Below are 56,632 nucleotides of genomic sequence, written 5' to 3' on the forward strand. Positions count from 1 at the left end.
TCGACCCGGTCACCGAACGCGCTCTGGGCAACCACCCCCAGGCCTACTCCCACCTGGGCCTGATCCGCTGCGCCCAACTCCTCGACCACCACTGAACGAGCAGGGCGGGGGAGGGCACCGTTGGGCGGTCCACGGGCTGTGTCACGGTGGGAGGGTGTGTGGTTGCTGTGAGCTGGGGAGTGCTCCCGCTCCAGCAATCACAACGGTAGAGCTCCCGCTACACCAACCCCTACCTCACAACCCTCGGCTCACGGCAACCACCGGAACCTCATCTCCCACTCCGATCAACCCGAGCGCCTCAGGCGCCAGGCGCGGGGTTGTTCCGCCGCGTGGGGAACGTCCCACAGGGCGAACCTCGCCCGCACCCGTGCACCGCCCAACCTGCCGCGCTCCAGGTGAACCGTGCCGCCGGTGGCCTCCACCGCGTGCCGGACGATGTCCAGGCCCAGCCCGGTCGATCCGCCTCCGCTCGTGCCCCGCCGCAGGGCCGCAGTGGGATCCGCGAACCCGGGCCCCGCGTCCTCCACGAGCAGTGTCACCCAGCCCGCGTGCGCCACCACCGCCACGGCGAACGGGCGGTCCGCCGGGGTGTACCGGAAGACGTTGCCCACCAGCGAGTCCAGCACCGCCGTGCACTCCTGGGCGGAGAGCGCCACCCGGCACGGCGTGTCCGGCAGCTCCAGGGTGACCTCCCTGCCCTGGTCGTTGGCGAGCATCGACCAGAACCCCATGCGGTCGACCACCGCCTCGGACAGGTCGCACTCGCGCTCGACCTCCGGGTCCGGCTCGTGCGGGCGCACGTCCCGGATGATGGCGTCCACGTCCCGCTCCAGCGCGCCGATCGCGCCCCTGATCCGCTCGCCCTCCGGGCCGGGCAGGAGTTCGGCGTCCAACCTCAGCGCGGTCAGCGGGGTGCGCAACCGGTGCGAGACGTCGGCGGCCATCTCCCGTTCCTTCGTCAGCAGCCCCTGCACGCGCTCACCGATGGCGTTGATGGACTCACCGAGCACCACCAGGTCACGGGGGCCGTGTACGCGTATCCGGGCGTTCAGGCGCCCCTCGCCGATCTCCACGGCGGTGTCCGCCAGGGCTCGCAGGGCCCGCCGGGCCGGTCGGCTCAACCGGTCGGTGACCAGCACGGCGCCCAGCACCCCCAGGACCGCGATCCCCACCAGAGCGCCCAGGACCGGGCCCAGGCCACGGACGGCCTCCCCTCGGGGCTGGAACACCTCCACCACGGCCACGTCGTCGCCCGCTTCCGCACCGGCCACCTGGAGGTAGGCGGTGCCCTCCTCGACCGGCACCACACCACGGGCCCCCGCTCCCGCTCCCGCCTCTGCCGCTGTCCCCGGGCTCCTCACCCCGCTCCCGACCCCGGAGCGCCGGAGCGCCGCCACGTCCGTGACTCCGGCGCGACTGGCGCCGACCGTCGTCCCGTCGGGAAGGTGCACCGCCAGGTGCCCCCGGGACCCGGCGGAGGTCGAGGCCACCACACGCCGCAGCAGCGCGGGGTCGGGGTCCACCTCGGCCACCGAGGCCACCGCCCCGACCTGCGACCAGATCTGTTCCTCGGCGCGTTCACGCGCCTCCCACCACGCCCACGCGCCGGTCACGCCGATCATCACCACCGCGACCATGACCGTCGCGAGGATGACGGCGCGGGCCAGCAGCCTCCTCACACCGGTTCCACCAGCTTCAGCCCCACACCCCGCACCGTGTGCAGGTAGCGGGGCTGACTCGCGCTCTCACCGAGCTTGCGGCGCAGCCACGACATGTGCACGTCGATGGTCTGGTCGTGGCCCACGAACGGGTGCTGGTGCCAGACGGCCTCCACGAGTTCGCGGCGGCTCACCACGCGGCCCGTGTGCTCGGCCAGGTAGGCCAGCAGGTCGAACTCACGGCGCGACAGCTCCAGGGGGGTGCCCGCCAACGACGCCTGCCGCCGTGTCAGACTGATCGTCAACTCGCCCACGGTCAGCTCGCCCGGGTGGGCCGCGCCCGCCGAGGCCCGGCCGGACCTGCGCAGCAGCGCGTTCATCCGCGCGGCCAGCTGGGTGCTGGAGAAGGGCTTGACGACGTAGTCGTCGGCGCCGTCGTTGAGCAGGCGCACTATCGACTGCTCGTCACCGCGCGCCGTCGCCACGATCACCGGCACGTCGCTGTGACCGCGTAACATCCGCAGCGCGGCCGCGCCGTCCAGGTCGGGGAGCCCCAGGTCCAGGATGACCAGGTCGGGTTCGTGCCGGGCGGCCTCACGCAGGGCGTCCAGAGCGGTGCCCACGGGCAGCACCACGTGCCCCAGACCACTCAGCGCGCGCACCAGCGCGCCCCGCACCATCTGGTCGTCCTCGACCAGCAAGACCGTTGCCATGGGCACACGTTAACGAATGTTGCACCTTCACACGAGTCCGGCTGCGTCCCGTGATCAGGTGGAACACCGCTGTGACGGGCGGGTGCGGGACCGGTGCGGTTTAAGTCGAACGAGACGCTGCGTTAAGGCTTCCTTAGGGACCGCGACACTACTGTCGTCACACATCGCCGGTGGTGGTGCGCGTCACAGCGGCGCGGCCCGTGACCACCGGCCCGACCAGCTACCGGGTACCAGTGTGCCCGTTCCACGGAGGTGTCGTGGCGGAAATCGTGATCGACGGCCTGGGCAAGGTCTACGCGGACGGAACCCGCGCGGTCGACGACCTCTCCCTCGACATCCAGGACGGCGAGTTCCTGGTGCTGGTCGGACCCTCCGGCTGCGGCAAGACCACCGCGCTGCGGATGGTCGCGGGGCTGGAGGCGATCAGCGAGGGCACCGTGCGCATCGGTGACCGAGTGGTCAACGATGTTCCCGCACGAGACCGGGACGTGGCGATGGTGTTCCAGTCCTACGCCCTCTACCCGCACCTGAACATCTTCGAGAACATCGCGTTCGGGCTGCGCCTGCGCAAGGTGCCCAAGGCCGAGATCGACCGGCGCGTCCGCGAGGTCGCCCGCGTCCTCGAACTGGAGGAGCACCTCACCCGCAAGCCGGGAAACCTCTCCGGCGGCCAGCGCCAGCGGGTGGCGATGGGCCGGGCCATCGTCCGCGAACCCCGGGCCTTCCTGATGGACGAACCCCTCTCCAACCTGGACGCCAAGCTCCGCGTGCAGATGCGCGCCCAGATCGCCCGCATCCAGCGCGACCTGGGCGTCACCACGGTCTACGTCACCCACGACCAGACCGAGGCGATGACCCTGGGCGACCGGGTGGCCGTCATGAAGCGGGGTGTCCTCCAGCAGGTCGGCCCGCCCCAGGAGCTGTACGACCACCCCCGCAACCTGTTCGTCGCCGGGTTCGTCGGCTCGCCCGGCATGAACCTGATCTGCGTGGAACTCCACGAGGACGACGGCCGGTTCCGGGTCCGGATCGGTGACCAGCACCTCGACCTGCCCGACAGCCTCCTGCACCGGCGTCCCGCCCTGCGCGGCTACGCCGGGGCCAAGGTCGTCGTGGGCGTCCGTCCCGAGGACATGGAGGACGCCGGGATCGTCGGCGGCACCGAGGGGGCCACGCTCACCTCGGTCGCGGACCTGGTCGAGGCCATGGGCTCGGACGTCCTCGTGCACTTCCCCCTCGACGCCGCACCCGTCGTCACCGAGGACACCCGTGAACTCGCCCGCGACGCCGGGACCGACGAGACCCTCCCCGCGACCGACGACGGCGTCGTCCTCGTCGGCCGCTTCAGCCCCCGCACCCACGTGTACGAGGGCCAGACCATCACCGTGGCCGTCGACACCGAACGACTCCAGTTCTTCGACCCCGCCACCGGTACCGCCATCCACGACTCCTGAGGAGCGTCCCCCATGACAGCCCCCACGTCCCACCGCACCCACCGCACCAGAGTCCTCGGCGGGGCCGCCGCCGCGCTCGGCCTCACCCTGGCCGCCACCGCCTGCGGCGGGGGCTCCACCTCGGCCTCCGGCGCCGACCTCGACGGCCAGACCCTGGAGATCGTCGGCCCCTGGGCCGGTGACGAGCAGGTCGCCTTCGAGCAGGTCCTCGCGCTCTTCGAGGACCAGACCGGCGCCACCGTCTCCTACAGCGGTGCCGGTGACGACCTCCAGACCGTCCTCCAGACCCGCATCCAGGGCGGGGACGAGCCCGACGTCGCGCTCATCCCGCAGGCCGGACTCATCGAGCACTTCGCCGCCGACGACGTCCTGGTGCCGCTCACCGACGACGTCGTCCAGACCCTCGACGAGAACATGGCCGGGGCCTGGGCGGACATCGGCTCGGTCGACGACACCCCCTACGGCGTCTACCTCAAGGTCGCCAACAAGTCCCTGGTCTGGTACAACGACGACCTGTTCGCCGAGACCGGCGCCGTGCCCCCGGAGAACTGGGAGGAGTTCGTCGAACTCTCCGAGAACCTCTCCGACGTCGGCATCAGCCCGCTGTCCGTCGCCGGAGCGGACGGCTGGGTCCTGACCGACTGGTTCGAGAACGTCTACCTCCAGACCGCCGGACCGGAGAAGTACGACCAGCTCGCCTCGCACGAGATCCCGTGGACCGACCCGACCGTCGAGGTCGCCCTGGAGACCCTGGCCGAGATCTGGGGCCAGGAGCAGCTGATGCTGGGCGGCAGTAGCGGCAGCCTCCAGACCGACTTCCCCACCTCCGTCGTGAACGTCTACAGCGACGACCCCGACGCCGCCATGGTGGTGGGCGCCGACTTCATCGGCGGGGTCGTCTCCGCCAGCACCAACTCCACGGTGGGCGAGACCGCCCAGATCTTCCCGTTCCCCAGCATCGCCGGTGAGGGCGACGCCGTGGTCGTGGCCGGTGACGCCGCCGTCGCCATGAGCGACAGCGAGGCCACCATGGAGCTCCTGCGCTTCCTCGCCTCCGAGGAGGCCGCGGCCGAGTGGGCGTCCATCGGCGGGTTCATCTCCCCGAACAAGAACCTGACCGCCGACGACTACGCCGACCCGGTCCTGGGCCAGGTCGCGGAACAGGTCATCGACGCGGGTGATGGCGTCCGCTTCGACCTCTCCGACCTCCAGCCCGCCGCGTTCGGCGCCACCGTCGGAGACGGCATGTGGCAGACCCTCCAGGACTTCCTGGCCGACCCCTCGGACGTCGAGGGCACCATGGAGCGCCTCGAGGCCGAGGCCGCCCGCGCCCACGGGAACTAGACGGAGCCCGCGAACATGACCTCCAACGACACCGGGGCCGCCGACGGCGCGGCCCGCACGGACGGGGCCCCGGCGGGGAAGCCGTCCAGCGGGCCGCCCGACGGCAGCCGCCCGGGATGGCGGCGCCTGTTCGGCCCGGCCACCCTGTTCCTGCTGCCCGCCCTGCTCTTCCTCGGGGTCTTCCTGGCCTACCCGGCCGTCTACTCCGTGGTGCGCAGCTTCTTCGACGCCTCCGGATCGCAGTTCGTCGGTCTCGACAACTACGCCCGGATGTTCACCGACGACCGCACCCTGACCGCGATCCGCAACACCGGTATCTGGGTCCTGGTCGCCCCCGCCCTGGTCACCGGGCTGGGCCTGGTCTTCGCGGTGCTCACCGAGCGCGTCCGCTGGGCCACGGCCTTCCGGATCCTGCTGTTCATGCCCATGGCGATCTCCCTGTTCGCCTCCGGCATCATCTTCCGGCTGGTCTACGACGAGAACCCCGACCGCGGCGTGGTGAACGCCGCCGTGGTGACCGTGCACGACGCGTTCGCCTCGCCCTCGGAGTACCCCGGGGCCCGGCCGCGTGGCGAGGAACTGGACGCGGACCCCTCGCTGGGCGGGTTCACCACCACCCGGGCTTACGCGCCGGGTGACACCGTGGCCCTGCCGCTGGTCGGTGTCCGACCGGGGGAGATCCCCGAGCAGGCGGCCCCGGCCACCGCTCCCGAGCCCTCCGGGGACACCATCGAGGGCGTGGTGTGGCTGGACGTGGCCCTCGGCGGCGACGCCGGGACCATCGACGACGGTGAGAACGGCCTGCCCCGCATGATGGTCGACGCGCTCCGGGACGGGCAGGTGGTGGCCAGCGCCACCTCCGGCGACGACGGCCGCTTCACCCTCACCGGACTGGAGCCGGGGGAGTACGAGATCCATCTCGCGGCGGACAACTTCACGGAGTCCTTCCGCGGGCTGACCTGGCTCGGCCCGGCCCTGGTGACCCCCGTGATCATCTCCTCGTGGGTGTGGATCATGACCGGCTTCGCGATCACGTTCATCGCCGCCGGGCTGTCCGCCATCCCCAGGGACGCCCTGGAGGCGGCCCGCGTGGACGGCGCCACCGAGTGGCAGGTGTTCCGCAAGATCACCATCCCGCTTCTGGGTCCGCTGCTGCTCGTGGTGTTCGTGACGCTGATGATCAACGTCCTGAAGATCTTCGACCTCGTGTTCGTGATCGCTCCGGGATCGGTCCAGGCCGACGCCAGCGTGATCGCCCTCCAGATGTGGCAGGTGTCCTTCGGCGCGGGCGGCAACCAGGGACTGGGCAGCGCCCTCGTGGTCCTCCTGCTGGTCCTGGTCCTGCCGATCATGTACTTCAACATCCGCCGTTTCCGACGGGAGCGCTCGTGACCGCCACGCCCCAGAAGTCGCCCTCCGTCGTCGAGGTGTCGGTGTCCGGTGCCCCGCGCCGGGGACTGGCGTCCCGGATCGTCTCCAAGCTGGGCTCGGGCACCCTCCAGGTCGCGTTGACCCTGGTCGCCCTGTTCTGGATGGTGCCGGTCATCGGCCTGCTCCTGGTGTCGCTGCGGTCGGAGGCCGACAACACCAACAGCGGCTGGTGGACGGCGCTGCTCAAGCCCACCGAGCTCACGCTGGACAACTACCGGTCGCTGGTCGACAACGACGTCCTCGTGCAGTCGTTCTTCAACACCGTCTACATCGCGGTCCCCTCGACCCTGCTGGTCGTGGGCATCGGGGCGCTGGCGGCGTACGCGCTGGTGTGGATGGACTTCCCCGGCCGCGACTGGATCATGGTGGCCGTGGTCGGCCTGCTGGTGCTGCCGATCCAGGCGGCCCTGATCCCCATCTCGCAGCTGTACGGCGCCCTGGGCATCTTCGGGTCCATCCTCGGCGCGGTCCTGTTCCACGTGGCCTTCGGTCTGCCGTTCGCGGTGTTCCTGCTGCGCAACTTCTTCGTGAACATCCCGCGCGACCTGCTGGAGGCGGCGCGGATGGACGGCGCCAGCGAGTGGCGGATCTTCCGCAAGGTGGTGCTCCCGGTGGCCCGCCCCGCGCTGGCCTCGCTCGCGGTCTTCCAGTTCCTGTGGGTGTGGAACGACATGCTCGTGGCACTGGTGTTCACCAACCCGGACTCGGCCCCGCTGACCGTGGCACTGCGCTCGCAGCTGCGCCAGTTCGGCACCAACATCGACGTGCTGGCCTCGGGGGCCTTCCTGTCCATGCTGGTGCCGCTGCTGGTCTTCTTCGCCTTCCAGCGCCACTTCATCCAGGGGGTGTTCGCGGGCTCCGGCAAGTAGACCCGCTCCACGATCCACCCACGATGGCGCCCTCGGTGGCGCCGGGCCCCGCGGCACCACTCCCACCGCGGGGCCCTTCGTGTCCACGGTGACCTTCGTGTCCACGGTGACAGGGGTGCACAGTGAACCCCCGCGATACCCGGGGGGCGACGCGGGCCGCTTCCACGGGGTGCGTCCCACGGGTTCTCGGGGACACGGGCCGCCTCGACGTGCTGGTCCGGGGCGGGTCAGCGGTGCGGCAGCTCCGGGGCGCGCTCGCCGGCCATCCACAGTCCCAGGGCGTGCCGGTCCACCAGGACCATCCCCGCACCGGCCTCCCGGACGGCCTCCCGGGTGAAACCGTTCGAGGCCACGAACATCCCCAGGTAGCCCTGGTGCCCTCCCGCGAGCGCCCCGAGGAAGGCCCGTACCTCGTTGGGCGGCACCGGCCTGCGCCAGCGCTTGCACTGCACGGCCAGGGGCCTGCCGTCCGGTGTCTGCGCCCGCAGGTCGACGCCCCCGTCCGAGGCGCCACCGACCACCGAGACCCGGGTGTAGCCGCGGGTGCGCAGCAGCAGCGCCACGTGGTGCTCGAACTCCGTCCCCGTCATCGTGTCGATCGCCGCGATCCCCGTCCGCGCGACGATCCACCGTTCCCGGGCCAGCCGGGCCCGCGACCACGCCCACCAGCCCAGCGCGGCCGTGGCGACCACGACCACCAGGCCCCCGGCGAGCCACAGCCCCGGGCTGTCGGCGTTGTCGAACACCCACCCCAGGGCCAGGAGGAGCGCCAGCAGAGCCAGTGGCAGCGAACCCCGCAGACTCCGCGCCCATCGCCGCCCGCGCCGACGCTGTCGCACACTCACGCTTCTCCCTGGGGGTGGGGGACACAACGGGGCACATCATCGCACGGGGTGACGACCCTCCTCCACGCGGTGACCCCGCCCGGCCGTCGGCGGCCGACGGCCCGGTCCCGGGCCGTCCCCGGTCGCTGCGACAATGGCCCCGTCGCGGTTTCGCACACGGGGGTGCGGGACCGGCCACGAGAACACGGGGGTGCGGCGGTGGCCGAGCGCAGGGCTCTGGATCTGGACGCGCTCGCGGTCAGTGACCGCTTCCGGCTGTTCAACTTCACCCGCCGCGACGACCACGTCACCTACCTGTGGGTCCTGCGCTCGGTGGACCGCCTGCGCGAGGTCCACCAGGTGCAGGTCGGCGCGGACGAGGTCGAGTCCACCCTGCGCGAACTCGCCGCGAACCACGCCGAGGCCCCTGAGGTCCCCGCCCAGGGGCTGCGCCACCGGCTCGACGAACTCGCCACGGACGGCGTGCTGCACCGCTTCGACGACGCCTCCCGCGCGGGCACCCTGGCCAGCTACCGCAACCGGCAGTCCGTCTACCAGTTCAGCGAACTCGGGTACCGCGCCTACCACGCCGTCGAGAACCTCCTCGGCGCCCGGGTGGAGGACGTCAACCTCTCCCGCCTGGTCTTCTCCGACGTCCTGGAGGACCTCGGAGCACTGGCGGAGGCCAACCGCACCGGCCGGGTCGAGGACGTCTACCGCCGCCTGTCCCGCCTGGACGCGGTGATGGAGGACATGGGTCGGCGCTCCGCCCAGTTCCACGTGACCCTCGGGGAGATCCTGCGCTCCACCGAGGCCTCCTCCGAGGTGTTCCTGCGCCACAAGAACGCCCTGCTCGTCCACATGTCCGACTTCATGGCGGAGCTCGACCGCTACCTGCCCCGCCTGGACCGCGCCGTCCACGAGGTCGAGGCCACCGGCCTGTCCACCCTGCTCTCCCGCGCCGCCGAGGCCGACGAACGCCTCTTCATGGATCGCACCGAGCGCCTGGAGGACTGGTCCCGCCGCTGGTGGGCCGTGCGCGCCTGGTTCGCCTCCGAGAGCGGGGCGCCCACCCGCGCCGCCGAACTCGGCCAGGCCACCCGCACCGCTGTCTCCGGGGTCGTCGCCCTCCTGCGGCAGATCACCGAGGCCCAGCGCGGCGGTGTCAACCGCTCCACGCAGCTGCGGCACCTGGCAGCGTGGGTGTTCGACACCCCCGACGACGGGGCCGCGCACGCGCTCTTGGGCGCCGCGTTCAACAGCCGCTCCGCCCGGCACCTCGGCGTGGCCCACGAGGACGGTGACGAGTTCGCGCCCACCGACTCCTGGCACGACGCCGCAGGGGTGGAGGTGTCGGTGACGCTGTTCCGCAGCGACCGCTCACCCAACCACGGCGTCCCCAAGCCGGTCCGCAGGGACACCGGGGCCCGCTCCGAGCTGCGCCGCCGCCAGACCGAGGGCCGCGAGGCCGAACGCGCCTCCGCCGCGCGTCTGGTCAGCGAGGGCGCCCACCAGCGCGTCCTCGACGACAGCGACACCAAGGTGCTGCTGCGGCTGGTCACCAAAGCACTGGAGTCACGGTCGGTGTCGTACACGAGGCGGGACACCTCCCCGGCGGTCGTCGGCCTGCTGAAGTCCGCCACCGCCGACGACGCGGGCACCCTCATCAGGCTCGTCCGCGACGAACGGGGCAGCACCGTGCGCACCTCCCAGGGCCGGATCCACCTCCCCGGCTTCCGCGTGGAACTGGCTCCCCGCGCCGCCCGGACGACCGCTCGGAAGGGGAACCGATGACCCGGCACTCCCGGCCCCGCGTCGAGACCGTGGACCTGGGCTCCTACCAGCAGGCCGTGCGCAGGGTCCTCACCTGCGACGTCATCACGGCGTCCCGGCCGCGCCCCGGCGTGCTCGACCAGGTCCTGTACTGGGCCGACCAGATGTCCGAGGACCTGCGCGCCCTGTTCGGGTACACCCTCGTCGCCACCACCGACCACGTCCGCCTGGTGCGCGAACTCGACCTGCTCGACCCCACCCAGCGCCAGGCGTTCGCCCGCAGGGGCAGGCCCTTCGACCGCCGACGCCTCGCCTACCTCTGCCTGCTTCTGGCCGCCTTCCAGCGCTCCCAGGTGGAGATCAGCCTCGGTGACCTGGTCCGGGGGTTCACTCCCTCGGCCAACGAGATCGAGGGCCTCGGCTACGACCCCACCGACTCCAGCCACAAGGCGGCGCTGGTCGACGTCGCCCACTGGCTCCTGGACCGGGGCGCCCTGCACCTGTCCGACGGCTCCGTCGAGGCGTGGGCGCGCGGGGGCGACCAGGGCGACGCGCTCTTCGACATCGACCACGAGATCTGTGAGGTCCTCTTTCGACCCACGCGCCCCATCCAGCACCTGAACAGCGCCTCCGGCCTGCTCAGCGACCCCCTCGGACCGGACGCCCCGCGTGAAAGGGCAGCCCAGCGCGCCCGCCGCCTGCTGCTGGAGTACCCGGTGGTGTACTACGCGGACGTGGAGCCGGAGGTGGCGGCGGCCCTGCGCGGCAGGGGGCTCGCCGAGGAGGTGGCCCGTCTGACCGGGACCAAGCTGGAACGCCGTGCCGAGGGGGTCCTGCTGGCCGACGCCTCGGGCGCCTTCACCGACCGCGCCTTCCCGGGGCGGGGCGGCGCCGTCACGCGCACCGCCGGGCTGCTGCTGGCCCAGATCGCCACCCACTTCGAGGAGTCCTGGGCGGCCCTGGCCCGCCTGTCCGCGCCCGGACCGGTCCACGAGCACCCCGAACTGGTCGCCCGGATCGACGCGGGGGTCCCCCGGGAGGGCGTGGTCAGCGAGCTGGCCTGGGCCGAGACGGAGCAGCCCCCGACGGTGGGCGAGCCCGCCTCGCTGCCGCTGGTGGAACGCGAACGCATGGAGGACATGGTCGCGGACCTCTTCGAGGAGTTCGGTGCCGCCTCCTTCACCGCCTCCTGGCAGCAGGACCCGCACGGCCTGCTCGACGCCGCCCTGGCCCTGCTCACCGACCTCGACCTGGTCCGGCCGCTTTCGGGCGGTGTCCTGGTCACTCCCGCCGCCCTGCGGTACCGCAACATCCGGGGCGCCCTGCCCGAACGCCCCGACACCGGGCTGCTGCCGTTCGGCCCCCTCGAACCGGCCGACGAGTCCGCTGACGAACCGCCTCAGACCGACCCCGACGACGCACACCCCGTACCGCCCGAGACTGGAACCGAGGAAACCGCGCCATGACCCGCAGGAGCGACCGCTTCCGGCCCAGCCGGGCCGGAGTCGTCAACGTCTGGGACTACGTCGACGAGGAGTTCGCCTTCGCGGACGGCCGCCTCGTCCTGCGCGGCCACAACGGGTCGGGCAAGACGAAGGCGCTGGAGGTGCTGTTCCCCTTCGTCCTGGACGGCTACACGGACGCCCGCAGGCTCGACCCGTTCAGCGGCCAGAACCGCACCATGAAGTCGAACCTCCTCTACCGGGGGGACGAGTCCGCCCACGGGTACGTGTGGATGGAGTTCGCCCGCGCCGCCGACGGCGACGGCGCGGGAACCGAGACGGTCACCCTGGTCATCGGCATGCGCGCGCACCGCCACCGCGACGGGGTCAACCCCTCCTTCTTCGTCACCGACCAGCGCCTCGGCGTGGACTTCGGGCTGCTCTCCACGGACGGGCGCCCGCTCACCGAACGCCAGCTCAAGGCCGCCCTGGGCGAGGACGCCCACCACGCCACCGCCGCCGACTACCGCCGGGCCGTCGACGCGCGCCTGTTCGGGCTGGGGGAGCGGTACGTCCAGCTCCTGGACCTCCTGCTCGCCCTGCGCCGCCCCCTGCTGGCCAAGGACCTGGACCCGGAGAAGGTCTCGCACACCCTCACCGGCGGACTCAGCCCCCTGGACGACGCCCTCGTGGACCAGGCCGCCCGGGACTTCGCCAACCTCGCCGCTGTCCAGCGCCGCTTCGCCAGCGCCACCGCCGCCCACGAGGCCGCCCGGACCTTCACCGGTGTCTACGCCGACTACCTGACCGCCAACGCCCGCCACCGCCTGTCCAGGGTCGCCGCCGCCACCGAGCAGGCCGACACCCACGCGCGGACCGTCGCCGAGGCGGCCGTCGAACTCGACCGCGCCACCGAGGCGCGGGACCGCGCCCGCGAGCGCGCCGCCGAGCACTCCGGGGAGGCCCGGCGTCTGGACGCCCAGTGCACGGCCCTGCGCCAGCACGAGACCCTCCAGGACCAGCAGGCCCTCCAGGTCAGGAGGAAGGGCAACGACGGGCTCGCCCGGCGGATCGAGACCGGCCAGGCGCGCGTGCGGGCCCAGGAGGAGGAGATCTCCCACCTGACCGGCGAGGCCGCCCGGGTCGCGGAACGGGTCGGGCACGAGCGCGCCCGCGCCGAGGAGCTGCGCACCGAACTCCTCGCCGCCGCCGAGCGGTCCGGGATCGTCCACGACGCGGAGGGGGAGGCGGACACCGGCGACGACCTGCCCGAGACCGCTCGGGCCAGGGCCAGCGCCCGGCTCGACGACGTGCGTGCCGTCCGCGAACGGCTCACCGCCCAGGACCGTGCCGAGGACGGACGCCAACGTGCCGAGACCGCCGCCGCCAGGGCCGAGGACGCCCTCACCGGGCAGGAGGAGGCGTGCGCCGGGGCCGAGGAGGAGCTCGCCGGGCTCCGCCGCACCACCACCGAGGCCCTGGACGCGTGGTCCGCGCGGTGGGAGCTCGCCGGACCGGACACCCTGGCGGCCCTGCGGGACACCGTGGCGCGCTACGGGGAGGCGGACACCCCCACCCTCGCGCAGGTGTTCAACGAGCACCTCCACGACCAGCAGCTCCAGGCCGCCACCCGGGCCACCACCCTGGAGTCCGAGCAGGCCGCCCTGGGCGAGGAACTGGCCTCCGTCCGCCGCGAACGCGACCACATCGCCGCCGAACGCGACGACGCGCCACCCGCCGACCCCCTGCGCCCCGCCCCCCGCGACGAGCGCCCCGGCGCGCCGCTCTGGCAGCTGGTCCGCTTCGCCGACCACCTCTCCGACGACCACGGCGCGGCCGTCGAGGGCGCCCTGCACGCCGCCGGGCTGCTCACCGCCTGGATCCACCCCGACCCCGACCTCACCCGACAGGCCCTGGACCGGGGCGAGGCCGACGCCTACCTGCTCCCCGGCGCCGGGACCACGGGGACGACCCTGGCCGACGTCCTCGTGCCCGAGACCCAGGACCACGTTCCTAAGGACACCATCACCCGTCTCCTCGCGTCGATCCCGTTCGGAGACGGGGACCTGCCCGGTGACACCGGGGTGGACACCGGGGCCCGCTACCGGCTGGGGCCGCTCGCCGGCGCCCATCCCAAGCCCGCCGCCGAGTTCATCGGGGCGACCAACCGGGCCCAGCGCCGCCGTGAACGCCTGGCCGCCCACGACGCCCGTGTCGCGGAGCTGTCCACCCGTCACACTGAACTCGGTGAACGGCTCGCCCGCGCCCACGCACGGCTCAAGGACTTCGACCGCGCCCGCGCGGACCTGCCCGACGCCGCCGGGGTGGTCCGGGCCCTGCGCGCCGTCGAACACCACTCCACCCTCCTGTCCTCGGTCCGCGCCGCCCGTGCGGAGGCCCGGCGCGACCTCGACGCCGCCGTCGCCCAGGTCGACGCCGAGCGCCGACAGGTCCGCGCCGTGGCCGCCGAACGCGTCATGCCCACCCGCCGGGAGGACGTCGAAGCGGTCGCCCTCGCGGCGGAGACCTTCCAGGACACCGCGCGGAAGCTGCACGCCACCCGCGCCGACATCACCGAGTACGAGCGCGACCTCACCGGGCGCCAGGACACGGTCACGCGGCTGACCGAGGCACTCGAGGGCGACCGCGTCGAGCTCGACCGGAGCCGTGCCGACCACCAGCGCGAGGCCGAGGAACTGGCCACCCTGGAGGCCTCCGTCGACGCCCCGGCACGGGAACTCCTCGCACAGTTGGAGCGGGCCCAGGAGGAGCTCCGCGAGGCCCGGACCCGCAGGGACGAGGCCGAGGGGGAGGCCTCGCGCGAACACGACGCGGCCGTGCGCTCCGAGACCCTCCGCGACAGCGGTCGAGGGGCCCTCGCCCAGGCACTCACCGCCCTCTTCGAGCACGCGGCCGCCTTCTCCGGGCTCACCCAGCCCGCCGTGCGCGCGATCGTCGGAGTCCAGGCCACCGGCACCTGGCCCCCGCCCGACCGGTGGCCCGACCCGGAGGAGGCCGCACGCCGCCTCCTCGGCGGCGAGGCCACCACCGTCCGCGAGGTCCTGCCCGGCGCGGCCCCCACCCTGCTCGACGCCTTCACCGAAGCTGTCGGCGGCAAGGACGTGGGGGACACCGAGCTGCGCACCGTCGGCAACCGCATGTCCCAGGCCCTGCGCACCTTCCAGGAGGCTCTCGGGGGCGACGCCGAGGGCTACCGGGTGGACCACGAGGTGGGCCCCAACGGCCTGGTCACCGTGCACGTCAACGACGAGAACGGCCGCAACCCCGTCTCCTCCTTCGCCCGCTCCGTGGCCGAACGCGTCGAGGAACAGGGCGCCCTCCTGCGGGAGGAGGAACAGGGTGTCCTGGAGGACGAACTCCTCGGCGGGATCGCGCAGCAGGTCCACGACCGGGTCCGCGCCGCCAAGCAGCTCGTCCGCGCCATGGACCGCGACACCCGCGCCCGGCCGATGTCCTCGGGAACGCGGGTGGGCATCCGGTGGTCGCGGTCGGACGGCCTCTCCGAGCCGCAGCGGCTGGCCACCGAGCTCGTGCGGCGCGACGGCGCCGGACTCGGCCCGCGAGGCCTGGGGGAGCTCCGTTCCGTGCTGCGGCGCATGATCCGCGACTACCACGCCACCCATCCCCGGGCCAGCCACAAGCAGGTCCTGGCGGCGGTCCTGGACTACCGCGACTGGTACCGGTTCGAGCTGCGCCTGGCCGAGCCCGGCAAGGACGAGGTCACCCTCACCAAGAACAAGCACGAGCAGATGTCCGGCGGCGAGAAGTCCGCCGCCATCCACCTGCCCCTGTTCGCGGCGGCCAACGCCCTGTACTCGTCGGCGGCGCCCACCTGCCCCCGGGTGGTCGCCCTGGACGAGGCCTTCGCGGGCATCGACGACCGCTACAAGCCCGAACTCATGGGCCTGACCGTCACCTTCGACCTGGACATGTTCATGACCGGCCACGACCTGTGGGTCCACTACGACACCGTGCCCATGGCCGCGCACTACGACATGCACCACGACAAGGCCATCAGCACGGTCTCGGCCTTTCTCATGCTCTGGGACGGGGAACAGATTCTGGACGCGGACGCCGGCTTCGCCGGGAACGAGGAGCTCGCCGCCGAACTCCTCGGCATCACCCCCACCCGCTACGTGCCGCAGTCCACCGAGGGCACCCTCCTGGAGGAGACGGCGTGAGCGCGCACGAGGCCCTCCACTGGGGGACCTGAGGGCCCGGTGACCCCCGGTGGACAAATCGGGCAGCCCGGGGGAGTAGTGTTCCGTCATCGCGCCCGCGACGTGGGCGAACGTGGGGGAGAAGTACACGATGACGGTCGTCAAGAAGGTCGCTGACTTCGTCGGCAGGTGGTTCGCGGTCCTGGTGCTCGCCGGGGCCGTCGTGGGGTTGCTCCTCCCGGAGCAGACCTCCCTCATCACCCCGCACGTGTCCCTGTTGCTCGGGGTCATCATGTTCTGCATGGGCCTCACCATGCGCCCCCAGGACTTCTCCGTCGTCGCCAGGCACCCCAAGGCGGTCCTCCTCGGCGTGGTCGCCCAGTACTCAGTCATGCCGCTGCTGGGCTGGGGCATCGCCCACGCGTTCGGACTGCCGCCGCTGCTGGTGGTCGGCATGATCCTGGTCGGGGCCGCACCCGGCGGTACGGCGTCGAACGTGATCGTCTACCTGGCCCGTGGGGACGTGGCGCTGTCGGTCGCGATGACGTCGATCTCGACCATGCTGGCGCCGTTCATCACGCCCCTGATCGTCCTGGGCCTGGCCGGTTCGACCCTGCCGGTCTCCGCCGGTGACCTCTTCCTGTCCATCCTCCAGGTCGTGCTGCTCCCCGTCGTCGGCGGCCTGCTCCTGCGCCTGTTCGCCGACCGCTTCGTGGTCCCGCTCCTGCCGCTGATGCCGCTGGTGTCGGTGACCGGCATCGTCCTGGTCGTCTCGGGAGTGGTCGGGGCCAACTCCGACGCCGTGCTGACCACCGGTCTGCTCCTGGCACTGGCCGTCATCCTGCACAACACCCTGGGCCTGCTCATCGGCTACCTCGTCGGGTACTTCGGCCGCCTGCCGGACTCGGCCCGCCGCGCGGTCAGCGTGGAGGTCGGTATGCAGAACTCGGGCCTGGCCGCCAGTCTGGCCACCACGCACTTCGAGCCCGTCGCCGCGCTGCCCGGCGCCCTGTTCTCGGTCTGGCACAACCTGTCCGGAGCCGCTGTGGCCACCTTCTGGGCCCGGCGGGCCCCCCGGGACGCCGAGGAGCGCGAGCCCGCCTGACCGGCGCGGCTTGCTCCTCCCCCTGCCCGCGTGACAGGCTCTGCCTCCGACATCCCCCAGAGACCGAGGACGGAACACGTGGCCGCCCGAAAGAAGAAGCGCAGGCCCGGACGCGGCAGGAACGACATCCGCCGGGGACCCACGCGCGACCCCGGCCCCACCGGGAACGTGGGCTGCTACTTCATGCTGTTCGCGATGCTGGCCATCGGCCTGGTCGTCCTGGCGCTGGAGCTGCTCGGCTAGAGCGGTGGCGTTTCCTCCCGAATGTAGTCGGATCATTCGTAAAAGTGCACGTCAGAGTGCTGATTGGTTCCACGAATATCCGATTCCACACCTGTGGTTCCTGACCTCATCCGGCCACCCGTGGTCACGCGAAGTAGTCGCGCGGGCACGTCTCGGCTGTGAAGCTGTTCCCATGCGACACTTCGCCCCCTGTTCCGGCCTGCTCGTGCTCGCCCTGCTCTCGACCCCCGCCCAGTTCACCGAACGCCTCGTCGCCTCCTCTCCACCCCCGACACCACCGAGCGTCGGGGCGCCCTTCAGGTGCTCGGGCCGCCTGCGGGTGCCGCGTCCGCGTCGCCCTCCGCGCTGCGGTTACCACTGAACGGGCCCCGAAAACCGCTGACCCCCGTCGCGGAGCGACGGGGGTACCAACTCGGGAATCTGCGGGAGAAACTCGGGGCTCAAGGACCGGACGGGTCCCGCCTGGATCGGGACCCCACGGGGAACCCGAGCCAACAGGAGCCCCGTGCGTTCCAACCCCCGTGTCGCGAGAAGCGAGTGGGAGGCTGGGACTTCCCCGAGAATCGCAAGGACTCCCGTGGTTGGAGTACCCCAAGGGTTTCGGACCATGATTCTGAAGATTTCCAGAACCATTTCCGAACCCTGCTGAACCACGATCACAGAACAACGAACTCGGACGCAATCCATTAGAAAAGGGTCGTTTCCAGGGTTTCAGCCCCCGGGAAACGACCCTGACCCCTTGCTTTCGCCGGGCGGAGTTCGGGGGAGGAGGACGAACTCGATCTCACCCGCCGCCCCTCCGGCCACGCGAGGTCACACTGTTGGCCCAGGCGAACTCGAACAGCCCGAGGGCCGCGTGGTACAGCGCTCCCGAGGCGGCCAGGTGGAGACAGGGGGAGTGGCGACCGTGTTCGTGCCGCCCGTAGAAGGTGAGGTAGGCCCCCGAGTCCGTGGCGATGATCCGGAACGTGTTGGGCAGGTCGAACTGACGCAGATCGACGGCGGGACTCCGCTCCCTCACCCGGCGCATGTAGTCGGTGTTGGCTCTGACCTGTGCCCGTAACAGCTCCGGGCCGAAACCGGGATCGGTGTGAGCCAGGTCCGCGCCCCGACGGGACAACCAGGTGGCCGGGTCCGAATCGGGGTCGGGCAGCAGGACCTGGACGGGCTTGGGGGCACCCGACCACAGTGGTGTGAAGGCGTCCCGGGTGAGCACGTTGCCCCGCCCCACCAGGACCTTCACCCATCTGGCCCGGGCCAGGTCCTGGGCGAGGTCCACCTCGGACGACCCCTGGTGGCGGTACAGCCGGGTGATGCCGGTTCCGGTCAGCCGTGAGAGCAGTCCCAGCAACCACCAGCGGGGGCGACCGGTGCGCAACCACCCCCCGACGAACACGAGCGCGGTGGCCAGAAGAGAACTGAGCACTCCGAGAAGGAAGGCGGTCATGGGGGTCCCTTCGTCACGGGGCGGACCGTCGGGGGCGGGGCCGTGCGCGGTTCAGCACAGGTAGGGCAGGATCTCCTTCACCACATGGGCCGCGTTGCGTGCCGCCAGCTCATGGCCGTCGTCGTTCTTCTCCTGGTCGGCGTTGTCCGAGATGCCCCGGACCACCACCCAGTCGGGGTTGGGCTCCGCGCCCACGGAGTTCTCCTGCCAGTACTGGCTGAGTCCGCCGGACTCCATGTCCACCGCAAGGATCTTGTCGTTGTAGCCCCCCAGGAAACGGTGGATGTCACTGTCGCCGTCCGCGATGACCGCCTCTCCGGAGCCGATGAGTCCCGGGCGCACCTCGAAGGTACGCTTCCTGTGGCCGTCCGCCTGGCCGCGGATCATCGCCGGTTCGCCCCGGTCCGTGAAGAAGACGTTCACCGCGTGGCCGATCCGCGCCGGGGCCTGGCGTTCCTCTCCCCTTGTCTGGACCTCGCCCCCGGCCCTGATCTTGCGTGAGTCGTAGTAGACGATCCGGGTGGAGACGATGACGTTGCCGATGCGGGCGTACTCGGGATGCAGTCCGCCTCCGATCCCGACGAGAATCCACAGGCGAGGGGAGAAGTGGCGTCGAAGGTGATCCAGGGCGGACATCACGGATCGCTGACCGGGGCTGTGGGTCATCGTCGCGACCACGGAGACGGTACCGCCGTCGGTGGCGACCTCCCCGGTGGAGAAGAAGAGCCCGTCGATCTTCTTCCTGGTCCTCAGGTCGAGCCGTTCGGTGACCGCCCGCATCTCCATGGCCAGGAAGGTGACCACCCCGACGTCGAGGCCCGCCTGCTTCGGTACCACGGAGCCGGTGTATCCAACCGAGAGGGGAGAAGACGGCGACACGCCGTGGTTGTTGATCTGTGTTCCGCCGCCGAGGTTGTTGTTGCTGATGTCGTTGGTGCCGCCGAGATTGACGATGCCGCTGTTGTTCGGGAGGTTGCTCACGCCTGGTCTCCGTTCTGCGAGGGTCCCGGCCCCTGCTGGGGGCCGTGGTTGTTGATCTGTGTTCCGTCACCGAGGTTGTTGTTGCTGATGTCGTTGGTGCCGCCGAGATTGACGATGCCGCTGTTGATGATCTGCATCGCGCGATCGTCGAACTCGGAGATGTCGACCCCCCGAGAGTGGAGGAAGTCGCTGGTGGCCTTGAGCAGTCGCAGCTCGACGTTCTTGATGTGGCTGAGGACCTGGGTCTTGTCAAGCTGGACCTTGCTCCACTCCTGAGCGCGCTCCTGACGGATGCTGAGTCGGCTGCCGATGCAGACGTTGCGGATGGGGGAGAGGGTGAGCTCTCGCCGGTACATGAAGAGGGCCTTGGCCAGGAGAACGGGGTAGCGCACCACGCGCCAGAGGTCGGTGGTCTCACGCGGGAGCCCGCGCAGGGCCCTGAACGCGGCCCACGCCACGGCCCGCTTGCCGTGCTGACCGAACTCTTCGGCCTTCCGGAAACTGTCCGGGGTCCGGGTCAGGGCGCAGGCGGCGAAGAAGAGATTGAGGGTGCGCCCCCGCAGGGTGGCATGGAGGAGGACCGTGGCCACCAGCTCGGAATCAGCGTCCGGGACGCTCACTTCGAGGAAGTGGTGGTGGGTGGGGCTCTGCTCGTTCATGAGACGCCGCATCCTCGCCTTGTCGACCCTTCTGATGAGGGAACGGTCGGTGGAGAGGTCCGACGACGCGACGAAGACCCGGTCCCGTACCTCCACGGGGAGTCGGACGTCCTCCTCGTCGTCGCGGAGCTGGAGGACCGCCTCGCGCAGGTGATCGACGAGCTCGTCGGTCCGGAAGGGGGGATGGCGGTGTTCCCGCTCGTGGAGGGGCTGGGTGTCACCACCCGGGCGCAGGAGCTGGACGCCCATCGGCGGGTTCCACTGGTGGATGAGCTCGCCCGCGCCGACGAAGGGTGACTCGTCACCGAAGAGCGTGAAGAGAGGGCTGCCCTCCGATTCCTCCTTCCCCCGGTGTGCCGGGCGGCGGTAGACGACGCAGGGATGCTCCTGTTGCTCGGCGACGACCGCCTCGCGCTTTGTGAGACGCCGTGGCCGTAGTCCGGCTCCGGGCGCGTGGACGCGGTTGACGCGCAGCTGACCGACGACGCCCACGAACACCGCGACACCCAGGACGGCGGCTCCCGCGTAACCGGCGACCACGGCCTGCGCGGGGAAGGCGAGGGCGAGGGCGGTCATGGTGCCGCCGACGGCCAGGGCCGCGAGCCCGACCCTCTTGAGGGTGCGGACCTCGCGCATGATCCTGAGGTCACGCGCGGGGGGAATCCGCAGGGTGGGTTTCCGCTTCCCGTTCCTGCGGCGTGGCGTCAGCGGGTCCTCGGTCCGAGCGATCGTGGTGGACAGCACGATCGCCAGGTCCAGGAGCATCAGGAGCGTGATCCCGCCCGCCGTCAGCGCGGACGCCACGGTGTGGCCCAGGAGGAAGGGAGTGACGACCGATGCCAGCATGGTCAGCCGGAGGAGGGCGTGCAGGTGGGTGGCCCACCAGGCGTGGCGCATGACGGGGACGTGGTCGAAGCCGTACGAGGGGGCCACGCGGCGGTAGGGGGTCGTGCAGATCTCGTTGATGACGAGATCACGGAACTTCTCGTCGACGTAGACACCGGTGCACAGGTGGCGGGTGGCTCCCGTGGGTGCCTGTGTCGGCGCTTCCCTGTCGGGTTCTGCGTGGACAGCGGTCATGCGGGTCCCTGCCTCTGGGGGATAATGGTCACAGTGACCTTAAGTAGAAGGCGAGTTGAAGTCAAGATGACCTTTAAAGGTGACGCTGTGGATGACCGGTTGAAGGGTTCCACCGGGGTCGAGTTGTCGCTGGTGACAGTGGACCTGACCATCTTCACCATCAGGGAGGACCGACTGATGGTGCTGCTGGTGGAGCGGGGAAAGGAGCCCTTCAAGGGGCGCGCGGCCCTGCCGGGGGGCAGGGTTCGGGTGGACGAGACCCTGGATGAGGGCGCTCACCGGGAGCTCCTGGAGGAGACCGCCATCGACGGCGCACCGCTCCACCTGGAGCAGATTGGTGCCTACGGGGACCCCGGCAGGGATCCGCGAGGCAGGGTCTTCACGGTCGCCTACCTCGCCCTGGGGCCCGACCTGCCCACTCCCGAGGGCGGCACCGACGCGGCGCACGCCTACTGGGCGCCGGTGCTCGACCTTCTCGACGCAGCCGACGCGCTGGCCTTCGACCACGCGCGCATCGTCGCGGACGCACTGGAACGCACGAGGAGAACGCTGGAGTACACCACCGTGGCCACGACCTTCTGTCGTGAACCGTTCACGCTGCCCGAACTGCGCAACGTCTACGAGGTCGTGTGGGGGCGGGGTCTGGACCCCAGCAACTTCAGACGCAGGGCCACCAGAGCCGAGGGGTTCCTGGAAGCCACCGGCGACCAGCGCCCCCAGGCCACCGGCCGACCGGCCGCGCTCTACCGCAAGGGGGAGGCGACCCTGCTCAACCCACCGTTCCTCCGCTCCGCCAGCTGAACCGGGAGAGCGCGATGGGCCTGGGGTCGGGCCCGACGTGGCGGGGTGTCACCCCGACGGGAAGGTGCCGGAGGCGTCCCGTTCCACGATGCTCGCGGGCTCGCCGACTTGGCTGGACGGCCCGTCATCCATGGTCGGCTGGGTGGAGTGCGGGCATCTGGTGAACGCGGCGGTCGCCTCAGGCGGATCGCGGGCGGAGCGGGGCGCCGTCCTCGGGGTGTTCGGCGCCGTTTCCGCGGTCGCGGGCGGGCCCTTCCAGCCACATGCACCTCACGTGACCGAGGGTGGAGAGCCACTCGCCCGGTGGTGCCGCGTGCCAGGAGGGGAGGCACTTGTAGGGCGGCGGGGGTCGGGGTGTGACGGATCCGACGAGCGAAGTGGATACACCCGGGGGTATGTTGGGGGGCGTGGGTCGAAAGGAGACCAGATGAAGCCTGAAATGGTGGGCGACGCCATCACACGCCTCAAGCGCGCCCAGGGGCAGCTCTCCGGGGTCATCTCCATGATGGAGGAGGGGGAGGACTGCACCGCGGTGCTCCAGCAGCTGGCCGCGGTCTCCCGCGCCCTGGACCGGGCGGGGTTCAAGATCGTCGCGAGCGGCATGCGGCACTGCAACACCGCTCGTGAGCGTGGCGAGGAGCCCGAGCTCACCGAGGAGGAGCTGGAGAAGCTCTTCCTGGCCCTGGCCTGAGGGCCGCGCGGGCGCTGGTGTGAACCCGGCGCCCCGTGTCGACCTTCGGGTTGACCCATGACGTCCGGATACTCCCCCCAGTATCGGGAGCCCAGGCGTCCCTTTGATTGACGGATACCCCCCGGAGTATCGAACACCGAGGAGACAGATGAACGCCCGCAGTATCGACGTACGCACCGTGCGCGGCCTGACTGAGAGCGATCCCCGCACCCTGTTGGTCGACGTGCGCACCCCCGCCGAGTACGAGAGCTCGCACGTCCCCGGAGCCGTCAACTTGCCGCTCGGCCGGGTCGACGCCCACCTGGAACGCATCGTCACCGATGCGGGAGGCCGTCTCGTCCTGATCTGCCAGTCGGGGGGTCGGGCCACCCAGTGCCAGGACAAGCTGGCCGCCGCCGGGCTCACGGACACGGTCGTCATGGAGGGCGGCATGAACGCCTGGGATGCGCAGGGAGCGCCGCTCGAACGCGGCCCCCGCCGTTGGGCGCTGGAGCGCCAGGTCCGGTTGGTGGCCGGAGGCATCGTGCTGACCTCCGTGCTCGCTTCCCTGTTCTGGGCTCCCGCCGTGGCGGTCGCGGGCCTCGTGGGCGCCGGTCTGGCCTTCGCGGCGGTGACCGACACCTGCGCCATGGGCATGGCCCTCACCCGCCTGCCCTACAACCAGCCGCGCAACGACGTCGACATCGAGGACTCCCTCGCCCGGATCGCGGTTCGCGGCTGATCCCGCGCCTTCGCACGTGGCCGCCCTCTCGAAGACGGATACTCCCCGGAGTATGGAACACAAGGAGCAGAACATGTTGCTGGAACGCCTCTACGACCACGACCTCGCCCAGGCCAGCTACTTCGTCGGCTGTCAGGCGAGGGGAGAGGCGATCGTGGTCGACGCCCGACGGGACATCGACGACTACCTCGACCTCGCCCGCGAGCACGGCATGCGGATCGTGGCCGTGACCGAGACCCACATCCACGCCGACTACCTCTCCGGCACCCGTGAACTCGCCGCCGCCACCGGGGCCACCATGTACGTCTCCGGTGAAGGGGGCCGGGACTGGCAGTACGGCTTCGACGCCGAGCGCCTCCGGGACGGTGACGCCGTCACCATCGGCAACATCACCGTCCGGGCCCGCCACACACCGGGGCACACCCCGGAACACCTGGCGTTCCTGATCACCGACGGAGCCTTCAGCCGGGAGCCGGGGTACATGATCACCGGCGACTTCGTCTTCGCCGGTGACCTCGGCCGCCCCGATCTGCTCGACGAGGCGGCGGGCGGCAGCGGCACCCGGTTCGAGGGCGCCCGACAGCTGTTCACCAGTCTGCGGGACGTCTTCCTGACCCTGCCGGACCACGTCCAGGTCCTGCCCGGACACGGCGCGGGCAGCGCCTGCGGCAAGGCCCTCGGCGCGCTCCCGGGGACCACCGTCGGGTACGAACGCCTGAACGCGTGGTGGTCCGCGTACCTGCGCGACGACGACATGGCGGGGTTCGTCGAGGAACTGCTCGACGGCCAGCCCGACGCCCACGCGTACTTCGCGCGGATGAAGCGCCAGAACAGGGAGGGGCCGCGGGTCCTGGGCGAGCGGAGGCCGCTGGCGGCGCTCTCCAACGAGGAGATCGCCCGATCGCTGGCGGCGGACTCGGTCGTGTTCGTGGACACCCGGTCCCACGCCGAGGTGCACCGGGGCACCGTCACCGGGGCCCTCAACATCCCCGGCCCGGCCAAGGCGGCGACCTTCGGTGCCTGGGCGCTGGACCCCGAGACCGAGACCCGGCCGCTGGTCCTCCTCGCTCCCGACGCGGACACCGCCGGACGGGTGCGGGACCACCTCCTGAGGGTGGGCGTGGACGGGGTCCACGGCTTCACCACCACGAGGGAGGGGCTGCCCGAGAGCGTGCCACCGCGCGTCACGCCGGAGGAGCTCGCCGGTGTCGACACCGGGCTGGTGTTGGACGTGCGCAGCAGGGGCGAGTACGCGGAGGGGCACATCCCCGGCTCCACACAGCTCAGCGCGGGACGTGTGCTCTGGAACCTCGACGCGCTGCCGCGTGAGGCCACCATCGTCAGCTACTGCGGCTCCGGTGTCCGCAGCTCCGTGGCCTCCTCCGCGCTGAGACGCGCCGGTTACGACGTGGTCGAACTCGACCGCGGATACGCGGACTGGGTGAGCGCCGGGGAGCCCTCGGCCTGACCGGGTCGGGGGTCGACGCGCCGGGCGCGGATCACGGAGGAAGAGCAACATGGAGTACCAGATCGTCCTGACCCTGGCCCTGGCCGTGGTGGTGGGGCTGGCCCTCGGGCTGTTGGGAGGCGGCGGTTCCATCCTCATGGTTCCCCTGCTCACCTACGTCGCGGGCATGGAACCCAAAGAGGCCATCGCCGCCTCCCTGTTCGTCGTGGGTGTCACCTCGCTGGTCAGTACGGTCGCGCACGCCAGAGCGGGGAACGTCCGCTGGCGGACCGGGCTGGTCTTCGGGGCGGCGGGCATGGCCGGGGCGCTGTTGGGAGGGCTGGTCGGCGGACACCTGCCGGGCACTCTGCTGATGGTCGCGTTCGCGCTCATGATGGTCGCGACCGCCGTGACCATGATCCGTGGGCGACGCGGTGGCGGAGAGGGACACGCGGCCCACGGGTCGCCGCCTCTCCGGAGGATCGTCCTCGACGGCCTGGCTGTCGGCGCGGTCACCGGTCTGGTCGGGGCGGGGGGAGGGTTCCTCGTCGTGCCCGCCCTCGTGCTGCTCGGCGGTCTGGCCATGCCCGCGGCGGTGGGCACCTCCCTGCTGGTGATCGCGATGAAGTCCTTCGCCGGGCTCGGCGGTTACCTGACCACGGTGAGCCTGGACTGGGCCCTGGTCGCGGCGATCAGCGCCCTGGCGGTGGCCGGTTCGCTCCTCGGCGCGCTTCTGACGCCTCGGGTTCCCGAGACCGCCCTGCGTCGGGGCTTCGGAGTCTTCGTGCTGGTCATGGGCGTGTTCGTGCTCACCCAGGAGCTCCCGGCGCCCTTCGGTCAGATCCTGGTCGTGGGGGCGGCGGTCCTGGCGGGCGGGGCCCTGGTGTGCCGCCTGATCGGGGACGCCTGTCCGTTGCCGCTGAGGCCGCAGACCTGACGGAGGTCCGGCCGGAGGCCTTGACGGGAGGTCCGGCCGGGGCAGCCCCTGGTCCCGGCCGGGCCCTTCACTCGGGGCGTGCGACGGGAGTCCGGTCGACGCGCGCGGCGAGGAGCGCGGCGCCCAGGGCGAGAGCCGCCGGTGTCAGTAGAGGAGAGGCCGGGAGGGCCTCTGGTGGGAGGCCGTGGCGTACTGGGAGCGGTGCCGGTGGTGTCGGGGTCGGACGCCTCCGGCGCAGGGAAGGGAATCTGTCTTCGAGGACAGTTCTCGCTGTTCTCGAAGAGGTTGTGGAGAGAATACCCCAGGGCCTTTTCAGTAGACCAGTCGATCTTCTGATAAGAGTCTTTCCAGTTTGGAGGGTCGTCCGGTCGATGCCCTGGCAGTACCAGCGACACGGGTTCGTAGTGGTACCCGGTTCCAAGGTCAGAACGGGTCTTGACGACGGAATTGGGGGCTGCCTACTCTGCTCGTCAACAGGATGAGGAATGACAGGGAATTTCCGAATTCCTGTAGGCGCCGACACTCGCGAACACGGGAATTGTTCGACCCCCATGGACGCGAACCGAGCCGTCCTGGGCCGGTCGACGGTCCGGGTCCCCCGCTGCGACCCCGGGTGTGCTCCGGGGTTCGTAACCCCCCAGAAGGGTGAGACCTCATGAAGTTCCCCAAGCTCCGCAACACCGCCGCCGTGGCCGCCGCCACCGCACTCCTCTTCACCCTCATGCCCGCCGGGACCGCGAGCGCCCACGGATACATCTCCAACCCCCAGAGCCGCCAGGCCCAGTGCGCCGCCGGTGTGGTCGACTGTGGGCAGATCCGCTGGGAGCCGCAGAGCGTCGAGGGCCCCAAGGGCCTGATGAGCTGTTCCGGTGGCAACTCGCGCTTCGCCGAGCTGGACGACAACAACTACGGCTGGCGCGTGACCGACGTCAGTACCAACGCCACCTTCAACTGGACGATCACCGCCGCCCACTCCACCTCCACGTGGGAGTACTTCATCAACGGCAACCGCGTCGCCAGCTTCAACGACAACGGCGCCCGGCCCCCGGCGAACTTCAGCCACAACGTCAACCTCTCCGGGTACAGCGGTCGCCAGACCGTGCTGGCCCGCTGGAACGTGGCCGACACGGGCAACGCCTTCTACGCCTGCGTCGACGTCAACATCCGCTGATGAGGACGCGCTGAGGTACGGCGCGCCCCGGCCCGAGCATTCCCCGGGCCGGGGCGCCCCGCGTTCGGCGCCGGGCGCGGCACCCCGGCGGTACGGCCGGTGCGGTGATGTCGGCGGGATGTGGTTGTCTCCTCTCATGGCTGTTGAGATCGAGCGGTTCCTGCGGTTGGTGCACGCGCTTCCGGAGTGTGAGGGTCAGGACTCGGAGCGCTACACGACGTTCCGGGTACGGGGGCGGCCCTTCGGCTACCTGTGGCCGCGCACCGCCACCGTGGGGCTGAAGCAGACCCTGATCGAGCAGGCCGCGCTGGTCGCGGAACGGCCCGAGGTCTTCGAGGAACAGTTCACCGCGGGCGGGTTCGGGTGGGTGGTGGTCCAGCTGGACGGGATCGATCTGGCCGAACTCAGCGAACTCACCCTGGAGGCCTGGTATCTGACCGCGCCCGAGGAACTGCTCGCCGCCCCGCCCTCCCCGGAGTCCCTCGTGCGCGCCTGAACGTGACCCCCCCTCGCTCGCAGCCCGGGGCTCCGAGCCGTGAGCGCGGGGTCGGTCACCGCCCCGAGTGTGGAAACCAGGTGCGTTCCGCGCGGATCCGTGCTGGGATCGTGCGCCATGGACCACCATCACGAGACCGACCTGCTGGACCGGATGGACCGGAACTTCGCGGAACACGCGTGCCACCTGCACCGGCACCTGGACGGCGCCACCGTCACGGAGTCCGGTGACCTCATGGTCGCGGACAGCGGTCTGGACGACGACACCTTCAACATCGTGGCCTCGGCCCGCTTCACCGACGCCGACGCCGGGGCCCGCGTCGACGGAACCGTCCGGTCCCTGGCCCGTACCGGCCGTCCCTTCTCCTGGTGGGTGGGGCCCACCGCACGGCCGACGGACCTCTCCGACCACCTGACGGCGGCCGGGCTGCCAGCGTCCGAACACGAGACCGCGATGTGGGCGGAGCTGGACTCCCTCCCCGCGGTTCCCGACACGGGACTGGACATCCGCCGGGCGCGCACGCCCGAGGAACTCGCCGACCACGCCGCCGTCCTGGCCGCGAACTGGACCCCGCCGGCCGAGACTGTACGCCGCTTCTTCGCCCTGGCCGCTCCACGGGCCCTGAGGGAGGGGTCCCCGGCCCGCTACCTGGTCGGGTACGCGGACGGCCGACCGGTCTGCTCGGCCGAGGTGTTCCTGCACGCCGGGGTCGCCGGGATCTACGACATCGCCACCCTGGCCAGCCACCGCCGACGCGGCCACGGCGGCGCCATGACGCTCGCCGCGCTCCACACCGCCCTGGGGGAGGGACACCGCGTGGCGGTCCTCCAGGCCTCCGCCGACGGTGAGCCGGTCTACCGCCGCCTGGGGTTCGGCGCCTGCGGCCGGTACACCGAACACGCCCTCACGCCCTGAAGTGCCGCGTCACTCGGGGCGTTCCCGCAGGTAGGTGAGGACGGCCATGACACGGCGGTCCACGTCCGTGCCCTCCGGCGGCAGGTCCAGCTTGGCGAGGATGTTGCCGATGTGCTTGCCCACGGTGGGCTCGGAGATCACCAGGTCCCGGGCGATCCGGGAGTTGGACCGGCCCTCCGCGAGCAGCGCGAGGACCTCGCGTTCACGCTCGGAGAGGCGTTCCAGGAGTGTGCCGCGACGGCGGACCAGCTGCCGCACGACGGCCGGGTCGATCACCGTCCCGCCACGGTGCACCCTGCGCAGGGTGTCCGCGAAGTCGGCCACGTCCACCACCCTCTCCTTGAGGACGTAGCCGATGCCCCGGCCGTCGTGGGAGTCGAGGAGCTCCGCCGCGTAGCTGGACTCCACGTACTGGCTGAGCGCCACGACGGGCAGGCCCGGGCGTTCGCGGCGCAACCGGACGGCGGCCCGCAGGCCCTCGTCACCGAAGTCCGGCGGCATGCGGATGTCGGTGACCACGAGGTCGGGGCCGTGCGCGGCGACCGCCTCCACCAGGGCCTCGGCGTCACCCACCGCCTCGGCCACCTCGAACCCGAACCTGCGCAGAAGGCCCGCGAGGCCCTCACGCAGCAGGGCGCCGTCCTCGGCCAGCACTACCCGGATGGGGGACAAGGGATCTCCGCTCTCAGCCGCGTGGGTCCACCGGCCGGACTGGACAACAGGACACGGCCGCCCACGACGGCGACCCGGTCGGCCAGCCCCGTCAGCCCCGTACCGCGCTCGGGATCGGCGCCGCCCCGCCCGTCGTCGACGGTCTCCAGCACCAACGTGTCACCGTCCAACGAGGCGTTCAACCGGACGGAGCGGGCCCCGGCGTGCTTGGCGACGTTGCCCAGCGACTCGGCGGCCACGTAGTAGGCGGTGCTCTCCACGTGGGCGGGCAGTCGCCGGGGCAGGTCCACACGGACGCGGACCGGAACGGGGGAGCGGTCGGCCAGCTCGGGGAGAGCGGCGGGCAGTCCGCGGTCGCTGAGGACCTTGGGGTGGATTCCGTGCACGATCTCCCGCAGTGAGCCGATGATCTCCTTGGCCTGCCCGTGCACGGAGGCCAGGGTCCGTTCCATGTCGCTGCCGGGCGGGGCGTCCAACCGGGCCAGCCCGATCTGCATGGCCAGGGAGATGAGCTGCTGCTGGGCGCCGTCGTGCAGGTCGCGTTCGATACGTCGGCGCTCGGTCTCGAAGGCGTCCACCAGTCGGGCGCGGGACCGGGTCACCTCCACCAGTTCCGAACGCAGCTCCTCGGTACCGTGGTCCTCCAGCAGCAGGCGGGCCAGCACGGCGTGCGCGTGCGCGGTGACGGCCGCGACGTACGGCGTGACCAGCAGCAGGACGGCACCGGCCAGGACCAGCGGGAGGGTGGCCCCCGGTGCGTCGAACGCCCACGGGAAGAGGGTGACAGTCCGTCCCAGGGCGGTGATCGCCGGGGTGGCGAGCAGGTAGGCGCCCAGGGCGGGGAACAGGTACAGCACGCTCCAGCTGACGGCGTCGACCACCGTGACCAGCAGGAGCAGGTACGCGAACGCGCGCCAGGTCGCGGGCTCGGTGTACCGCGCGCGGACCCAGACGAGCACGCCCCGCCCGGTGGGTCGGTGCCCTCCCGTGATCGGCGGGTGGACCAGGCGCAGCCGCCACCGCTCCAGCCGGGCCACGGGCACCGCGACCAGGGGGCCGAAGGCCAGGAGGAGGGCGAGACCGGCGGCCAGCAGGGTGATCAGGAGCCAGGTGGGGTGGTCCCGGCCCGTGGCCATCTCCTCCACGGCCGTGCCCAGGGCGAGGAGGGGGAAGGTGATCGGGAGGAGCAGTGTGGTGAGCACCGTTCCGACGACCACGGACGAGGCCAGGTACCCCAGGCTCCGCCACGGCCAGGAGGACAGAGGGAAGCGCCGTGTGCGCAACGCCTCCAGCGGGGTGCGCGCCGGGCCCGCCCGGCCGGGGGCCGGGGGACCGGGCGCCGGGGTGTCGGTCTGCTCGCTCACGGGCCCAACGTACGCCCGACACCGGGGCGCCGGACAGAAGGGACGCCCCACCCTCGGCTACGTGTCCGCCCCACCCGGACGAGGATCAGGTCCCGATGATCCCGCCGTCGTCCTTGCGCACCACCACGACCGCCGACCGGGGCCGACCGGCCGGATCGAACCCCGGCCAGTTGCTCAGCGCTCGCGGGTCCTCCGCCGTGGGCTCTCCCAGGCCGGGCGCGGCCGACCCCGGCCCCTGGACGGTCACGAACAGGGTCCGTTGGTCGGGGCTGGCCGCCGTTCCCGCGATGCCGCACCCGGGCGGGCCGGTCAGGAACCGCCGCACCTCGCCGCTCTCGGGGTCGGCGCAGAGCAGCGCGCTGTTGCCCACCAGTTCGCGGGAGTTCCCGGAGGGGTCACCGAGCCGGACCACGTCGGTCCGGATCCACAGGCGTCCGTCCTCACCGCAGTGGACCCCGCCCGGAGAAGCGAAGACCGCTCCTCGCTCCGGGGCGGAGCCGGTCCCGCCGGCAGCGGCGAACTCCTGCCAGGAGAACAGGGTCGCGCCCGGGTCGCTGGCGCCCTCGGTCCAGGACAGCACGCGGCCGCCGTCGGCGGAGGCCTCCGGGAGGTAGACCCTCCCGCTCACGGGGTGCACCGCCGGTGTCCCCGGCCCCCTGAGCTCGGTGGCGCCCACCGCGTCCGCGGCCTCACGGGCCCTCAACAACACGTCGGCCTGGTCGGCGAAGCCGTCGCGCGTGGTCAGGCCGGTGCGTCCGTGGACCAGCGGCAGCCAGGTACCCAGCCCGTCGGAGTCCAGCCGGGCCACGTGGAGGACGCCCTCATCCAGCGGGCCCGGGCTCCGGCCCTGGGTGGTGCGCCAGGGGTGCTCGGCCACGAACTTGTACAGGTGTGTGGGGTCGCTCATGTAGACGACCGCCCGGCCGCGTGACTCGGTGACGGCCGCGCCGCCGTGCGCGATCCGGCCCATCGCGGTGTGCTTGACCGGTGCCGAGGACGGGCTCAGGGGGTCGATCTCCACGGTCCAGCCGAACCGGTGCGCCTCGTTGGGTTCACCGGCCAGGTCGAAGCGTCCCAGGTGGGTGTGCCAGCCGTAGGAGGCCTCGCCCGAGGTGAGCCCGTAGCGGCGCTGGGACTCGGTGGGGGACCAACCCTGGGTCCGGGTCCCGAACACGTCGGTGAGCGTGTCCTCCCCGGTCAGGTAGGTCCCCCAGGGGGTGCTGGCGTGGGCGGTGCCGCCGATGACCCCGGTCGGGTCCGTGGCGGTCTCCAGGCTCCGGTGCCCGGCGAGCGGTCCGGACAGGGTGGTGGGTGAACTGGCCGTGAGCCGCCGGTTGAGTTCGTCGTCGATCACCCTCCAGCGGCCGTCCGTCAGTTCGACGCGGGCGATGGTCACGCCGAGGGAGGCCATCTCCTTGTCGGTGCGCTCCACGGTGGCCGAGCGCCCTCCGTCCGCGTGCAGCAGCACCGGGTCGGCCCAGGAGTGGTTGATCACGAGCAGCCCGCGCCGACCGCCGTCGTGCCCGGGGTGCAGGGGGACGTAGGTCAGTCCGCTGTGTCCGGTGCCGACCTGGCGGGCGGCCTCCGTCGCGGTGTCGGAGGCGTCGGGCCGCCACGACGGGGTCCCCCGGTGCAGCGGCGCGCCCCAGGGGAGCAGGACCCGGGCGGTGTATCCGGGCGGGACGGTGAGACCGTCGGCGTGGGCGACCGGAACGCCGGTGAAGGTGGGCGCCGCTCCGGTGTCGGGGGCGGCCAGGGCCGGGCGGAGGGTGCCGCCGAACAGGGCGGCCGTGGTCAGGACCCCGAGCCCCGCTCCGCCGCGAAGGACCTGACGACGGTTGGGTCCGTGTTCCATGGGTTCTCCTTCGGCCGCATCCGTGCTTTTGTAGTGAGATTATTACTCTAAGTAGTTTTTCCTGCGCATTCGGGTATGCGGCACTCCGTGGCGGGGTCGGATGTTCATGGGAATGAAAACGGTTATCGGTTGGTTGGAAGGCCTGACACCCAAGGAGGCGCCCATGGCACGCGACGACGCCCGGCCCGTCATCCGGCTCAGGTCCACGGAGGGCACCGGGACCACCTACGTGACCCGGAAGAGCCGCCGCAACACTCCGGACCGCCTGGTCCTCAGCAAGTACGACCCCCGGCTCCACCGCCACACCGAGTTCCGCGAGGAACGCTGACGCAGGGAGGACCCCATGCAGAAGAACATCCAGTACGGCCCCGTCGTCTTCCGCGACAAGGCGGCCGACTTCGCCTTCCTCACCCGGTCCACGCGGAGCAGCGCGAACACCGTCGAGTGGGAGGACGGCCACACCTACCCGGTGGTCGACGTCGACATCTCCAGCGCCAGCCACCCCTTCTACACGGGCAACGCCCGCGTGGTGGACACCGCGGGACGGGTGGAACGCTTCCAGCGCCGCTACCAGCGCGGCTGAACCGACACACGGCGCCGCCGGGGACCTCCCGGCGGCGCCGTCGTGTGGAACGGGCAGGACGAAACACCCTCACCCCTGCCGTCCGAATCCGCATGGGTCCGGCAGGCTTGTTCCGTGACGACAACCCCGACCGAAACACCGGCCCCCACCCCCGGCCGTGCCACCGCGAGGGCCCCGCGCAGCCCCGTCGACCTCCTCGTCGGCGTCGCCGGGCTGCTCCTGGTCTGCGTGGTCCTGTTCCTGGTGAGCGACGCCATCTCGGACGGCGCACCGATCGACGACGCCTCCCAGCTGCGCGCGGTGATCCCGTCGTGGCTGCTGTTCGGCGCGGCGCTCGGCGCCAACCTGCTGCTCATCGTCCTGATCGCCTACGTCGTCCTGCGCACGCTGTTCCTCCGAGAGCTGCGCGACCTGAGCCGCGCGGTCGTCGCGGCGGTGGCGGCCTACGCCATGACGTCCTACGTCAACTCGGTTCTGAAGAACGCCACCTACAGCGCCGAGTCGCTCCCCGGGGTCCCCGACGAGATCCTGACGGCCGCCACCCTGGGCTACGTCGCCGCCGGAATCGCGTTCGCCCGGACCATGCCCACCGGACAGCCCCGGGTGCGCTCGCTGCTGTGGGGCACCAACGCTGTGATCGCCGTCACCTCGGTGATGGCCGGGGTCACCAGCATCCTCGCGGTCCTGTTCACCCTCCTCGTCGGCCTCACCAGTGCCGCTCTCAGCCGCTACGCCATCGGCGCCAGCGTGCCGCCCCCCGCTACCGGGCTCATCCAGGCGGAGCTCCGCCGCTTCGGCGTGACCGCGGACCGGATCACCCCCGCCGGAACCGACCGGGAGGGCGACGCCCTCTACCTGGCCGACCTCTCGGACGGGCGCCAGATCGAACTCTCCGTCCTCAACTCCGAGAACACCAGCGGGTTCTGGCTGCGCCTGCGCGACCTCCTCCTCCTGCGCGGTCCCGTCGCCCCCCGCATGCTCTACGGGGCGCGCAGACGCGCCGAGCACGCCGCGCTCATGAGCGCCGCCGCCCGCGAGGCCGGGGTGGAGGCCCCCCGTGTCCTGGCCCTGGGCGAACTCACCCCCGGCACGATCTTCCTGGCCCGTGAACGCTCCCGGCTCCAGGGCCTGGACACCCTGGAGGCGGGCCGGATCAGCGACGCCCTGCTGGACGACCTGTGGCGCCAACTCGGCCTGCTGCACCGGCGCCGCGTCGCGCACGGCGACCTCAACGGCACCACGGTCGGCGTGCTGCCGCACGGCGACCTGCGGCCGGTCACCGCCGCGCTCAGCGGAGTCGACCGAGGCGCGGTCGCCGCGCCCCAGATACGCACGGCCCTGGACACCGCCGCGATGGTCACCCTGATGGCGCTGCGCGTGGGCGCCGACCGCGCGGTGTCCTCCGCCGTGCGGGCCCTGGGGGTCTCCGCCACCGCCGCCATCCTCCCCCTGCTGCAACCCGCGGGCCTGCCCCACGGGCTCCGCGCCGCGCTGCGCCGCGCCGACCGCTCGCTCATGGGGGAGCTGCGGCGCCACATCGCGGCGGTCGCCCCCGAGGCACCCACCGAACCCGCCCGCCTGGAGCGGATGCGCCCCCGTACCATCGTGAGCTTCGTGGTGGTCACCCTGGTCGGACTCGTGCTGGTGTACCAGCTCTCCGGGGTCGAACTGGGCACCATCCGCTACGCCGACCCGGGGTGGACCCTGGCGGCCCTGGCCATGGCGACCGTCTGTATGGTCGCCGCCGCCATGGTGCTGATCGGCTTCGTCCCGGCACCCCTGCCGTTCTGGCGGACCGTCCTGGTGCAGTACGCGGGGTCCTTCGTGCGCATCGCGGCCCCGGCCGGACTCGGATCGATCGCGATCAACAGCCGGTACGTGATCAGGACCGGGGTGCCCGTCTCGCTGTCGCTGTCGGCCGTGGGTCTCACGCAGCTGGCGGGCTTCCTCGTTCACGTGCCACTGCTCCTGGTGTGCGCGTACCTGACCGGCACGTCGTACTGGACGGGCTTCACACCCTCACCGACCGTCACCGTGATCGTCATCATCGGGACCGTCAGCGTGGGATGCGTTTTGCTGCACCCCCGCCTGCGCAGGGCCGTCGGTTCCAGCCTGCGCCCTTATCTCAGGGGGGTCCTGCCCCAGCTGCTGGACCTGTTCCAACGTCCCGCCAGCCTGATCCTGGGGCTGGGAGGCACGCTGCTGCTGACCGTGGCCTTCGTGCTGTCCCTGCACTTCTCGGTCCTGGCCTTCGCGGAGCCCGGACTCGAAGTGAGCCTGGTCGCGGTCGCCGTGGTGTTCCTCGCGGGGAACGCCATCGGTTCGGCCGCGCCCACCCCGGGCGGGCTCGGCGCGGTCGAGGCGGCGCTGATCGGTGGACTCACGACGGTCACCGCGATGCCCGCGGACGTGGCCCTGCCAGCGGTGCTGCTGTTCCGGGTGCTCACCTTCTGGTTGCCGGTGCTGCCCGGCTGGGCGGCCTTCAGTTACCTGCAACGCCGCGAGGCGATCTGACGCGGCCGGGACCGGGATCTGCCAGGATGTGCACAAGAGGACGTGGGCAAAGGTCAAGCGGAGATAACGGCCCACGTTATCCCAGGTCGTTTACTGTGAGCCCCGCGCACGCGGGGATGGACCTGTCACGCTCCGTCGATCGGTGGCGGGGGGTGCGTGAGCCCCGCGCACGCGGGGATGGACCGGAGGCAGTGGCGCCGATGGCGCCGACCGCGAGGTGAGCCCCGCGCACGCGGGGATGGACCGTGGCCATCGAACTTCGTGCGGCACGGGCAGGTGTGAGCCCCGCGCACGCGGGGATGGACCGGAGGCAGTGGCGCCGATGGCGCCGACCGCGAGGTGAGCCCCGCGCACGCGGGGATGGACCGTCCAGCGCTCGGCCGGGGCCCAAGACCAGAGAGTGAGCCCCGCGCACGCGGGGATGGACCGCGGCGCACATCCAGGCCGCGGTACCCGAGCTGGTGAGCCCCGCGCACGCGGGGATGGACCGGACCCGACCCACACCGCCCCCGTGCGCGACTTGTGAGCCCCGCGCACGCGGGGATGGACCGGTGTCGGTGATCGCTTGCAGGGTGGGGCGTTCGTGAGCCCCGCGCACGCGGGGATGGACCGCCCACCACCTGGTGCGGCCCCGGCCCGCTCCCGTGAGCCCCGCGCACGCGGGGATGGACCGTCCTTCCGGGAGGCGCGAGCGAGGGTGGCGCGGTGAGCCCCGCGCACGCGGGGATGGACCGTCCGACTCACCCTCCCCAAACCCCATCTCGGAGTGAGCCCCGCGCACGCGGGGATGGACCGTCCTTCCGGGAGGCGCGAGCGAGGGTGGCGCGGTGAGCCCCGCGCACGCGGGGATGGACCGGCGACTGGGCACCCAAGCTCGATGTCCCGTTGGTGAGCCCCGCGCACGCGGGGATGGACCGTCGTCCCGGTGGTGGGTCGGTGCGTCCGGGGCGTGAGCCCCGCGCACGCGGGGATGGACCTGAGCCACTGGAGGGGCCAGCCGTAGACCAGCGGTGAGCCCCGCGCACGCGGGGATGGACCCCCCGCTCCCGGCGCCGTTCAGCTCGTCGGGACGTGAGCCCCGCGCACGCGGGGATGGACCGTTGCTGGAGTTCTCTGTGGACGAAGTGGCCGCGTGAGCCCCGCGCACGCGGGGATGGACCGGTCGGAGTGGCCTCCCCGAAGGACCCGGGTGAGTGAGCCCCGCGCACGCGGGGATGGACCGGCAGCGGCCACGACCGAGTTGCCTTCGTCGGTGTGAGCCCCGCGCACGCGGGGATGGACCGGCAGCGGCCACGACCGAGTTGCCTTCGTCGGTGTGAGCCCCGCGCACGCGGGGATGGACCTTCATAGAACGACCCCGGGAACCCGCGTCCCTTGTGAGCCCCGCGCACGCGGGGATGGACCGTGGCACCGGCTGTCGGTCGTCGGCAACGGTGAGTGAGCCCCGCGCACGCGGGGATGGACCGGAGTTCCCATGACCTACGCCGCCACCCGCGTGGTGAGCCCCGCGCACGCGGGGATGGACCCCGCTCACCGCCCAGGCCCTCGGCCGCGAACTGTGAGCCCCGCGCACGCGGGGATGGACCGGCGACGGCCTCCGCCCGGCCGCGCCGGTCGAAGTGAGCCCCGCGCACGCGGGGATGGACCGTTCGCGCTCGACCTCGTCAAGGCGGCCGAACCGTGAGCCCCGCGCACGCGGGGATGGACCGTACCCGCCGCGTTCGCGGTGGTAGGCCTCGATGTGAGCCCCGCGCACGCGGGGATGGACCCGGCGATCGGCCCCGACGCCTGTCGGCCTTCCTCGGCGTCAGAGGAACACGCCACCGGAAACCTCGAGGCGCTGGGCAGTAGCCCAGCGCAGGCCGTCGGAGGCCAGCGTGGCGATGGCGTCGCCGATCTCTTCGGGTTCGCCGACGCGGCCGAGCGCCGTTTGTTCGGCAAGGCCCTGGCGCATCTGGGCATCGTCGCGCATGGCTCCGCCGTTGAAGTCCGTGGCGGTCGGCCCCGGAGCGATCGAGTTGACCCTGATACCGCGCGTGCCCAGCTCTGCGGCCAACGTGCGGCTCAGGGCCTCGACGGCGGCCTTGGAGGCGGAGTAGACCGAGGTCGCCGGGCTGGTGTGACGAGTCAACGACGACGAGACATTGATGATGCTGGCACCCCGGGCCAGTAGCGGCACGAGTGACTGGATGAGGAAGAACGTGCCCCGGACATTCGTGTCGAACACGGTGTCGAAGTCGTCGAGCGTGACAGCTTCCAGCGGCCCGAAAACGCCCACTCCCGCGTTGTTGACCACGATGTCGAGCTCCGAGGCGCCACCCCAGTGTTCGAGAAGTCCTCCCAGTTCATCAACGAAGGCCGAGAACGAGGAGGCATCGCTGATGTCGAGTCGCAGCACGGCTGAGGCCGCGCCCGCGGCCCGCACCTGCCGTGCCGTCTCCTCTGCGCCGTCCGCGTCACCGCGATGGGTGACGACGACATCCACCCCGCGCGCCGCGAGGGCCAGAGCGGTGCTCCGTCCCAGGCCACGGTTGGCGCCGGTCACCAAAGCGATCCTGTTGTCAGCCATCACATGCTCCTTCACCACAGGGCACCCGGGAGGGGGAGTGCCACAGCCTGAATGCGAGTCGAGTGACTCGCCTTCCTTTCGAACCGTACTCAGGCCAAGAGAGGCGAGTCAAGTGACTCGCCTCGGGTTTGGGGCATACTGCGTACATGGCAGCAGAGCTCTCCGCGCATCACCGCCGACTCGCCCAGCGCAAGCGCGAGTCGATCGTCTCCGCAGCCACGGAGTTGTTCCTGGACCGCGGTTACGACGGCACCTCGCTCGCCCGCATCGCCGAGGCGGCGGCGGTCTCAAAATCCACGCTCTTCAAGCAGTTCCCGACCAAAGCGTCCCTCTTCGAGGCCATCGTCACCGAGTCCTGGCAACGTGACGCCGACGGCGATGTCGCGCGGCCCGAGGCCGGAGACCTAGGCTCCGGACTGCGGTGCATCGGTCACCGCTATGCCGATCTGATCGGCCAGCCCGGCATGACAGCCCTGTTCCGCATCGTCATCGCCGAGCTGCCCCGTTTCCCCGAACTGGGGAGGATGCAGTTCCAGCTCGGCAAGATGCCGTACTTCTCCTCCGTCCAGCACTACCTGGAAGCCGAGCACGAGGCCGGCAACGCCGATGTCCCCGACGCCGTGAGCGCCGCCAACCAGTTCCTCGGCATGATCGCCAACTACGTTCTGTGGCCTCGTATGCTGCTGACCGACTGGAGCCCCACGCCCGCCGACACCAGCTACGCCGTCGAGCAGGCCGTGCAGACCATGCTCGCCCGCCACGCCTCCGACCCGTCGGCCTGATTCGCCCGTCCTCTACGCCGGTGTCCGAGCCGCGGCTTCCAGGGGTCCACGGAGCTGGGCACCTGCAGCGGCGGAGTTCCGGCCGCGATGCGCGGGTGCCCCTTCGCTGTGGGAACGGGGGTTGCGGTTGACGTGACGTCAACGTCTAGCTTCGTTTTGTGGCCGGAGGTACCGGCTGGACGAGGGGAGACGGATGTCGTGGTCGATGGGTGAGGTCTGCCGGTTGAGCGGGGTGACCTCCCGGACACTGCGCCACTACCACCACGTGGGACTACTGATCCCGGAGAGTACCGGGCCGGGCGGGCTGCGCCGTTACGGCGAGCACGAACTGCGCAGGCTCCAACGTGTCCTGGTCATGCGTGAGCTCGGGCTGGGCTTGGCTGACATCCGTCGTGTCCTGGACTCGCAGCAGGACGAGGCGGAGGCGCTCCGGCAGCACCTGTGTGACCTGGAGGCGGAGCGGGACCGTCTCAGCGTCCTCGTCGACACCGTGCGTCGCACGGTGGACACCCTGGAGGGAAGCGACGTGACCAGCAGACCCGAGGAGCTCTTCGACGGCTTCGACACCGCCCACTACTCCGAGCGGGCTCGCGTCGAGTGGCCGCGGCAGTGGGAGCGGGCCCGGGAGGCGATGGCCTCCGTCGACGGTGAGCGGATGCGTGCGGAGGCCGCGGAGGCGATGGGCCGGATGGCCGCCCTCCTGAGGGCGGGCACGCCGGTGGCGGCGCCGTCGGTCCAGGCGGAGATCGAGGTGCACTACCGGCAGGTGTGTGTGATGTGGACCCCCGACGCGGACGCCTTCGCCCACCTGGGGCGGGTCTACGCCGAGGACGGCCCGTGGCGTGAGGTGTACGAGAGCGTCACCCCCGGACTGGCGGACTACCAGCGCGAGGCCATGGAGGTCTTCGCCGAGCAGCTGAGGGAGGGCGCGTGATCCCCGCGCACTGGACGGCTCACCACAGGGAGGAGGACGGCGAGGTCCTGGGCTACCTGAGACCGGAGGGGGGTGGTGCCTACGTGCCGGTGAACCCGTTCGGTCAGCCCCTGGGTCACGCGGCTTCGGAACACGAGGCGCGGGGCGTCCTGGACGACCAAGGCCTGGCCTCCCTGGCCGAGCTCTGGCACATGCCCCTGCCAGGGCGCGCGGAGCCGGTGACGGTGCGGATCGTCGAGGTCACGCCGGAGCACGTGCGGGTGGCCAACGCCGACTACGGGTTCGAGGAAGCCGACATCGGCCACGTGTTCGTCCTGGACGTGCCCGCGCGGCTACAGGACGTCCGGGGAGGTGTCCAGGACCGTGCGGTCACGGGAGGCGACCAGGCGGAACCAGGCCTCGGTCCGGGGTAGTTCGTGGCGGAAGAAGTACGCGGCGGCTGCGCGTTTCCCCTCGTAGAAGTCGCCCTCCTTGCCGTGGGCGGCCGTGAGCTGCTCCAACCACATCCAGGCCACCACGACGTGACCGACCGCCTCCAGGTAAGGGGTGGCGTTGGCCAGCGCGGCAGCCGGGTCCCCGTCGGACCAGGCTGCGGCGGTGGCCTCGGTCATCCGGTCCAGAGCGGCGGAGAGGAGCCCCGCGTACTCGGTCTCGGTGCTGTCGTCCACGGCGGCGCGGGCCGTCTCCACCAGCAGGGACAGTCGGGCTCCGTGGTCCAGGACCGCCTTGCGGCCCAGCAGGTCCAGCGCCTGGATGCCGTGCGTGCCCTCGTGGATGGCGTTGAGCCGGTTGTCCCGGTAGTGCTGTTCCACGTCGTACTCGCGCGTGTAGCCGTACCCACCGTGCACCTGGATGGCCAGGCTGTTGGCCTCCAGGCACCACTGCGAGGGCCAGCTCTTCACGATCGGAGTGAGCACGTCCAGGAGCAGGTGCGCCCGCCGGGCGGCCTCGGGTTCGCCGCTGACCTCCTCGTCGGCGAGCCGGGCGCAGTAGAGGACGAGGGCCAGGGCGCCCTCCACGTAGCTCTTCTGCGCCAGGAGCATCCGGCGCACGTCGGTGTGCTCGATGATGGGCACCTGGGGCTGGGCGGGATCCTTCGCGCCGAGGGGGCGGCCCTGGAGCCGTTCACGGGCGTAGGCGAGTGACTTCAGGTAGCCGGTGTAGCCGACCGCCGTCGCCCCGGCCCCCACGCCGATCCGGGCGTGGTTCATCATGTGGAACATGTACCGCAGCCCCTGGTGGGGCTCGCCCACCAGGAAGCCGATCGCGCCCGGCGCGCCGCCGGGGGTGTGGCGGCCCTCCCCGAAGTTCAGGAGCGCGTTGACGGTGCCCCGATAGCCCATCTTGTGGTTGAGTCCGGCGGTGACGACGTCGTTGCGCTCCCCGTCGGCGAGGTGCTTGGGCACGACGAAGAGCGAGATGCCCCTGACCCCGGGCGGCCCGCCGGGGATCCTGGCCAGGACCAGGTGGACGATGTTCTCGGTCAGTTCGTGGTCGCCGGCGGAGATCCACATCTTGTTGCCGAAGAGCCGGTACGCGTCGCCGTCGGGTTCGGCGCGGGTGGTGAGGTCGGCCAGCGAGCTTCCCGCGTGCGGCTCGGACAGGCACATCGTGCCCGTGTAGCGCCCCTCCACCATGGGTCGGACGAACGCGTCGATCTGCTCGGGGGAGCCGTGGGCCAGCAGCAGGGAGGCGTTGCCCGAAGTGAGGAAGGGGTAGGCGGCCGTGCCCGGGTTGGCGGCCTGGAAGTAGGCGTCGCAGGCGCTGGAGACCACCCGGGGGATCTGACCGCCGCCCACGGAGGCGTCCATCGCCAGGGAGGAGAGCCCGGTCTCGGCGTGCACCCTCAGGGCCCGGCCGACCTCGGGGATGACGTGCACGCGTTCACCGTCGAAACGGGGTTCGTGGGCGTCACTGGTCCTGTTGTGCGGGGCGAAGTGGTCGGTGGCCACGCGTTCGGCCAGGTCGAGCGCGCTGTCGAAGGTCTCCCGCGAGTGGTCGGCGTACCGCGGCCTGCGTGTGAGGGCCTCGGCGTCGAGCCATTCGTAGAGCAGGAACCGGAGGTCGCGCCTGGACAGCAGGGTGGACGTCACGGGTTGCCTCCCAGAGTGATCAACCGACTGGTCGGTATGCTACCGGTTCGGCTTCCCGTCCGGGTGGCCGGGGTCTACGCTGGTGCCACCAACCGGAGTCGAAGCCAGGAACCCGCGCATGCCCGAGAACTCGCCCACCGTGCTGTTGCTGAACGGCCCCAACCTCAACCTGCTGGGCACCCGTGACCCCGAGCAGTACGGAACCACCACCCTCGCGGAGGTCGAGGAGCGGGTGACCGCCCTCGGAAGGGAACTGGGTGTGGAGGTCGTCTGCGCCCAGACCAACAGTGAGGGCGGCATGGTCGACCAGGTCCACGCGGCCCGGCACTACGCCGGTGTGGTGATGAACCCCGGCGCCTACGCCCACTACAGCATCGCCCTGCGCGACGCGGTGGACGCGATCGAGGCGCCCGTGGTCGAGGTGCACATCTCCAACATCTACGCCCGTGAGGAGTTCCGCCACACCTCCGTCACCGCGCCGGTCGCCGCCGGGTACGTGGCGGGGTGCGGGATCCTCGGCTACGAACTCGGCCTGCGCGCGGTGCTGTCCCGCGCGGCGGAACGAGCCGCTCTGGCCTGACCCGTCAGCCCCACAGCAGTGCCTGGCCGGGGACCTGTTCCCCGCCGGAACCCGACCGTCTCGACCTGCACCGCAGGCAGGTCACCGGGCTGGTGGACGGGCGCAGGCGCATGGGGTCGTCGGCGGCGGCGCACACGACCGCCGGGATCTCCACGCCGACCCAGACCCGGGTGGTCAGTTCGTGGACGATGCTGCCGTCGCCGATCCGGGCCGCCCTCGCGTCGGCCAGCTCCGACCGGCGGCGGCGCAGCGTGGCCGCCAGGTGCCGGACCTCGGGGGCGGGATCCTGGCCGGGAGCGGCCTGCGAGGGTGCGGCCTCCGGCGCGGTGGCCTCCGCTGAGTCGGCCTCCGGGGCGGGCGGCACCCGTGGGACGGGGCCGAACCCGGGGAGGGGAACGGAACCCGGGATGGGGACGGAGTCGGAGGCGGGGTGTTCGGTCATGCACCCAGGATGCCCTGCCGGGCCCGGCTCCGCACACGGGCGCGCGGAGCCCGAACCGACTGGTCGGTACGTCGTGGGGTCGAGAGAACGGCACTCAACGGAAGGTCATCAGGTCCGGGCCGCCGTGTTCCAGGTGGGCGTGGTCGTTGAAGGAGAGCAGCCGGGTTCCGCCGCGTCCGTGCACCAGCTTGGTCACCGACCCGTTGACCACCACCCGGTTCATCGCGACGAACACCGGCTCCGGCGCCCGCATCAGGGTCGCGCAGGCGGTGGCGATCACCCCGGCCGAGGTGAACACGAGCGCCGTGCGCCCCCTGGTGAGGGAGGTCGCGAGCTCGTCCAACGCCGCGCGCACCCCGTCGCGGAAGGCTGTCCAGGAACCCTCGCCGGTCGCGTCGGAGGCCGTCCACGCGTGCAGCGAGGCGTCCAGCCGCTCCTGGAGGGTGCCGGTTCCGGTCGTGTGGCGCTCCAACAGGCGCAGGTGGTCGTACTCGTTCCACCGGGGGTCGGCCACGGGTTCCGGACCCGACCCGCCCGCCCCGTCCAGGCCGCGCAGCGCCGCGACGGCGGTCTGCCGCTGGCGGCGCAGGGTCCCGGTCACCACGGGGCCGAGTTCCAGCCCGCGTCGGGCCAGCTCCGCCCCCACCAGCCGGGACTGTTCGTGCCCGGTGGCGCTCAGTTCGTCGTAGTCCGCCGCCTCGGGGGAGGCCTTACCGTGGCGGATCAGGTAGATCGTCGGCATGGCGACACAGTACGGGCGACCCGTCACGTAGGGACACCCCGGGTCCGCTCCGCCGCGAAACACCGGGCCCGGCAACCACACTTCTCGCCTCCCGGCCGGTATCAATGGAACCGGCGGCCCCCCACCCCCGAAGGCCTGTCCCTTCGTCGGTGAGGAGAACATGGGAGAGCTGCCCCTTGAGGGCCACACCCCGCGGAGCCGGATCAGGGCCGTGGCGACGGAGGTCCGGGACCGCCTGTCGGCCAACGCCTCCCTGATCGTGCTCGCGGTCATCGCCGCCACACTGGCCTGGACCATCGCGGGCGGCCTCGTCCAGGACCACCGGCCCTTCTTCGCCCCCATCGCCGCCGTCATCGCGCTCAACGCCTCCGGCGGGGAACGCGGCGCGCAGGCCCTGCGCCTGCTCATGGGCGTGTTCATCGGCATCCTCGCGGGCGAGCTCAGCCTGCTGGTCACCGACCTCAACGAGGTGGCCATGGTGCTGGCCACCGCGTGCGCCATGACGGTGGCCGCCGCGATCAACGCCGAACGGATCATCATCGGCCAGGCCGCAGCCAGCGCCATCCTGACGACGATCTTCGTCGGTGGCGCCAGCCCCGGCATCGACCGGCTCGTGGACGCCCTCATCGGCGCCGGTGTGGCGCTCGCCTTCAGCCAGCTGTTCTTCCCGGCGCGGCTGGTGGCCCTGCTCCGACGGATCGAGGAGGACGCGCTCAACGAGATGGCCAGCATGCTCGCCCTGGTCGGCCGCTCCCTGGAGGACGGGGAGACCTCCAGCGAACAGGTGGTCAACCGGCTCGGAGACCTGAGCCGACCCATGGCCGAGCTCAGCCGGGCACGCGAGAGCAGCAAGTCCACGATCCGGCTCTCCACCATCCGCTGGGGCGACCCGCAGCCCGTCCTGGAGGAGGACGAGGTCATCGAGCGGCTGATCCTCCTCGGCGAGAGCTGTCTGTTCCTGGCCCGGACCACCACCGCCATGGGCGTGGAGGAACAACGCGAGCTGGCACCGATCGTGACCGACATGGCCGACGTGCTCACGATCCTGGCCGACGACCTCAGCAGCCGTGAGGCCCGGGAACGGGCGGTGGAGCGGGCTCTGACGGCCGCGCGCGCCTACGGGACCGGCGCACCCGAGGACGACCCGGTCACCCACGCCACCCACCTGGCCGTGGAGATGGTCGCCGCCGACATCATGGTGTTCGCCGGGATCAGGTTCGAGGAGATCGAGGACGTCCTCCAGGGCGACCTGGAGGATCCCACCGTCCCCCACCCGCCGGGGGAACCCTGGCTGCCGTGGCTGAGCTGGCGTCCCCGGTGGCGCCCCCGCTGGCGGGTCCGGGCCCGTCTCCCGTGGCGCCGCCCCGGGGACCGGTGATCCGTGTTCCGGTGCCGAGGCGGTGCGGGGACGGCGCACGGTGCTCCGTGGCCCCGGCTTCCTGGTTCCGGGGGTACCCCCGGGGCCCCGCACCACGGCCGAGGGCCCCTGAGCACGGAGACTCAGGGGCCCTCGGACACCGGGAGCGGAACGCCCGCCCGGCTCAGCCGACCTGCGAGGACGGCTCGAAACGCACCACCACCGACTTCGACGTGGGCGTGTTGCTGACGTCCGCGGTGGAGTCCAGCGGCACCAGCACGTTGGTCTCCGGGTAGTACGCGGCCGCGCTGCCACGGGCGGTGGGGTAGTGCACCACCCGGAAGTGCGGCGCCCGCCGCTCGCGGCCGTCCGACCACTCACCCACGAGGTCCGTGTAGGCCCCGTCCTCCAGCCCCAGCTCGGCGGCGTCCTCGACGTTGACCAGCACGACCCTCCGACCGTCCGTGATGCCCCGGTACCGGTCGTCCAGGCCGTAGATCGTGGTGTTGTACTGGTCGTGCGAGCGCAGCGTCTGCAACAGCAGCCGTCCCTCGGGGACCTCCGGCGCGTAGGTGCCGTTCACCGTGAAGTTGGCCAGACCGGTCGCGGTCGGGAACTTCCGGTCGTCACGGGGGGCGTGCGGCAGGGCGAACCCCTCACGCTTCCGCGCCCGTGTGTTGAAGTCCTCGAAGCCCGGCACGACCCGGGACACGTGGTCGCGCACCCGGTCGTAGTCGGCCATCCGGTCCCAGTCCACCGGGTCGTTTCCGAAGACCCTGCGCCCCAGTCCGCGGACGATGTCCACCTCCGAGCGCATCCCCTCGGACAGCGGCGGGAGCACGCCGTGCGAGGCGTGCACGAGACCCATCGAGTCCTCCACCGTCACCCACCGCTGCTCACCGTCGTGCTGGTCGCGGTCGCTGCGGGCCAGGGCGGGCAGGATGAGGGCGCGGGTGCCGGTCACCACGTGCGAACGGTTGAGCTTGGTGGACACGTGCACCGTCAGCCCCACCTGGCGCATCGCGTCCTCGGTCACCTCGGTGTCCGGCGAGGCGGCCACGAAGTTGCCGCCCATGGCGATGAACACGCCCACCTCGCCGCGGGCCATCGCGCGGATCGAGTTCACCACGTCGTGCCCGTGCTCGCGTGGCGGTTCGATCCCGAACTCGGCGCCCAGGGCGTCCAGGAAGGAGTCGGCGGGCCGCTCGAAGATGCCCATCGTGCGGTCGCCCTGCACGTTGGAGTGGCCGCGCACCGGGCACACGCCCGCGCCCGGCCGTCCCACGTTGCCGCGCAGCAGCAGGAAGTTGACCACCTCGCGGATGGTCGGCACCGAGTGCTTGTGCTGGGTCAGCCCCATCGCCCAGCACACCACGATCCGCTCCGAGGCCACCACCATGGCGGTGAGCTCCTCGATCAGGGAACGGGTGAGCCCGGTGTCGCGCTCGGTGCGCGCCCAGAACTCGTCCTCGGGCTCGGCCAGCAGCGCCTCGGAGAACTCCTCGAACCCATGCGTGAACGAGTTCACGAACCCGTGGTCGAGGACCTTCTCGCCACGCTGGTCGGCCTCCAGCAGCAGCCGGTTCACCGCCGAGAAGAGCGCGAGGTCGCCGCCCACCCTGATCTGCGCGAACAGGTCGGTCAGCTCGGTGCCGCGCCCCAGCAGGCCCCGCGCGTACTGCGGGTTGCGGAACGCCTTCATACCCGCCTCGGGCAGCGGGTTCACCGTGACGATCCGCGTGCCGCGCCGCTTCGCCTTCTCCAGAGCGGACAGCATCCGGGGGTGGTTGGTGCCCGGGTTCTGCCCGGCCACGATGATCAGGTCGGCCTCGTACATGTCCTCCAGGGACACGCTGCCCTTGCCCACGCCCAGCGTCTCGACGAGCGCGGACCCGGACGACTCGTGGCACATGTTCGAGCAGTCGGGCATGTTGTTGGTGCCGAGCTGGCGGGCGAACAGCTGGTAGGCGAAGGCCGCCTCGTTGCTGGTGCGGCCCGAGGTGTAGAACACCGCGCCGTCGGGCGTGTCCAGCCCGCGCAGCTCCTCGGCGATCATGTCCAGGGCGCGGTCCCAGGAGACGGGCTCGTAGTGGGTGGCGCCCTCGGCCAGGTACATGGGCTCGGTCAGGCGGCCCTGCTGCCCCAGCCAGTACCCGGAGCGCTCGAAGAGGTCCGAGACCGGGTGCCGGGCGAAGAAGTCCGGGCCCACGGTCCTGCGGGTGGCCTCCTCCGCGACGGCCTTGGCTCCGTTCTCGCAGAACTCGGCCGTGTGGCGCTTGCCCGGCTCCGGCCAGGCGCAGCCGGGGCAGTCGAAGCCCTTCTTCTGGTTGACCGCGAGCATCGCGGGCAGCCCGCGCAGCACCCCGGCCTGGTCGTTGACGTGGCGCACGCTGTTGAGCACGGCCGGGATGCCCGCCGCGCTCTGCTTGGGAGGCCCGACCTCCGGCGCGTCCTGGGCGGGGTCGGGCATGTCCGAGTCGTGGTGTGTCACAGTTCGAATTCTCTCACCGAGTCGCCCTCTGTCCAGAGGTCCCGAATAGTTAAGTGCTGAATGGGCCGAACATATCAAGGGTTCGGGCGTTGTTGTTGCAGGGGTCCCGGCACATGTATTCTTGCGCGATGTTGCTGAGCCAGCTGAAGTACCTGACCGCGCTGGCCAAGGAACGCCATTTCGCCCGTGCGGCCGAGGCTTGCCACGTGTCCCAGCCCGCCCTGTCCGCCGCGATCCGCAAGCTCGAGGCCGAGTTCCGCGTCCCCATCGTCAGGCGGAGCAACCGGTTCATCGGGTTCACCCACGAGGGGGAGCGGATCGTCGCCTGGGCGCAGCGCGTCCTGGCTGAACATGACATCCTGGTGGAGAACGTCAGGAGCCTGAGGGAGGGGTTGAGCGGTCGTCTGCGGATCGGGGCCATACCCACCACCCTGAGCTCCATCTCGCTCATCACCAGCGCCTTCAGCGAGATGCACCCGCTGGTCACGCTGTCGGTGGTCTCCATGACCTCGAAGGAGATCGAGCGGGCCCTGGCCGACTACCAGATCGACGTCGGCCTGACCTACGTCGACAACGAACCCCTGGAGAACGTGCGCCAGCAGCCCGTCTACCGGGAGCGTTACGCCCTGCTCACCGAGGAGCAGGGGCTGCTCGACGGCCGGGAGACCATCACCTGGGCCGAGGCCGCCGAGGTGCCGCTGTGCCTGCTGTCCCCGGACATGCAGAACCGCCGCATCGTCGACCAGGCGTTCCGTCGGGCGGGGGTCGAGGCGGCACCCCGGGTCGAGACCAACTCGGTGAGCGCGCTGTGCTCGTTCGTCAACGAGACCCGCTGGTCAGCGGTCATGCCACACGCCTGGCTGTCCCTGCACGCGGTGCCCGAGGGGATGCGGGCCATCCCGCTGGTGGAACCCGAGGTCAGCAAGCAGATCGGGCTGGTCGTCGCGGACCGGGACCCCGAACCCGTGCTGGCCCGCGCCCTGCTGGACACCGTCGCCGTCGCCGACCTCCAGGCGCGGTTGGACCTCCATCACCCGGAGGCCCTCGTCCCCGGGATCACGCTCTGATCCCCGCCAGGGGCCCGATCCGGGCCCTTGATAACCAGAACCTATCGTTCGACAATGAACGTGTATTTGATTCTCGTCACACAAGGTGTGACGATGGCGCATGCTTGTGCCGCTTCCCCGTAATAATCGGGAATGCGGAAGCGCATTCCGGTCGGAAAACAATCATGAGGATGAGTAGTGCTGTCGTTTCTCGATCGTGACAAGAGCGTCGCGCCGCCCGGATACAGCCGCTGGTTCATCCCGCCCGCCGCGCTCGCCGTACACCTGTCCATCGGCCAGGTGTACGCCTTCAGCGTCTTCAAGACCCCGCTCGTCGAACGCTTCGACACGACGCTGACGGCGATCGGCGTGGTCTTCAGCATCTCCATCGTGATGCTGGGCCTCTCGGCGGCCTTCGGCGGCAAGTGGGTGGAGCGGAACGGCCCCCGCAAGGCCATGTTCGTGTCCGGACTCTGCTGGGGCACCGGCTTCCTGGTCGGCGCCCTCGGTGTGGCCACCGGCCAGCTCTGGCTGCTCTACCTCGGCTACGGCGTGATCGGCGGGATCGGCCTCGGTATCGGGTACATCTCCCCGGTGTCCACCCTGATCAAGTGGTTCCCGGACCGGCCCGGCATGGCCACCGGCCTGGCGATCATGGGCTTCGGCGGCGGCGCGCTGATCGCCTCGCCCCTGTCCGCCGCGCTCCTCGACCGCTTCGGTGAGACCCCCGCCGACGCGATCGTCCCCGCCTTCCTCATCCTCGGCGCCGTGTACTTCACCGCCATGATGCTCGGCGCGATGACGGTCAAGGTCCCGGCGCCCGGGTGGCGCCCGGACGGATGGCAGCCGCCGACGGACACCGCGGGCACGCCCGCCGTGGACCCCGCCAGCGAGGGCGTCAGCGTGGAGCGGGCCTTCCGTACCCGCCAGTTCTGGCTGCTGTGGATCGTCCTGTTCTGCAACGTCACCGCGGGCATCGGCATCCTCGAACAGGCCGCGCCGATGGTCCAGGACTTCTTCACCGGGGTCGGCCCGGCCGAGGCCGCGGGCTACGTCGGCTTCCTGTCCCTGTGCAACATGCTCGGCCGGTTCGTGTGGTCCTCCACCTCCGACCTCCTCGGCCGCAAGCGCACCTACATCGGCTACCTGGGGCTCGGGAGCCTGCTCTACGTGCTGATCGCCGTGGCCGGGACCAGCTCGGTGGTGCTCTTCGTGGCGGTCACCGGGGTCATCCTGTCCTTCTACGGCGGCGGTTTCGCGACCATCCCGGCCTACCTCAAGGACCTGTTCGGCTCCTTCAACGTCGGAGCCATCCACGGTCGGATCCTCACGGCCTGGTCGTGCGCGGGGATCGCCGGGCCGCTGATCGTCAACGTGATCGCGGACCAGCAGCTGGCGGCGGGCCGTTCCGGAGCCGACCTGTACACCTTCTCGCTGTACCTCATGGTGGGTGTGATGGTGGTCGGGTTCGTGGCCAACGCGCTGGTGCGCCCCCTGCCCAAGGCCGCGCCCGTGGCGGAGCCGAAGGACGCCGACACGTCCCGGGAGCCCGTGTGAGCGCCGGGGCCCACGAGACCGTGGACCACCGAGCAGACCGAGGGACCCCGTCGGGGTCGGTGAAGGAGGATCCGATGGAACAGCGGACACGTGACCAGGCGTCGAAGGGCGCCGCGCTCTTCCTGTGGGCGGTCGTGGTCGTCGCCCTGGGCTACGGCGTGGTGAGCACCGCGATCCAGGCGGCAGCCCTGTTCACCGGGTAGGACGTCGCCCGCCGGTCAGTCGACGCTCCCCGCGAAGGTGACCGGCGGGTACAGCGGGACGAAGTCCTGGTCGTGGAACTCGACCGTGTACTGGATCTGGCGGTCGTCCTCGTCGGCCCAGCAGTCCTCGTCCCAGCTGCCGGACTGGCCGGGCTCCAGGCTCTCCGGCGGGTTCACGCTGTCGCCCAGCACGGGTGAGCCGGACTCGCGGAGCGGGTCGCCCACCGAGCACGACCGGGTCACCAGGCCGCTCGGTACGGTCGCGGAGCCCTCGTTGGTGACCTCCACGGTCCAGGACAGATAGGGCAGGTCGCCCTCCTCGCCGGTGTCCGGGTCGACACCGCCCTCCTCGACACGGCGCTCGAACCCGCTCAGCCCGATGGAGAACCCGTCACCGAAGTCGTGGGTCTGGTCGAGGTCGACGACGACCGGGTCGAACCCGGTCTCGGGCCGCTCCTCGACGTCGTCGGGATGCGTGCTGCGAGGGGCGGGAGGGGCTGGTGGGTCGGGCTCCGCCGAGGTGCCCTGGACCCACCACCCCGCGCCGAACCCGATGATCAGGGCGACCACGGTACTGATCGCGGTCACGATCCAACCGGTTCTGGTCATGTGGGGGCGTCCTTCCCGGGGCGGGCCCTCAGGCCCGGGGCTCAGGGCGACCGTACCGCACACCGTCCCGCCTGGGAGGGCGCACCCGGGGTACGCGGGGGCGGGCGAACGGTGACGCCCCTCGACGTAGCGGGTCGAGACCAGGGAACGACGCGTCCGGGGGTCGGGATTCCTAGCGTGAAGCCATGAACCCAGCGCACAGTCCCGCTTCGCCCCGACGGAGCGGGCCGGGGCTCCCGTTCCCCGTCCTCGTCGCCCTGGCCCTGCTGGCCGCTCCCCGGGTGGTCCTGCACGACCTCGGCGTCATCCGGGAGGGCACCCTCGTCAACGCCCTGTTCGTGTTCGTCCCGCCGCTGGTGTGGATCGCCGTGGTGCTCTGGCGCCGTGTCCCGAACCCGTTCGGGACGCTCCTGACAGTGGGGCTCCTGTACGGGGTGTTCCTGATGCTCGGACACCAGATCCTGTGGACCACGGCCTGGGAGGGTGACCCGCCGACCCTCGGCGGCAATCTCAGTGAGCTCCCGCCCGTGGCCCACGCGCTGATCACGCGCGGCTTCGCGGCGCTGAGCAGTGTCGTCACCGGCATTCTGGTCGGGGCGGTCTGCGGCCTCCTCGCCTGGGCCGCCGACAGGGTGCTCCACCGGGCGGAACGGACCGCCGCCCCCTGAGCCGCGCCGCCCGGTCGTGGGGGCGGTCCTCAGTTGACGGCGACGGGGGCGCCACCGGTGATGCGCAGGAGCTCGGCGTGGTCGGTCGGGAAGACCGTGTGGGGGGTGCCTCCCGCCGCCCACAGTCGCGGGTAGTCCGCCAGAGCCGGGTCCACGACGGTCTCGACCGGCGCGGGGTGCCCGATCGGCGCCACCCCGCCGATGGCCTGGCCGGTAGCCTCCCGGACCTGTTCCGGGGTGGCGCGCCTGATCACCTCCCTGCCCAGGCGCTCGGCCAGCAGGGTGACGTCCACCCTGTGCCGTCCGCTGGTCATCACCAGCAGGGGCGCGCCGTCGGCCATGAACACCAGGCTGTTGGCGATCGCGCCGACCTCGCAGCCCAGGGCCTCGGCCGCCTCGGCGGCGGTCCGGGTGGACGCGGGCAGCGCGCGCACCCGTCCTCCGACTCCCAGCGCGTCGAGAGCCCGCGACACCTCGCGGCTGCGTTCCGGTAGGTCCTGGACCTGGTCCATCTCGATCCCTTCGTCGTCTCCGGCCGCAGGCTATCGGAGCACCGCCGACGGCGGGGACCGAAGCGGATACGCCCGGCCGCCGTCACTCAGCCGACCGGCGGGCCGAACCAGCGGGACAACGCCGCGTCCAGTGTCGGCCGCTCCTGTCCCGCCCACGCCACGTGGCCGTCCGGGCGCAGCAGCACGGCGGGCACGTCCAGCTCCTCACAGGGGTCGACGACGTGGTCGACCCGGTCCGCCCACCCCGTGACCGAGTACCGTCCGGTCCGGTCGAGGAGGAGGCCCCGCCCGCCGCGCAGCAACTCGTAGAGGCGCCCCCGCTCCAGGGTGAGGTCACGGCACGCGCGCCCCACCAGGTCGGGGCCCTCCCCGAAGTCGTAGCGGACCGCGAGCGCCGTGATCCTCTCGGTCAGGTAGCGGTTCACGTCCTCGAAGTCCATCAGCCGGGTCATCAGGCGCCGTACCGCCTGTGGGCCGGGCTCGGTGGACATCAGCTGCATCTGCGCGCGGGTGAGGTCCAGCACGTCGGCGGCCACGGGGCGGCGTTCGGACGCGTAGCTGTCCAGCAGCCCCTCCGGCGCCCGGCCCCGGACCTCGGCGGCCAGCTTCCATCCCAGGTTGAAGGCGTCCTGGACGCCGAGGTTGAGCCCCTGGCCGCCCACGGGCGGGTGGACGTGCGCGGCGTCCCCGGCCAGCAGGGTCCTCCCGACCCGGTACCGGTCGGCCATGCGGGTGGCGTCGCCGAACCGCGACAGCCAGCGGGGGGAGTGCACGCCGAAGTCGGTCCCCGCCACGGCGGTCAGCCGTTCCCGGAACTCCTCCAGCGTCGGGGGGACGGTGCGGTCCTCGGACACCCCTGCGGCGGGCACGATGACGCGGTGGACCGCGCCGTCGATCGGGGCGAGACCGAACCGCTTCTGGGTCCGGCGCACCTCGGTCACCACGGCCGCCACCGTCTCGGGGGAGGCGCTCACCTCCATCTCGCCCAGCAGGGTCTCGGAGGTGGAGGGCTCCCCGGGGAAGTCCACCCCGAGGAGGCGGCGCACGGTGCTGCGGCCCCCGTCGCAGCCGACGAGGTACCGGGCACGGGGTCGGGTGCCGTCCGCCAGAACGACACCCACCCCGTGTTCGTCCTGCTCCAGCCCGACCACCTCGGCGCCCCGCCGTACCCGGGCGCCGAGCTCCACGGCGTGTTCGGTCAGCAGACGGTCGGTGACGGGCTGGGGGATTCCGAGCACGTACGCGTGCGCGGAGTCCAGCCCCTCCGGGGCGGGTGCGGGGATGCCCGCGAAGAACCCGCCGAGGGGGTACCGCGTCCCGTGCTCCAGGAACCGGTCGAGCAGTCCTCGCTGGTCCATGATCTCGATGCTGCGTGCGTGCAGTCCGAGGGAGCGGACCACCCTGGTCGGTTCCTCGTCCCGTTCCAGGACCAGCACCTCCACGCCGTGCAGGCGCAGTTCACCGGCGACCATCATGCCGGTGGGGCCGCCGCCGACCACGATCACGTCCATACGTTCCCCGTTCCCCGTCCCGGGGCGCCCCGTGTGGGCTCCGGTGACGAGGACGATTCTGCGCCCCGGACCGGGGCCCGTGGCAAGCCACCGGGCCCGGCGGTCGGAGGAACCCTCACGGGACTGGTGGGTCAGGGGGTGATCAGGTGGCCGTCGTACCCGGCCGCCACCAGGTACGCGTAGGCCTCACGGACCCGGTCGGGGACCTCCTGCGGGACCGCGAACCCCCGGGCCGGGTACTCCATCACCCGTTGCAGGTCGCCCACCATCGTGTCCATGACGAGGCGGTCGTCGCCCACACTGCCCAGGTACTCGTCGAACCCGGTCCGCGCCGAGGCGCTGACCGTGTCCACCTCGGGCCAGACCCTGCGCGTCGTGGCGTGCGCACGGCGTTCCATGTACGGCTTGCTCACGAGCATCACCGAGCGGACGGTGATCCCCGCGTCCGCGAGCAGGGCGCGCGAGTGGCGGAGGTTCTCACCGGTGTTGGTGGCCCGGGTCTCCATCAGGATCGCGGCGTCCGGGACACCCCGACCGAGGACGTGCTCGCGGTAGTGCACGGCCTCGCCCCGGGGGAACCGCGCGAGCGTGGAGGGGCTGTTGGCTCCGCTGATCACCATGCGGGGGAAGAACCCGCGCCGGTACAGGTCCGCGGCGGTCGTGGCCACCCCGAGGTCGTGGCTGCCCAGGACCACCGCCACGTCGCACCCGCGCGGTTCCTGGTCCAGGCGCTGGTAGTCCCAGACGATCCGGGCCCGTTGGCGGACCTCCTCGGTCAGCTCCGTGTTCGCTCCCACACCGTTCCCTCCGCCGCCGTTCCCTGTCCCTCGCACCCTGGAACGGCGGCGGAGCGGTCAGCAGACGCTGTCGCTCGGCTTGGGCACGCCCAGGCCGAAGAGCGTGCGGGCCCGCAGACCGGCCCAGGTCCCGGCCAGGGCGAAGACCGCCCACAGCCAGCCGTGGAGGCTGCCCGAACCGATCCCGGCGAGGTAGGCGCCGATGTTGCAGCCGCCCGCGAGCCGGGCGCCCACACCCATCAGGATCCCGCCGACCAGACCGGCGGCCACCAGGTTCCAGCTCAGACCGGTGTGCCACTTCCAGGTGCCCGCGGCCCCGGCGGCTACCGCCGCGCCCAGGATGATGCCGATGTTGGTCAGGCTGTTCTTGTCCTGGAGGACCGGACCGGCCAGCTGTTCGGCCTGGCCCGGCTGGGACCAGAACGCCCAGGTCTCGGGCTGGAGCCCGACCAGCTGGAGGGCCTTGGCGCCCCACAGGTTGAAGGCCGAGGTGATGCCCCACGAGCCCCCGGAGACCACGAGCACGCCGGTGCCCAGGACGGCCAGCACCAGGGCTCCGGCCATCAGGGGCCAGCTGCCGCGTACGATCCGCGCCACTCCCTCGGCGGACGGCGGGGCGCCCACGGGCGGGGGGACGCGCCGGTTCTGGACGAGCCGGGTGACGACCACGATGGCGACCAGGGCCGCGATGGTGACGAGCCAGGACCCGCCCCAGCCGACGTGGTCGGAGAGCAGCACCGGCGGGATCGCGGGCAGGTCGGAGACCAGCGGCCAGGCGAGGCTGTAGATCTGCGAACCGACGATGAAGCCGAAGAGTGTGATGAGGATGGCGGACTGGCCGGAGCCGACGGCGAAGAGCGTGCCCGAGGCGCAGGCGCCGCCGAGCTGCATGCCGATCCCGAACAGGAAAGCCCCCGCGAACAGGGCGATGCCGATCGGCCCGGCCGAAGGAGCGGGCTCGTTCCCGAACAGGCCGGTACCCGTGCCGATGACCAGTGCGAACAGGGTCGCGGTCGTGCCGAGCAGGACCGCGTGGGCGCGCAGGCCGGTGCCGTTGCCCACGGCGAGGAACTGCCGCCAGGCGGAGGTGAAGCCGAACCGGGAGTGGAACAGCGTGAAGCCCAGGCCGGTGCCCAGGAGCAGAAGCACGGCGGGCAGGGCGCCGTGTTCGGACCAGACGAACGCGGCCAGGCCGAGGGCGCCGAGCAGCGCGATTCCCAGCGGCCACCAGCGCACGGGTTCGGCCGCGGGAGCCTGCGGCGGCGGGACCGAGAGGGTGGGGTTCCACTTCAGGGCCAGGGCGGGAGAGACGTCCGACCCGGAATTTCCGGTCGGCTTGGTGGGTGTTGCGGTCACAGGGATGTGTCCAAACGTGACGGGGTGGGGCGACACGGGGTCGCGGGAACGCCAGGGGCACACCGGTGCCGCGTCGGAGCGCGGGAGACGGTCGGGTCAGCGCACGCGGAGACGGCACCGGCGGCGACAGAGGCCGTCATCGGTGCTCGTGAGCGACATGGAGATCAGAGCCATGCGCAGAAAACGTGTGGGACCGGACATGGGGGTGATTCTAGGGCATGGCTCCGACCGCACCCGGGGTCGGGGTCGGGGAGGCCCCGGGTGGAGCTGGTGGAACGGGGCTCAGCCGGTCGGAACCAGGGTGATCGTGCCGTTGTCGGTCCGCGCGGTGACCGTGCTCGTGCTGGAGTCGTCGGTGGGGAGCTCGTTGACGACCTCGCCGTTGTCGAAGGTCTCGAAGACCGCGTACGGGCCGCCGGGCAGCGCGACCGTCGCGACGCCGTTGTTGGTGCTCACCTCCACCTCCGTGGGGGCCTCGGAGAAGACGGCGTCGATGCTGCCGTTGTCCGTGGCGGCGCTCACGGAGTCGGAGCCGATCCCGGTGAGGTTCATGTCGCCGTTGTCGGAGGTCAGGGTGAGCGGTCCGGTGACGTCCGAGACCTCGACCGTTCCGTTGGCCGAGGCCAGCTCGATCGGGGCGGTGAAACCGGAGACGTCGACGGCGCCGTTGTCGGTCTCCACCGCCAACGCGGTGTCGGCCGGGACGTACACCCGGTAGCCGACCCGGCAGTCGGAGATGGCACCGCATCTCACCTCCAGGGTGAGCGTGTCACCGACCAGTTCCCAGTCCCCGCCCGCGTCGCCCGAGGCCTCACGGACCACCCGGACCTGGTCGGTGTCGTCGGGGATGATCTCCAGTGCGGCGTTGTCGACCTCGACGATGAGGAGTTCGGGCACGTCCTCGTAGGTCTTCTCCTCCGGCTCGCCGAGCTCGTCGACCTGACCGCACGCGGCGAGCAGCCCCAGGGTCAGGAGCGCTCCACCGGTGGTGAGGGCGACGCGGGTGGTCGGC

General features: G+C 71.5%; 50 protein-coding genes and 1 CRISPR repeat array (1 of these 51 cut by a window edge). Of the genes, 30 read left to right on the forward strand and 20 right to left on the reverse strand.

Annotated elements, in window-relative coordinates; genetic code table 11:
- Window positions 1-284: 284 nt before the first annotated feature.
- Together ACFW3L_RS13230 and ACFW3L_RS13235 are read right to left on the reverse strand one after the other, a co-directional pair.
- Window positions 285-1,679 (reverse strand): ATP-binding protein, encoded by a 1,395-nt coding sequence (locus ACFW3L_RS13230; protein ID WP_378739788.1) that lies wholly within the window; start codon window positions 1,677-1,679, stop codon window positions 285-287.
- Window positions 1,676-2,371 carry a response regulator transcription factor gene (locus ACFW3L_RS13235; RefSeq protein ID WP_378739790.1) on the reverse strand — a complete coding sequence of 232 codons (696 nt, stop codon included), beginning with the start codon at window positions 2,369-2,371 and terminating at the stop codon, window positions 1,676-1,678. Before ACFW3L_RS13235 ends, ACFW3L_RS13230 begins: the two co-directional genes overlap by 4 nt.
- Window positions 2,372-2,628: 257 nt before the next feature.
- On the opposite strand from ACFW3L_RS13235, the gene ACFW3L_RS13240 reads away from it, so the two are divergent.
- The 4 genes from ACFW3L_RS13240 to ACFW3L_RS13255 are packed head-to-tail and all read left to right on the forward strand — an operon-like array spanning window position 2,629 to window position 7,469.
- Window positions 2,629-3,825, forward strand: a complete 1,197-nt coding sequence (locus ACFW3L_RS13240; RefSeq protein WP_378739792.1) for an ABC transporter ATP-binding protein — start codon at window positions 2,629-2,631, stop codon at window positions 3,823-3,825.
- Window positions 3,826-3,837: 12 nt separating this feature from the next.
- On the forward strand, window positions 3,838-5,169 hold the full coding sequence (locus ACFW3L_RS13245) for an ABC transporter substrate-binding protein (protein WP_378739794.1): 1,332 nt from the start codon (window positions 3,838-3,840) through the stop codon (window positions 5,167-5,169).
- A gap of 15 nt (window positions 5,170-5,184) precedes the next feature.
- The gene (locus ACFW3L_RS13250; RefSeq protein WP_378739796.1) at window positions 5,185-6,561 is read left to right on the forward strand and encodes an ABC transporter permease subunit; all 1,377 of its coding nucleotides are present in this window, start codon (window positions 5,185-5,187) and stop codon (window positions 6,559-6,561) included.
- Window positions 6,558-7,469: a carbohydrate ABC transporter permease gene (locus ACFW3L_RS13255; protein ID WP_378739798.1), complete on the forward strand. Its 912-nt coding sequence runs from the start codon at window positions 6,558-6,560 to the stop codon at window positions 7,467-7,469. The genes ACFW3L_RS13250 and ACFW3L_RS13255 overlap by 4 nt, the downstream gene beginning before the upstream one ends.
- Window positions 7,470-7,696: 227 nt before the next feature.
- Here the strand turns inward: ACFW3L_RS13255 and ACFW3L_RS13260 are convergent, their stop codons facing one another.
- A complete protein-coding gene (locus tag ACFW3L_RS13260; RefSeq protein WP_378740471.1) occupies window positions 7,697-8,308 on the reverse strand; it encodes a restriction endonuclease in 612 nt (203 codons plus the stop codon).
- A gap of 204 nt (window positions 8,309-8,512) precedes the next feature.
- On the opposite strand from ACFW3L_RS13260, the gene ACFW3L_RS13265 reads away from it, so the two are divergent.
- From ACFW3L_RS13265 to ACFW3L_RS13290, 6 genes are all read left to right on the forward strand, one after another.
- On the forward strand, window positions 8,513-10,087 hold the full coding sequence (locus tag ACFW3L_RS13265; RefSeq protein WP_378739800.1) for a TIGR02677 family protein: 1,575 nt from the start codon (window positions 8,513-8,515) through the stop codon (window positions 10,085-10,087).
- Window positions 10,084-11,532 (forward strand): DUF2398 family protein, encoded by a 1,449-nt coding sequence (locus tag ACFW3L_RS13270; protein ID WP_378739802.1) that lies wholly within the window; start codon window positions 10,084-10,086, stop codon window positions 11,530-11,532. Before ACFW3L_RS13265 ends, ACFW3L_RS13270 begins: the two co-directional genes overlap by 4 nt.
- Window positions 11,529-15,710, forward strand: coding sequence for a TIGR02680 family protein (locus tag ACFW3L_RS13275; protein ID WP_378739804.1), 4,182 nt, complete (start codon window positions 11,529-11,531; stop codon window positions 15,708-15,710). Before ACFW3L_RS13270 ends, ACFW3L_RS13275 begins: the two co-directional genes overlap by 4 nt.
- Window positions 15,711-15,840: 130 nt before the next feature.
- On the forward strand, window positions 15,841-16,794 hold the full coding sequence (locus tag ACFW3L_RS13280; RefSeq protein ID WP_378739806.1) for a bile acid:sodium symporter family protein: 954 nt from the start codon (window positions 15,841-15,843) through the stop codon (window positions 16,792-16,794).
- 78 nt (window positions 16,795-16,872) lie between these two features.
- Window positions 16,873-17,037 carry a hypothetical protein gene (locus ACFW3L_RS13285; RefSeq protein ID WP_378739809.1) on the forward strand — a complete coding sequence of 55 codons (165 nt, stop codon included), beginning with the start codon at window positions 16,873-16,875 and terminating at the stop codon, window positions 17,035-17,037.
- Between the two features lie 172 nt (window positions 17,038-17,209).
- Complete coding sequence (locus ACFW3L_RS13290) at window positions 17,210-17,398, forward strand: hypothetical protein (RefSeq protein ID WP_378739812.1); 189 nt, start codon at window positions 17,210-17,212, stop codon at window positions 17,396-17,398.
- A gap of 423 nt (window positions 17,399-17,821) precedes the next feature.
- Here the strand turns inward: ACFW3L_RS13290 and ACFW3L_RS13295 are convergent, their stop codons facing one another.
- From ACFW3L_RS13295 to ACFW3L_RS13305, 3 genes are read right to left on the reverse strand one after another with little or no spacing between them, the layout of a single operon-like run.
- Window positions 17,822-18,484, reverse strand: a complete 663-nt coding sequence (locus ACFW3L_RS13295) for a hypothetical protein (protein ID WP_378739814.1) — start codon at window positions 18,482-18,484, stop codon at window positions 17,822-17,824.
- 51 nt (window positions 18,485-18,535) lie between these two features.
- Window positions 18,536-19,465, reverse strand: coding sequence for a hypothetical protein (locus ACFW3L_RS13300; protein WP_378739816.1), 930 nt, complete (start codon window positions 19,463-19,465; stop codon window positions 18,536-18,538).
- Window positions 19,462-21,204, reverse strand: coding sequence for a hypothetical protein (locus ACFW3L_RS13305; protein WP_378739818.1), 1,743 nt, complete (start codon window positions 21,202-21,204; stop codon window positions 19,462-19,464). The genes ACFW3L_RS13300 and ACFW3L_RS13305 overlap by 4 nt, the downstream gene beginning before the upstream one ends.
- An 87-nt stretch (window positions 21,205-21,291) precedes the next feature.
- On the opposite strand from ACFW3L_RS13305, the gene ACFW3L_RS13310 reads away from it, so the two are divergent.
- From ACFW3L_RS13310 to ACFW3L_RS13345, 8 genes are all read left to right on the forward strand, one after another.
- Window positions 21,292-22,005, forward strand: a complete 714-nt coding sequence (locus tag ACFW3L_RS13310) for an NUDIX domain-containing protein (protein WP_378739820.1) — start codon at window positions 21,292-21,294, stop codon at window positions 22,003-22,005.
- Between the two features lie 439 nt (window positions 22,006-22,444).
- Window positions 22,445-22,696, forward strand: coding sequence for a metal-sensitive transcriptional regulator (locus tag ACFW3L_RS13315; RefSeq protein WP_067599109.1), 252 nt, complete (start codon window positions 22,445-22,447; stop codon window positions 22,694-22,696).
- Window positions 22,697-22,844: 148 nt separating this feature from the next.
- Window positions 22,845-23,417, forward strand: a complete 573-nt coding sequence (locus ACFW3L_RS13320; RefSeq protein ID WP_378739823.1) for a rhodanese-like domain-containing protein — start codon at window positions 22,845-22,847, stop codon at window positions 23,415-23,417.
- A gap of 73 nt (window positions 23,418-23,490) precedes the next feature.
- Window positions 23,491-24,885 carry a rhodanese-like domain-containing protein gene (locus tag ACFW3L_RS13325; protein WP_378739826.1) on the forward strand — a complete coding sequence of 465 codons (1,395 nt, stop codon included), beginning with the start codon at window positions 23,491-23,493 and terminating at the stop codon, window positions 24,883-24,885.
- 49 nt (window positions 24,886-24,934) lie between these two features.
- Window positions 24,935-25,801: a sulfite exporter TauE/SafE family protein gene (locus tag ACFW3L_RS13330; protein ID WP_378739828.1), complete on the forward strand. Its 867-nt coding sequence runs from the start codon at window positions 24,935-24,937 to the stop codon at window positions 25,799-25,801.
- A 655-nt stretch (window positions 25,802-26,456) separates the two neighbouring features.
- Window positions 26,457-26,972, forward strand: coding sequence for a lytic polysaccharide monooxygenase auxiliary activity family 9 protein (locus tag ACFW3L_RS13335; protein ID WP_378739830.1), 516 nt, complete (start codon window positions 26,457-26,459; stop codon window positions 26,970-26,972).
- Between the two features lie 136 nt (window positions 26,973-27,108).
- Window positions 27,109-27,468 carry an MmcQ/YjbR family DNA-binding protein gene (locus ACFW3L_RS13340; RefSeq protein WP_378739833.1) on the forward strand — a complete coding sequence of 120 codons (360 nt, stop codon included), beginning with the start codon at window positions 27,109-27,111 and terminating at the stop codon, window positions 27,466-27,468.
- A gap of 117 nt (window positions 27,469-27,585) precedes the next feature.
- Entirely contained in the window at window positions 27,586-28,383 is a 798-nt protein-coding gene (locus ACFW3L_RS13345) for a GNAT family N-acetyltransferase (protein WP_378739835.1), read from the forward strand.
- Window positions 28,384-28,392: 9 nt separating this feature from the next.
- Here ACFW3L_RS13345 and ACFW3L_RS13350 read toward each other — a convergent pair whose 3' ends face one another.
- The 3 genes from ACFW3L_RS13350 to ACFW3L_RS13360 all read right to left on the reverse strand — a co-directional run bounded on the left by ACFW3L_RS13350 (window position 28,393) and on the right by ACFW3L_RS13360 (window position 32,274).
- Window positions 28,393-29,055: a response regulator gene (locus ACFW3L_RS13350; protein ID WP_378739837.1), complete on the reverse strand. Its 663-nt coding sequence runs from the start codon at window positions 29,053-29,055 to the stop codon at window positions 28,393-28,395.
- A complete protein-coding gene (locus tag ACFW3L_RS13355; RefSeq protein WP_378739840.1) occupies window positions 29,037-30,419 on the reverse strand; it encodes a sensor histidine kinase in 1,383 nt (460 codons plus the stop codon). The genes ACFW3L_RS13350 and ACFW3L_RS13355 overlap by 19 nt, the downstream gene beginning before the upstream one ends.
- Window positions 30,420-30,504: 85 nt before the next feature.
- On the reverse strand, window positions 30,505-32,274 hold the full coding sequence (locus ACFW3L_RS13360) for a PhoX family protein (RefSeq protein WP_378739843.1): 1,770 nt from the start codon (window positions 32,272-32,274) through the stop codon (window positions 30,505-30,507).
- Window positions 32,275-32,437: 163 nt separating this feature from the next.
- Here ACFW3L_RS13360 and rpmG point away from each other — a divergent pair, with 163 nt between their 5' ends.
- The 3 genes from rpmG to ACFW3L_RS13375 all read left to right on the forward strand — a co-directional run bounded on the left by rpmG (window position 32,438) and on the right by ACFW3L_RS13375 (window position 35,371).
- Window positions 32,438-32,602 (forward strand): 50S ribosomal protein L33, encoded by a 165-nt coding sequence (gene rpmG, locus ACFW3L_RS13365; protein WP_378739845.1) that lies wholly within the window; start codon window positions 32,438-32,440, stop codon window positions 32,600-32,602.
- 15 nt (window positions 32,603-32,617) lie between these two features.
- Entirely contained in the window at window positions 32,618-32,857 is a 240-nt protein-coding gene (locus tag ACFW3L_RS13370) for a type B 50S ribosomal protein L31 (RefSeq protein ID WP_378739847.1), read from the forward strand.
- A gap of 114 nt (window positions 32,858-32,971) precedes the next feature.
- Window positions 32,972-35,371 carry a lysylphosphatidylglycerol synthase domain-containing protein gene (locus ACFW3L_RS13375; protein ID WP_378739849.1) on the forward strand — a complete coding sequence of 800 codons (2,400 nt, stop codon included), beginning with the start codon at window positions 32,972-32,974 and terminating at the stop codon, window positions 35,369-35,371.
- A gap of 95 nt (window positions 35,372-35,466) precedes the next feature.
- A CRISPR array of direct repeats spans window positions 35,467-37,141; the repeat unit is 29 nt; unit sequence GTGAGCCCCGCGCACGCGGGGATGGACCG.
- Between the two features lie 37 nt (window positions 37,142-37,178).
- Here ACFW3L_RS13375 and ACFW3L_RS13380 read toward each other — a convergent pair.
- Window positions 37,179-37,940 (reverse strand): SDR family NAD(P)-dependent oxidoreductase, encoded by a 762-nt coding sequence (locus ACFW3L_RS13380; protein ID WP_378739852.1) that lies wholly within the window; start codon window positions 37,938-37,940, stop codon window positions 37,179-37,181.
- A gap of 146 nt (window positions 37,941-38,086) precedes the next feature.
- Between ACFW3L_RS13380 and ACFW3L_RS13385 the strand changes: the two genes are divergently transcribed.
- The 3 genes from ACFW3L_RS13385 to ACFW3L_RS13395 all read left to right on the forward strand — a co-directional run bounded on the left by ACFW3L_RS13385 (window position 38,087) and on the right by ACFW3L_RS13395 (window position 40,069).
- Window positions 38,087-38,722 carry a TetR/AcrR family transcriptional regulator gene (locus tag ACFW3L_RS13385; RefSeq protein WP_378739855.1) on the forward strand — a complete coding sequence of 212 codons (636 nt, stop codon included), beginning with the start codon at window positions 38,087-38,089 and terminating at the stop codon, window positions 38,720-38,722.
- A 193-nt stretch (window positions 38,723-38,915) separates the two neighbouring features.
- The gene (locus ACFW3L_RS13390) at window positions 38,916-39,656 is read left to right on the forward strand and encodes a MerR family transcriptional regulator (RefSeq protein WP_378739857.1); all 741 of its coding nucleotides are present in this window, start codon (window positions 38,916-38,918) and stop codon (window positions 39,654-39,656) included.
- Window positions 39,653-40,069: a hypothetical protein gene (locus tag ACFW3L_RS13395; protein WP_378739859.1), complete on the forward strand. Its 417-nt coding sequence runs from the start codon at window positions 39,653-39,655 to the stop codon at window positions 40,067-40,069. Before ACFW3L_RS13390 ends, ACFW3L_RS13395 begins: the two co-directional genes overlap by 4 nt.
- On the opposite strand, the gene ACFW3L_RS13400 is transcribed toward ACFW3L_RS13395, so the two are convergent.
- Complete coding sequence (locus ACFW3L_RS13400) at window positions 39,989-41,749, reverse strand: acyl-CoA dehydrogenase (RefSeq protein WP_378739861.1); 1,761 nt, start codon at window positions 41,747-41,749, stop codon at window positions 39,989-39,991. The genes ACFW3L_RS13395 and ACFW3L_RS13400 overlap by 81 nt on opposite strands.
- A 118-nt stretch (window positions 41,750-41,867) precedes the next feature.
- Here ACFW3L_RS13400 and aroQ point away from each other — a divergent pair, with 118 nt between their 5' ends.
- Complete coding sequence (gene aroQ / locus ACFW3L_RS13405) at window positions 41,868-42,329, forward strand: type II 3-dehydroquinate dehydratase (RefSeq protein WP_378739863.1); 462 nt, start codon at window positions 41,868-41,870, stop codon at window positions 42,327-42,329.
- 4 nt (window positions 42,330-42,333) lie between these two features.
- Here the strand turns inward: aroQ and ACFW3L_RS13410 are convergent, their stop codons facing one another.
- Complete coding sequence (locus tag ACFW3L_RS13410; protein WP_378739865.1) at window positions 42,334-42,771, reverse strand: hypothetical protein; 438 nt, start codon at window positions 42,769-42,771, stop codon at window positions 42,334-42,336.
- 94 nt (window positions 42,772-42,865) lie between these two features.
- Window positions 42,866-43,513, reverse strand: a complete 648-nt coding sequence (locus ACFW3L_RS13415; protein WP_378739868.1) for a histidine phosphatase family protein — start codon at window positions 43,511-43,513, stop codon at window positions 42,866-42,868.
- A gap of 160 nt (window positions 43,514-43,673) precedes the next feature.
- Between ACFW3L_RS13415 and ACFW3L_RS13420 the strand changes: the two genes are divergently transcribed.
- Complete coding sequence (locus ACFW3L_RS13420) at window positions 43,674-44,891, forward strand: aromatic acid exporter family protein (RefSeq protein ID WP_378739871.1); 1,218 nt, start codon at window positions 43,674-43,676, stop codon at window positions 44,889-44,891.
- 163 nt (window positions 44,892-45,054) lie between these two features.
- On the opposite strand, the gene ACFW3L_RS13425 is transcribed toward ACFW3L_RS13420, so the two are convergent.
- Window positions 45,055-47,340: an FdhF/YdeP family oxidoreductase gene (locus ACFW3L_RS13425; RefSeq protein WP_378740474.1), complete on the reverse strand. Its 2,286-nt coding sequence runs from the start codon at window positions 47,338-47,340 to the stop codon at window positions 45,055-45,057.
- A 149-nt stretch (window positions 47,341-47,489) separates the two neighbouring features.
- Between ACFW3L_RS13425 and ACFW3L_RS13430 the strand changes: the two genes are divergently transcribed.
- From ACFW3L_RS13430 to ACFW3L_RS13440, 3 genes are all read left to right on the forward strand, one after another.
- The gene (locus ACFW3L_RS13430; protein ID WP_378739874.1) at window positions 47,490-48,428 is read left to right on the forward strand and encodes a LysR substrate-binding domain-containing protein; all 939 of its coding nucleotides are present in this window, start codon (window positions 47,490-47,492) and stop codon (window positions 48,426-48,428) included.
- Window positions 48,429-48,605: 177 nt separating this feature from the next.
- Window positions 48,606-49,964 (forward strand): OFA family MFS transporter, encoded by a 1,359-nt coding sequence (locus ACFW3L_RS13435; RefSeq protein WP_378739876.1) that lies wholly within the window; start codon window positions 48,606-48,608, stop codon window positions 49,962-49,964.
- A gap of 74 nt (window positions 49,965-50,038) precedes the next feature.
- Window positions 50,039-50,167, forward strand: coding sequence for a hypothetical protein (locus ACFW3L_RS13440; RefSeq protein ID WP_378739878.1), 129 nt, complete (start codon window positions 50,039-50,041; stop codon window positions 50,165-50,167).
- A 15-nt stretch (window positions 50,168-50,182) separates the two neighbouring features.
- Here ACFW3L_RS13440 and ACFW3L_RS13445 read toward each other — a convergent pair whose 3' ends face one another.
- Complete coding sequence (locus tag ACFW3L_RS13445; protein WP_378739880.1) at window positions 50,183-50,776, reverse strand: hypothetical protein; 594 nt, start codon at window positions 50,774-50,776, stop codon at window positions 50,183-50,185.
- 185 nt (window positions 50,777-50,961) lie between these two features.
- Here ACFW3L_RS13445 and ACFW3L_RS13450 point away from each other — a divergent pair, with 185 nt between their 5' ends.
- On the forward strand, window positions 50,962-51,444 hold the full coding sequence (locus ACFW3L_RS13450) for a hypothetical protein (RefSeq protein ID WP_378739882.1): 483 nt from the start codon (window positions 50,962-50,964) through the stop codon (window positions 51,442-51,444).
- A gap of 29 nt (window positions 51,445-51,473) precedes the next feature.
- On the opposite strand, the gene ACFW3L_RS13455 is transcribed toward ACFW3L_RS13450, so the two are convergent.
- The 5 genes from ACFW3L_RS13455 to ACFW3L_RS13475 form a co-directional block, all read right to left on the reverse strand.
- Window positions 51,474-51,956: a YbaK/EbsC family protein gene (locus ACFW3L_RS13455; RefSeq protein ID WP_378739884.1), complete on the reverse strand. Its 483-nt coding sequence runs from the start codon at window positions 51,954-51,956 to the stop codon at window positions 51,474-51,476.
- An 86-nt stretch (window positions 51,957-52,042) separates the two neighbouring features.
- Window positions 52,043-53,467 carry a rifampin monooxygenase gene (gene rox, locus ACFW3L_RS13460; RefSeq protein ID WP_378739886.1) on the reverse strand — a complete coding sequence of 475 codons (1,425 nt, stop codon included), beginning with the start codon at window positions 53,465-53,467 and terminating at the stop codon, window positions 52,043-52,045.
- A 131-nt stretch (window positions 53,468-53,598) separates the two neighbouring features.
- Window positions 53,599-54,264, reverse strand: coding sequence for a YdcF family protein (locus ACFW3L_RS13465; protein WP_378739888.1), 666 nt, complete (start codon window positions 54,262-54,264; stop codon window positions 53,599-53,601).
- Between the two features lie 57 nt (window positions 54,265-54,321).
- Window positions 54,322-55,620 carry a YeeE/YedE family protein gene (locus ACFW3L_RS13470; RefSeq protein WP_378739890.1) on the reverse strand — a complete coding sequence of 433 codons (1,299 nt, stop codon included), beginning with the start codon at window positions 55,618-55,620 and terminating at the stop codon, window positions 54,322-54,324.
- A gap of 282 nt (window positions 55,621-55,902) precedes the next feature.
- A protein-coding gene (locus ACFW3L_RS13475) for a DUF4097 family beta strand repeat-containing protein (RefSeq protein ID WP_378739892.1) crosses the window boundary here: on the reverse strand, window positions 55,903-56,632 show its 3' portion. The gene runs 8 nt beyond the window's last position; only the last 730 of its 738 coding nucleotides appear in the window; the start codon falls outside the window, past its right edge; the stop codon is at window positions 55,903-55,905.

This window comes from Nocardiopsis sp. NPDC058789 (assembly GCF_042745575.1).
In the GTDB taxonomy this organism is placed as follows: Bacteria; Actinomycetota; Actinomycetes; order Streptosporangiales; family Streptosporangiaceae; genus Nocardiopsis; species Nocardiopsis eucommiae.

Bases quoted from the DNA above. Each gene is read 5' to 3' on its own strand.
- ACFW3L_RS13235 (WP_378739790.1), bottom strand. From the start codon at position 2,371: ATGGCAACGGTCTTGCTGGTCGAGGACGACCAGATGGTGCGGGGCGCG.
- ACFW3L_RS13245 (WP_378739794.1), top strand. From the start codon at position 3,838: ATGACAGCCCCCACGTCCCACCGCACCCACCGCACCAGAGTCCTCGGC.
- ACFW3L_RS13250 (WP_378739796.1), top strand. From the start codon at position 5,185: ATGACCTCCAACGACACCGGGGCCGCCGACGGCGCGGCCCGCACGGAC.
- ACFW3L_RS13270 (WP_378739802.1), top strand. From the start codon at position 10,084: ATGACCCGGCACTCCCGGCCCCGCGTCGAGACCGTGGACCTGGGCTCC.
- ACFW3L_RS13275 (WP_378739804.1), top strand. From the start codon at position 11,529: ATGACCCGCAGGAGCGACCGCTTCCGGCCCAGCCGGGCCGGAGTCGTC.
- ACFW3L_RS13280 (WP_378739806.1), top strand. From the start codon at position 15,841: ATGACGGTCGTCAAGAAGGTCGCTGACTTCGTCGGCAGGTGGTTCGCG.
- ACFW3L_RS13290 (WP_378739812.1), top strand. From the start codon at position 17,210: ATGCGACACTTCGCCCCCTGTTCCGGCCTGCTCGTGCTCGCCCTGCTC.
- ACFW3L_RS13295 (WP_378739814.1), bottom strand. From the start codon at position 18,484: ATGACCGCCTTCCTTCTCGGAGTGCTCAGTTCTCTTCTGGCCACCGCG.
- ACFW3L_RS13305 (WP_378739818.1), bottom strand. From the start codon at position 21,204: ATGACCGCTGTCCACGCAGAACCCGACAGGGAAGCGCCGACACAGGCA.
- ACFW3L_RS13315 (WP_067599109.1), top strand. From the start codon at position 22,445: ATGGTGGGCGACGCCATCACACGCCTCAAGCGCGCCCAGGGGCAGCTC.
- ACFW3L_RS13320 (WP_378739823.1), top strand. From the start codon at position 22,845: ATGAACGCCCGCAGTATCGACGTACGCACCGTGCGCGGCCTGACTGAG.
- ACFW3L_RS13325 (WP_378739826.1), top strand. From the start codon at position 23,491: ATGTTGCTGGAACGCCTCTACGACCACGACCTCGCCCAGGCCAGCTAC.
- ACFW3L_RS13330 (WP_378739828.1), top strand. From the start codon at position 24,935: ATGGAGTACCAGATCGTCCTGACCCTGGCCCTGGCCGTGGTGGTGGGG.
- ACFW3L_RS13335 (WP_378739830.1), top strand. From the start codon at position 26,457: ATGAAGTTCCCCAAGCTCCGCAACACCGCCGCCGTGGCCGCCGCCACC.
- ACFW3L_RS13340 (WP_378739833.1), top strand. From the start codon at position 27,109: ATGGCTGTTGAGATCGAGCGGTTCCTGCGGTTGGTGCACGCGCTTCCG.
- ACFW3L_RS13345 (WP_378739835.1), top strand. From the start codon at position 27,586: ATGGACCACCATCACGAGACCGACCTGCTGGACCGGATGGACCGGAAC.
- ACFW3L_RS13360 (WP_378739843.1), bottom strand. From the start codon at position 32,274: ATGGAACACGGACCCAACCGTCGTCAGGTCCTTCGCGGCGGAGCGGGG.
- rpmG (WP_378739845.1), top strand. From the start codon at position 32,438: ATGGCACGCGACGACGCCCGGCCCGTCATCCGGCTCAGGTCCACGGAG.
- ACFW3L_RS13370 (WP_378739847.1), top strand. From the start codon at position 32,618: ATGCAGAAGAACATCCAGTACGGCCCCGTCGTCTTCCGCGACAAGGCG.
- ACFW3L_RS13380 (WP_378739852.1), bottom strand. From the start codon at position 37,940: ATGGCTGACAACAGGATCGCTTTGGTGACCGGCGCCAACCGTGGCCTG.
- ACFW3L_RS13385 (WP_378739855.1), top strand. From the start codon at position 38,087: ATGGCAGCAGAGCTCTCCGCGCATCACCGCCGACTCGCCCAGCGCAAG.
- ACFW3L_RS13390 (WP_378739857.1), top strand. From the start codon at position 38,916: ATGTCGTGGTCGATGGGTGAGGTCTGCCGGTTGAGCGGGGTGACCTCC.
- aroQ (WP_378739863.1), top strand. From the start codon at position 41,868: ATGCCCGAGAACTCGCCCACCGTGCTGTTGCTGAACGGCCCCAACCTC.
- ACFW3L_RS13410 (WP_378739865.1), bottom strand. From the start codon at position 42,771: ATGACCGAACACCCCGCCTCCGACTCCGTCCCCATCCCGGGTTCCGTT.
- ACFW3L_RS13415 (WP_378739868.1), bottom strand. From the start codon at position 43,513: ATGCCGACGATCTACCTGATCCGCCACGGTAAGGCCTCCCCCGAGGCG.
- ACFW3L_RS13420 (WP_378739871.1), top strand. From the start codon at position 43,674: ATGGGAGAGCTGCCCCTTGAGGGCCACACCCCGCGGAGCCGGATCAGG.
- ACFW3L_RS13425 (WP_378740474.1), bottom strand. From the start codon at position 47,340: ATGCCCGACCCCGCCCAGGACGCGCCGGAGGTCGGGCCTCCCAAGCAG.
- ACFW3L_RS13430 (WP_378739874.1), top strand. From the start codon at position 47,490: ATGTTGCTGAGCCAGCTGAAGTACCTGACCGCGCTGGCCAAGGAACGC.
- ACFW3L_RS13440 (WP_378739878.1), top strand. From the start codon at position 50,039: ATGGAACAGCGGACACGTGACCAGGCGTCGAAGGGCGCCGCGCTCTTC.
- ACFW3L_RS13445 (WP_378739880.1), bottom strand. From the start codon at position 50,776: ATGACCAGAACCGGTTGGATCGTGACCGCGATCAGTACCGTGGTCGCC.
- ACFW3L_RS13450 (WP_378739882.1), top strand. From the start codon at position 50,962: ATGAACCCAGCGCACAGTCCCGCTTCGCCCCGACGGAGCGGGCCGGGG.
- ACFW3L_RS13455 (WP_378739884.1), bottom strand. From the start codon at position 51,956: ATGGACCAGGTCCAGGACCTACCGGAACGCAGCCGCGAGGTGTCGCGG.
- rox (WP_378739886.1), bottom strand. From the start codon at position 53,467: ATGGACGTGATCGTGGTCGGCGGCGGCCCCACCGGCATGATGGTCGCC.